The 55,138-nt window shown below is 29.1% G+C and carries 77 protein-coding genes, 1 tRNA gene, 1 pseudogene and 3 riboswitches (1 of these 82 only partly in view); of the genes and pseudogenes, 68 read left to right on the forward strand and 11 right to left on the reverse strand.

Translation table 11 applies throughout. The features are described 5' to 3' along the window. Both ACI48P_RS05990 and ACI48P_RS05995 read left to right on the forward strand, forming a co-directional pair. Nucleotides 1-65, forward strand: partial view of a hypothetical protein gene (locus tag ACI48P_RS05990; RefSeq protein ID WP_475214523.1) — the 3' end only. The gene continues 178 nt to the left of window position 1, outside the view; the window shows 65 of its 243 coding nt (coding positions 179-243); its start codon lies off the left edge, out of view; the stop codon is at nt 63-65. Nucleotides 66-97: 32 nt separating this feature from the next. Further along, nucleotides 98-283, forward strand: coding sequence for a hypothetical protein (locus ACI48P_RS05995; protein ID WP_475214525.1), 186 nt, complete (start codon nt 98-100; stop codon nt 281-283). Between the two features lie 120 nt (nt 284-403). On the opposite strand, the gene ACI48P_RS06000 is transcribed toward ACI48P_RS05995, so the two are convergent. Continuing rightward, nucleotides 404-727 (reverse strand): hypothetical protein, encoded by a 324-nt coding sequence (locus ACI48P_RS06000; RefSeq protein WP_475214526.1) that lies wholly within the window; start codon nt 725-727, stop codon nt 404-406. Between the two features lie 100 nt (nt 728-827). Here ACI48P_RS06000 and ACI48P_RS06005 point away from each other — a divergent pair, with 100 nt between their 5' ends. The 4 genes from ACI48P_RS06005 (at nt 828) to ACI48P_RS06020 (ending at nt 2,247) form a co-directional block, all read left to right on the forward strand. Then, entirely contained in the window at nt 828-1,229 is a 402-nt protein-coding gene (locus ACI48P_RS06005) for a RusA family crossover junction endodeoxyribonuclease (RefSeq protein ID WP_475214528.1), read from the forward strand. Nucleotides 1,230-1,248: 19 nt separating this feature from the next. Continuing rightward, entirely contained in the window at nt 1,249-1,791 is a 543-nt protein-coding gene (locus tag ACI48P_RS06010; protein WP_475214529.1) for a hypothetical protein, read from the forward strand. Nucleotides 1,792-1,909: 118 nt separating this feature from the next. Further along, nucleotides 1,910-1,983 (forward strand) — tRNA-OTHER (locus ACI48P_RS06015). A gap of 126 nt (nt 1,984-2,109) precedes the next feature. Then, a complete protein-coding gene (locus ACI48P_RS06020; protein WP_475214531.1) occupies nt 2,110-2,247 on the forward strand; it encodes a hypothetical protein in 138 nt (45 codons plus the stop codon). Nucleotides 2,248-2,263: 16 nt separating this feature from the next. Here ACI48P_RS06020 and ACI48P_RS06025 read toward each other — a convergent pair whose 3' ends face one another. Further along, nucleotides 2,264-2,395 (reverse strand): hypothetical protein, encoded by a 132-nt coding sequence (locus ACI48P_RS06025; protein WP_475214533.1) that lies wholly within the window; start codon nt 2,393-2,395, stop codon nt 2,264-2,266. A gap of 63 nt (nt 2,396-2,458) precedes the next feature. Here ACI48P_RS06025 and ACI48P_RS06030 point away from each other — a divergent pair, with 63 nt between their 5' ends. The 35 genes from ACI48P_RS06030 (at nt 2,459) to ACI48P_RS06200 (ending at nt 25,525) form a co-directional block, all read left to right on the forward strand. Continuing rightward, nucleotides 2,459-2,755: a hypothetical protein gene (locus ACI48P_RS06030; RefSeq protein ID WP_475214534.1), complete on the forward strand. Its 297-nt coding sequence runs from the start codon at nt 2,459-2,461 to the stop codon at nt 2,753-2,755. Nucleotides 2,756-2,821: 66 nt separating this feature from the next. Further along, nucleotides 2,822-2,953, forward strand: coding sequence for a hypothetical protein (locus ACI48P_RS06035; RefSeq protein ID WP_475214535.1), 132 nt, complete (start codon nt 2,822-2,824; stop codon nt 2,951-2,953). Nucleotides 2,954-3,036: 83 nt separating this feature from the next. Then, nucleotides 3,037-3,555 (forward strand): hypothetical protein, encoded by a 519-nt coding sequence (locus tag ACI48P_RS06040; RefSeq protein WP_475214536.1) that lies wholly within the window; start codon nt 3,037-3,039, stop codon nt 3,553-3,555. 58 nt (nt 3,556-3,613) lie between these two features. Then, nucleotides 3,614-4,351, forward strand: coding sequence for a phage terminase small subunit (gene terS / locus ACI48P_RS06045; RefSeq protein WP_475214538.1), 738 nt, complete (start codon nt 3,614-3,616; stop codon nt 4,349-4,351). Further along, entirely contained in the window at nt 4,344-5,678 is a 1,335-nt protein-coding gene (locus tag ACI48P_RS06050; protein ID WP_475214540.1) for a PBSX family phage terminase large subunit, read from the forward strand. The genes terS and ACI48P_RS06050 overlap by 8 nt, the downstream gene beginning before the upstream one ends. 6 nt (nt 5,679-5,684) lie before the next feature. Further along, the gene (locus ACI48P_RS06055; protein ID WP_475214542.1) at nt 5,685-7,031 is read left to right on the forward strand and encodes a phage portal protein; all 1,347 of its coding nucleotides are present in this window, start codon (nt 5,685-5,687) and stop codon (nt 7,029-7,031) included. Further along, nucleotides 7,015-8,052: a minor capsid protein gene (locus ACI48P_RS06060; protein ID WP_475214544.1), complete on the forward strand. Its 1,038-nt coding sequence runs from the start codon at nt 7,015-7,017 to the stop codon at nt 8,050-8,052. Before ACI48P_RS06055 ends, ACI48P_RS06060 begins: the two co-directional genes overlap by 17 nt. An 86-nt stretch (nt 8,053-8,138) precedes the next feature. Continuing rightward, nucleotides 8,139-8,291, forward strand: a complete 153-nt coding sequence (locus ACI48P_RS06065; protein WP_475214546.1) for a hypothetical protein — start codon at nt 8,139-8,141, stop codon at nt 8,289-8,291. 90 nt (nt 8,292-8,381) lie between these two features. Then, entirely contained in the window at nt 8,382-8,975 is a 594-nt protein-coding gene (locus tag ACI48P_RS06070; protein WP_475214548.1) for a phage scaffolding protein, read from the forward strand. 33 nt (nt 8,976-9,008) lie between these two features. Then, on the forward strand, nt 9,009-9,944 hold the full coding sequence (locus tag ACI48P_RS06075) for a hypothetical protein (protein WP_475214550.1): 936 nt from the start codon (nt 9,009-9,011) through the stop codon (nt 9,942-9,944). Between the two features lies 1 nt (nt 9,945). Next, the gene (locus ACI48P_RS06080) at nt 9,946-10,233 is read left to right on the forward strand and encodes a hypothetical protein (RefSeq protein ID WP_475214552.1); all 288 of its coding nucleotides are present in this window, start codon (nt 9,946-9,948) and stop codon (nt 10,231-10,233) included. A gap of 2 nt (nt 10,234-10,235) precedes the next feature. Then, complete coding sequence (locus tag ACI48P_RS06085) at nt 10,236-10,562, forward strand: phage head-tail connector protein (protein WP_475214553.1); 327 nt, start codon at nt 10,236-10,238, stop codon at nt 10,560-10,562. A gap of 17 nt (nt 10,563-10,579) precedes the next feature. After that, nucleotides 10,580-10,762 (forward strand): hypothetical protein, encoded by a 183-nt coding sequence (locus ACI48P_RS06090; protein WP_475214554.1) that lies wholly within the window; start codon nt 10,580-10,582, stop codon nt 10,760-10,762. A gap of 12 nt (nt 10,763-10,774) precedes the next feature. After that, nucleotides 10,775-11,131: a hypothetical protein gene (locus ACI48P_RS06095; RefSeq protein WP_475214556.1), complete on the forward strand. Its 357-nt coding sequence runs from the start codon at nt 10,775-10,777 to the stop codon at nt 11,129-11,131. A 1-nt stretch (nt 11,132) separates the two neighbouring features. After that, nucleotides 11,133-11,489 carry an HK97 gp10 family phage protein gene (locus ACI48P_RS06100; RefSeq protein ID WP_475214558.1) on the forward strand — a complete coding sequence of 119 codons (357 nt, stop codon included), beginning with the start codon at nt 11,133-11,135 and terminating at the stop codon, nt 11,487-11,489. 7 nt (nt 11,490-11,496) lie between these two features. Next, entirely contained in the window at nt 11,497-11,931 is a 435-nt protein-coding gene (locus ACI48P_RS06105; RefSeq protein ID WP_475214560.1) for a phage tail terminator family protein, read from the forward strand. Nucleotides 11,932-11,935: 4 nt separating this feature from the next. Then, complete coding sequence (locus tag ACI48P_RS06110; protein ID WP_475214562.1) at nt 11,936-12,994, forward strand: phage tail sheath subtilisin-like domain-containing protein; 1,059 nt, start codon at nt 11,936-11,938, stop codon at nt 12,992-12,994. Between the two features lie 11 nt (nt 12,995-13,005). Next, nucleotides 13,006-13,440, forward strand: a complete 435-nt coding sequence (locus ACI48P_RS06115; RefSeq protein ID WP_475214564.1) for a phage tail tube protein — start codon at nt 13,006-13,008, stop codon at nt 13,438-13,440. 58 nt (nt 13,441-13,498) lie between these two features. After that, nucleotides 13,499-13,906 (forward strand): phage tail assembly chaperone, encoded by a 408-nt coding sequence (locus ACI48P_RS06120; RefSeq protein ID WP_475214566.1) that lies wholly within the window; start codon nt 13,499-13,501, stop codon nt 13,904-13,906. Nucleotides 13,907-13,932: 26 nt separating this feature from the next. Continuing rightward, on the forward strand, nt 13,933-14,076 hold the full coding sequence (locus ACI48P_RS06125; RefSeq protein ID WP_475214568.1) for a hypothetical protein: 144 nt from the start codon (nt 13,933-13,935) through the stop codon (nt 14,074-14,076). A 2-nt stretch (nt 14,077-14,078) separates the two neighbouring features. Continuing rightward, entirely contained in the window at nt 14,079-15,917 is a 1,839-nt protein-coding gene (locus ACI48P_RS06130) for a phage tail tape measure protein (RefSeq protein WP_475214570.1), read from the forward strand. 12 nt (nt 15,918-15,929) lie between these two features. After that, entirely contained in the window at nt 15,930-16,592 is a 663-nt protein-coding gene (locus ACI48P_RS06135) for a LysM peptidoglycan-binding domain-containing protein (RefSeq protein WP_475214572.1), read from the forward strand. Then, on the forward strand, nt 16,592-18,364 hold the full coding sequence (locus ACI48P_RS06140) for a C40 family peptidase (RefSeq protein ID WP_475214574.1): 1,773 nt from the start codon (nt 16,592-16,594) through the stop codon (nt 18,362-18,364). The genes ACI48P_RS06135 and ACI48P_RS06140 overlap by 1 nt, the downstream gene beginning before the upstream one ends. After that, the gene (locus ACI48P_RS06145; RefSeq protein ID WP_475214576.1) at nt 18,357-18,677 is read left to right on the forward strand and encodes a DUF2577 family protein; all 321 of its coding nucleotides are present in this window, start codon (nt 18,357-18,359) and stop codon (nt 18,675-18,677) included. Before ACI48P_RS06140 ends, ACI48P_RS06145 begins: the two co-directional genes overlap by 8 nt. Further along, entirely contained in the window at nt 18,674-19,090 is a 417-nt protein-coding gene (locus ACI48P_RS06150) for a DUF2634 domain-containing protein (protein ID WP_475214577.1), read from the forward strand. Before ACI48P_RS06145 ends, ACI48P_RS06150 begins: the two co-directional genes overlap by 4 nt. After that, nucleotides 19,091-20,137, forward strand: a complete 1,047-nt coding sequence (locus ACI48P_RS06155; RefSeq protein WP_475214579.1) for a baseplate J/gp47 family protein — start codon at nt 19,091-19,093, stop codon at nt 20,135-20,137. It abuts the gene before it with no gap. Continuing rightward, a complete protein-coding gene (locus ACI48P_RS06160; RefSeq protein ID WP_475214581.1) occupies nt 20,134-20,670 on the forward strand; it encodes a putative phage tail protein in 537 nt (178 codons plus the stop codon). The genes ACI48P_RS06155 and ACI48P_RS06160 overlap by 4 nt, the downstream gene beginning before the upstream one ends. 16 nt (nt 20,671-20,686) lie before the next feature. After that, entirely contained in the window at nt 20,687-21,016 is a 330-nt protein-coding gene (locus ACI48P_RS06165) for a hypothetical protein (protein WP_475214583.1), read from the forward strand. Between the two features lie 12 nt (nt 21,017-21,028). Beyond that, a complete protein-coding gene (locus tag ACI48P_RS06170; protein WP_475214585.1) occupies nt 21,029-22,345 on the forward strand; it encodes a hypothetical protein in 1,317 nt (438 codons plus the stop codon). Between the two features lie 13 nt (nt 22,346-22,358). After that, a complete protein-coding gene (locus ACI48P_RS06175; protein WP_475214587.1) occupies nt 22,359-22,757 on the forward strand; it encodes a hypothetical protein in 399 nt (132 codons plus the stop codon). A gap of 1 nt (nt 22,758) precedes the next feature. Next, entirely contained in the window at nt 22,759-22,872 is a 114-nt protein-coding gene (locus ACI48P_RS06180; RefSeq protein WP_475214588.1) for a CD1375 family protein, read from the forward strand. A gap of 76 nt (nt 22,873-22,948) precedes the next feature. After that, nucleotides 22,949-23,863, forward strand: a complete 915-nt coding sequence (locus tag ACI48P_RS06185; RefSeq protein WP_475214590.1) for a tyrosine-type recombinase/integrase — start codon at nt 22,949-22,951, stop codon at nt 23,861-23,863. Nucleotides 23,864-23,873: 10 nt separating this feature from the next. Continuing rightward, the gene (locus ACI48P_RS06190) at nt 23,874-24,134 is read left to right on the forward strand and encodes a hypothetical protein (RefSeq protein WP_475214592.1); all 261 of its coding nucleotides are present in this window, start codon (nt 23,874-23,876) and stop codon (nt 24,132-24,134) included. Between the two features lie 2 nt (nt 24,135-24,136). Next, complete coding sequence (locus tag ACI48P_RS06195) at nt 24,137-24,934, forward strand: N-acetylmuramoyl-L-alanine amidase (RefSeq protein ID WP_475214594.1); 798 nt, start codon at nt 24,137-24,139, stop codon at nt 24,932-24,934. 141 nt (nt 24,935-25,075) lie between these two features. Further along, on the forward strand, nt 25,076-25,525 hold the full coding sequence (locus ACI48P_RS06200; protein WP_475214596.1) for a hypothetical protein: 450 nt from the start codon (nt 25,076-25,078) through the stop codon (nt 25,523-25,525). 86 nt (nt 25,526-25,611) lie between these two features. On the opposite strand, the gene ACI48P_RS06205 is transcribed toward ACI48P_RS06200, so the two are convergent. The 3 genes from ACI48P_RS06205 to ACI48P_RS06215 all read right to left on the reverse strand — a co-directional run bounded on the left by ACI48P_RS06205 (nt 25,612) and on the right by ACI48P_RS06215 (nt 27,914). After that, entirely contained in the window at nt 25,612-25,989 is a 378-nt protein-coding gene (locus tag ACI48P_RS06205; protein ID WP_475214598.1) for a helix-turn-helix domain-containing protein, read from the reverse strand. Nucleotides 25,990-26,187: 198 nt separating this feature from the next. Beyond that, the gene (locus ACI48P_RS06210) at nt 26,188-27,525 is read right to left on the reverse strand and encodes an SAP domain-containing protein (RefSeq protein ID WP_475214600.1); all 1,338 of its coding nucleotides are present in this window, start codon (nt 27,523-27,525) and stop codon (nt 26,188-26,190) included. 50 nt (nt 27,526-27,575) lie between these two features. Then, the gene (locus tag ACI48P_RS06215) at nt 27,576-27,914 is read right to left on the reverse strand and encodes a hypothetical protein (protein ID WP_475214602.1); all 339 of its coding nucleotides are present in this window, start codon (nt 27,912-27,914) and stop codon (nt 27,576-27,578) included. Nucleotides 27,915-28,030: 116 nt separating this feature from the next. Between ACI48P_RS06215 and ACI48P_RS06220 the strand changes: the two are divergent. From ACI48P_RS06220 to ACI48P_RS06260, 9 genes and pseudogenes are all read left to right on the forward strand, one after another. Next, nucleotides 28,031-28,102, forward strand: a pseudogene (locus ACI48P_RS06220) (Ltp family lipoprotein); the annotation flags it as partial. A 103-nt stretch (nt 28,103-28,205) separates the two neighbouring features. After that, entirely contained in the window at nt 28,206-28,913 is a 708-nt protein-coding gene (locus ACI48P_RS06225; protein ID WP_475214604.1) for a hypothetical protein, read from the forward strand. 129 nt (nt 28,914-29,042) lie between these two features. Next, nucleotides 29,043-29,216 carry a hypothetical protein gene (locus ACI48P_RS06230; protein ID WP_475214605.1) on the forward strand — a complete coding sequence of 58 codons (174 nt, stop codon included), beginning with the start codon at nt 29,043-29,045 and terminating at the stop codon, nt 29,214-29,216. Between the two features lie 281 nt (nt 29,217-29,497). After that, nucleotides 29,498-29,899 carry a hypothetical protein gene (locus tag ACI48P_RS06235; RefSeq protein WP_475214607.1) on the forward strand — a complete coding sequence of 134 codons (402 nt, stop codon included), beginning with the start codon at nt 29,498-29,500 and terminating at the stop codon, nt 29,897-29,899. Between the two features lie 16 nt (nt 29,900-29,915). After that, a complete protein-coding gene (locus ACI48P_RS06240; protein WP_475214609.1) occupies nt 29,916-30,131 on the forward strand; it encodes a hypothetical protein in 216 nt (71 codons plus the stop codon). Further along, nucleotides 30,124-32,409 (forward strand): hypothetical protein, encoded by a 2,286-nt coding sequence (locus ACI48P_RS06245; protein ID WP_475214611.1) that lies wholly within the window; start codon nt 30,124-30,126, stop codon nt 32,407-32,409. Before ACI48P_RS06240 ends, ACI48P_RS06245 begins: the two co-directional genes overlap by 8 nt. Nucleotides 32,410-32,873: 464 nt before the next feature. Next, nucleotides 32,874-32,973: riboswitch (purine riboswitch) on the forward strand. Nucleotides 32,974-33,072: 99 nt separating this feature from the next. Continuing rightward, nucleotides 33,073-34,062 carry an adenosine deaminase gene (add, locus tag ACI48P_RS06250; RefSeq protein WP_475214613.1) on the forward strand — a complete coding sequence of 330 codons (990 nt, stop codon included), beginning with the start codon at nt 33,073-33,075 and terminating at the stop codon, nt 34,060-34,062. A 129-nt stretch (nt 34,063-34,191) separates the two neighbouring features. Next, complete coding sequence (locus ACI48P_RS06255; protein WP_475214615.1) at nt 34,192-34,401, forward strand: hypothetical protein; 210 nt, start codon at nt 34,192-34,194, stop codon at nt 34,399-34,401. Nucleotides 34,402-34,445: 44 nt separating this feature from the next. Further along, nucleotides 34,446-34,505, forward strand: a riboswitch (Fluoride riboswitch). Nucleotides 34,506-34,561: 56 nt separating this feature from the next. Beyond that, nucleotides 34,562-35,803: a cation:proton antiporter domain-containing protein gene (locus ACI48P_RS06260; protein WP_475214617.1), complete on the forward strand. Its 1,242-nt coding sequence runs from the start codon at nt 34,562-34,564 to the stop codon at nt 35,801-35,803. A 135-nt stretch (nt 35,804-35,938) separates the two neighbouring features. Here the strand turns inward: ACI48P_RS06260 and ACI48P_RS06265 are convergent, their stop codons facing one another. Next, nucleotides 35,939-36,277, reverse strand: coding sequence for a hypothetical protein (locus ACI48P_RS06265; protein WP_475214619.1), 339 nt, complete (start codon nt 36,275-36,277; stop codon nt 35,939-35,941). Between the two features lie 280 nt (nt 36,278-36,557). Between ACI48P_RS06265 and ACI48P_RS06270 the strand changes: the two genes are divergently transcribed. The 10 genes from ACI48P_RS06270 (at nt 36,558) to ACI48P_RS06315 (ending at nt 45,478) form a co-directional block, all read left to right on the forward strand. Further along, nucleotides 36,558-37,730 carry a double-cubane-cluster-containing anaerobic reductase gene (locus ACI48P_RS06270; protein ID WP_475214621.1) on the forward strand — a complete coding sequence of 391 codons (1,173 nt, stop codon included), beginning with the start codon at nt 36,558-36,560 and terminating at the stop codon, nt 37,728-37,730. A gap of 8 nt (nt 37,731-37,738) precedes the next feature. Further along, nucleotides 37,739-38,494, forward strand: a complete 756-nt coding sequence (locus tag ACI48P_RS06275; protein ID WP_475214623.1) for an acyl-CoA dehydratase activase — start codon at nt 37,739-37,741, stop codon at nt 38,492-38,494. 253 nt (nt 38,495-38,747) lie between these two features. Beyond that, nucleotides 38,748-39,665, forward strand: a complete 918-nt coding sequence (locus tag ACI48P_RS06280; RefSeq protein WP_475214625.1) for a DMT family transporter — start codon at nt 38,748-38,750, stop codon at nt 39,663-39,665. A 315-nt stretch (nt 39,666-39,980) separates the two neighbouring features. After that, nucleotides 39,981-40,343, forward strand: a complete 363-nt coding sequence (locus tag ACI48P_RS06285; protein WP_475214627.1) for a DUF2089 family protein — start codon at nt 39,981-39,983, stop codon at nt 40,341-40,343. A 20-nt stretch (nt 40,344-40,363) separates the two neighbouring features. After that, nucleotides 40,364-40,753, forward strand: coding sequence for an SHOCT-like domain-containing protein (locus ACI48P_RS06290; RefSeq protein ID WP_475214629.1), 390 nt, complete (start codon nt 40,364-40,366; stop codon nt 40,751-40,753). A gap of 12 nt (nt 40,754-40,765) precedes the next feature. Next, on the forward strand, nt 40,766-41,038 hold the full coding sequence (locus tag ACI48P_RS06295; protein WP_475214631.1) for a hypothetical protein: 273 nt from the start codon (nt 40,766-40,768) through the stop codon (nt 41,036-41,038). A 20-nt stretch (nt 41,039-41,058) separates the two neighbouring features. Further along, complete coding sequence (locus ACI48P_RS06300; RefSeq protein WP_475214632.1) at nt 41,059-42,321, forward strand: MFS transporter; 1,263 nt, start codon at nt 41,059-41,061, stop codon at nt 42,319-42,321. 120 nt (nt 42,322-42,441) lie between these two features. Continuing rightward, nucleotides 42,442-42,963, forward strand: coding sequence for an NUDIX hydrolase (locus ACI48P_RS06305; RefSeq protein WP_475214633.1), 522 nt, complete (start codon nt 42,442-42,444; stop codon nt 42,961-42,963). 210 nt (nt 42,964-43,173) lie between these two features. After that, nucleotides 43,174-43,884 (forward strand): ABC transporter ATP-binding protein, encoded by a 711-nt coding sequence (locus ACI48P_RS06310; RefSeq protein ID WP_475214634.1) that lies wholly within the window; start codon nt 43,174-43,176, stop codon nt 43,882-43,884. After that, complete coding sequence (locus ACI48P_RS06315; RefSeq protein WP_475214635.1) at nt 43,877-45,478, forward strand: hypothetical protein; 1,602 nt, start codon at nt 43,877-43,879, stop codon at nt 45,476-45,478. The genes ACI48P_RS06310 and ACI48P_RS06315 overlap by 8 nt, the downstream gene beginning before the upstream one ends. A gap of 152 nt (nt 45,479-45,630) precedes the next feature. On the opposite strand, the gene ACI48P_RS06320 is transcribed toward ACI48P_RS06315, so the two are convergent. Next, nucleotides 45,631-45,897, reverse strand: a complete 267-nt coding sequence (locus ACI48P_RS06320; protein WP_475214636.1) for a DUF1294 domain-containing protein — start codon at nt 45,895-45,897, stop codon at nt 45,631-45,633. A 232-nt stretch (nt 45,898-46,129) separates the two neighbouring features. On the opposite strand from ACI48P_RS06320, the gene ACI48P_RS06325 reads away from it, so the two are divergent. From ACI48P_RS06325 to ACI48P_RS06345, 5 genes are all read left to right on the forward strand, one after another. Further along, nucleotides 46,130-46,831, forward strand: a complete 702-nt coding sequence (locus ACI48P_RS06325) for a B3/B4 domain-containing protein (RefSeq protein ID WP_475214637.1) — start codon at nt 46,130-46,132, stop codon at nt 46,829-46,831. A gap of 35 nt (nt 46,832-46,866) precedes the next feature. Then, nucleotides 46,867-47,475, forward strand: coding sequence for an NUDIX hydrolase (locus ACI48P_RS06330; protein ID WP_475214638.1), 609 nt, complete (start codon nt 46,867-46,869; stop codon nt 47,473-47,475). Between the two features lie 181 nt (nt 47,476-47,656). Beyond that, the gene (gene cysK, locus ACI48P_RS06335) at nt 47,657-48,559 is read left to right on the forward strand and encodes a cysteine synthase A (protein ID WP_475214639.1); all 903 of its coding nucleotides are present in this window, start codon (nt 47,657-47,659) and stop codon (nt 48,557-48,559) included. A gap of 54 nt (nt 48,560-48,613) precedes the next feature. Further along, nucleotides 48,614-49,141 (forward strand): serine O-acetyltransferase EpsC, encoded by a 528-nt coding sequence (gene epsC, locus ACI48P_RS06340; RefSeq protein ID WP_475214640.1) that lies wholly within the window; start codon nt 48,614-48,616, stop codon nt 49,139-49,141. Between the two features lie 145 nt (nt 49,142-49,286). Next, entirely contained in the window at nt 49,287-49,586 is a 300-nt protein-coding gene (locus ACI48P_RS06345; protein ID WP_475214641.1) for a GIY-YIG nuclease family protein, read from the forward strand. A 149-nt stretch (nt 49,587-49,735) separates the two neighbouring features. On the opposite strand, the gene ACI48P_RS06350 is transcribed toward ACI48P_RS06345, so the two are convergent. Then, on the reverse strand, nt 49,736-50,506 hold the full coding sequence (locus ACI48P_RS06350) for a hypothetical protein (RefSeq protein WP_475214642.1): 771 nt from the start codon (nt 50,504-50,506) through the stop codon (nt 49,736-49,738). A gap of 161 nt (nt 50,507-50,667) precedes the next feature. Then, a riboswitch (TPP riboswitch) is annotated at nt 50,668-50,762 on the forward strand. 129 nt (nt 50,763-50,891) lie between these two features. Between ACI48P_RS06350 and thiD the strand changes: the two genes are divergently transcribed. Further along, a complete protein-coding gene (gene thiD / locus ACI48P_RS06355) occupies nt 50,892-51,689 on the forward strand; it encodes a bifunctional hydroxymethylpyrimidine kinase/phosphomethylpyrimidine kinase (protein ID WP_475214643.1) in 798 nt (265 codons plus the stop codon). Nucleotides 51,690-51,692: 3 nt separating this feature from the next. Continuing rightward, the gene (gene thiE, locus ACI48P_RS06360; RefSeq protein WP_475214644.1) at nt 51,693-52,352 is read left to right on the forward strand and encodes a thiamine phosphate synthase; all 660 of its coding nucleotides are present in this window, start codon (nt 51,693-51,695) and stop codon (nt 52,350-52,352) included. A 111-nt stretch (nt 52,353-52,463) separates the two neighbouring features. Here thiE and ACI48P_RS06365 read toward each other — a convergent pair whose 3' ends face one another. Then, complete coding sequence (locus ACI48P_RS06365; RefSeq protein WP_475214645.1) at nt 52,464-53,333, reverse strand: hypothetical protein; 870 nt, start codon at nt 53,331-53,333, stop codon at nt 52,464-52,466. Between the two features lie 98 nt (nt 53,334-53,431). Further along, nucleotides 53,432-54,562 carry a DUF3810 domain-containing protein gene (locus tag ACI48P_RS06370; protein WP_475214646.1) on the reverse strand — a complete coding sequence of 377 codons (1,131 nt, stop codon included), beginning with the start codon at nt 54,560-54,562 and terminating at the stop codon, nt 53,432-53,434. Between the two features lie 130 nt (nt 54,563-54,692). Between ACI48P_RS06370 and ACI48P_RS06375 the strand changes: the two genes are divergently transcribed. Beyond that, nucleotides 54,693-54,920: a hypothetical protein gene (locus ACI48P_RS06375; protein WP_475215028.1), complete on the forward strand. Its 228-nt coding sequence runs from the start codon at nt 54,693-54,695 to the stop codon at nt 54,918-54,920. A 42-nt stretch (nt 54,921-54,962) separates the two neighbouring features. On the opposite strand, the gene ACI48P_RS06380 is transcribed toward ACI48P_RS06375, so the two are convergent. Further along, complete coding sequence (locus ACI48P_RS06380) at nt 54,963-55,112, reverse strand: hypothetical protein (RefSeq protein WP_475214647.1); 150 nt, start codon at nt 55,110-55,112, stop codon at nt 54,963-54,965. Between the last annotated feature and the right edge of the window lie 26 nt (nt 55,113-55,138).

The following is a 55,138-nucleotide window of genomic DNA, read 5'->3' on the forward strand; positions in this document are numbered from 1 at the left end:
AAAAGGAAAGCTTGATTGCACAAGTTGAAAAATTAGAATGGGTGCTAAGTAAGATTAGCCAATAAAACAATAATTTGATTGAGGGAGAGTAGGAGCTATGATTTATAGATTTGAAGTTAGAGGGAAGATTAAAGCAACTTGTGGACCATCTAGGTATGAAGAAGCGCATAGCTATATGAGTAATAAATTTGGACAAAGCAACGATAAAGTATTTGCTGTAGAGAGCACAAAAGCAGAAGAAATTAAAGCGTCTGCGGATTTTAAAAAGCTATTAAATAAATAAAAATTATGTATCGACCTGGTTTAAAAACAGTATAGCTGGGTCGATATATTGATAATGATAACTAAATGATAAGTAAGGTGTAAACAAAGAATATAATAAAGATGCTCTATAAGAGCAACTTTATTCAGCTGGATAAATATAAATAGAACCACCACCGACGATTACTATTCTATGTTCAGGTGTAATTTTAACTAAATTAAATTTCTCAGAGTTAGGTTGTAATCTAATAGATTGAACTAAAATCTGATTTTCATCAAATACTTGAAGGTAAACGTCTTCGGTTTGAGAAACATTCTGAACCATATATTGATTATCTTCAGAAATATTAAAATCAGCAACCTTATATACACCCTCTTTAAACACGTTAACAGCATAAGCAGTGTTACTAGATATACCTAATAAAAAACATGAAAATAATAAAAATACAATTATCTTCTTTTTCATACTTAAACCACCTTTCGAGTTTAGTTTAACTATTAAAAAGATAAATATGTGACAATTAAAATGGTAAAAATTAACAATATATAAAAATTAGGAGATTGACATGCAAGCTAAATTTATTATAGATGGAAAGCCTCAAGGAAAAGGTAGACCAAGATTAAGTTATGGGAGAATAAAGACACCAGAGGAAACGGTAATATATGAAAATTACATAAAGCTGCTATACAGAGGTACTGTTAAAACTTATTTTGAAGGGCCGGTAAAAATGATAATTAGAGCTTACTACCCTATTGCAAAAAGTGATAGTAAGAAAAAGCAAAAACAAAAGTTAGATGGGGAGATAAGACCTCATAATATAAAGCCTGATGTAGATAATGTGATTAAAGTTATATGTGATGCTTTAAATGGAGTTGCATATCATGATGATACACAAATAGTAGAGTTAGTTACTAGTAAGCATTTTACTGATAAACCAAGAGTAGAAGTAGCAATAGAAAATATTTAATATCATAGGGGGAGAGATTATGAAAAAAATAGATGAAAAAAGTTTATATAAAGCAACAGAGAAAGCATTACATAGATATAATGATGTATTAGTTAGTATTGACACTAAAGAAGATGAACTAAAAGTGCTTATAAGAGAATTAAAAGCTCTAAAGGTAGAACTTGAAGATTATCAAATAGATACTGTTCAAAATGAAACTGGAATACATACTAGCGGAATATCTAAAGCTTTAGAAAATAAGGTTTCTAAAAAAGAAAAGATTAAAAATGTAGATATACCTAATAAGAGAAAAGAGATATTTAAAAAGAAAGTAAGTATAGATAAAGATAAAACTAAGTTAGCTAACATTGATAGAGCAATAAACAACCTTGACCCAAGACAAAAGCAAATAGTAGAAAAGTTTTACAAAAGTAAAATTAAAATCTGTGATATAGCAGGGGAGATATTTTTAGAAGAAGCACAAACTCATAACATAAAGAAAATAGCAGTAAAAGCAATAGCATCTCAAATATTTGGTTATGAATATTTGGAACAAGATGATAACTTATTGAAAATGATTTAATTAAAAAAAGAGTATAGGATTTTAGTATTTTCATATGAGATAATAGTATTATAGAAAAACTCATATTTCCCTAATACCCCAATATTTTCTTAGGCGGACTCCCCTCCGCCTAGAACATGGACATGTAGCTCAATGGAAGAGCAATCGCCTTTATGTGATAGGTAGCAGGTTCGATTCCTGCAATGTTCACCAGTATGTATAAATTCTTTTATGTGATGTGAGTTGGGTAAAGCTTGCATTTCAAGTTTGATGTATTTTTATTTCAATGAAGACTAGATTAATTTCTAGTCTCTTTTTTTATTCAAAAGGGTGAGGATAATGAAGGTTTGGAAAGATGCACATGAAGTTATTAAAATGGTTCATGAGTTACCTAATGAGAAGTTAAGAAAAACGGAAAAGGAAATGGTAAGTGTTCCTAAGTTTGATAAAAGCAAAAAAGATAACCCTAGGAAATAGAGTTATCTCAATCATATTACTTAGCTTTTGGAGTATGTCTTTTATGAGGAGAAACTTTAGTTCCATCCTTTTTAGTATGTCCACTTACTTTTACAGTCATAGGTCCTTTTCTAGCAGGTTTTTCTGAACATTTACCTTTTTTAGGCATAGTATCACATCCTTTGTAAGATTTTGTTGTGGTTAATAAAATTATAGCATCAGGAGGTATATTATGGTAATAAAAGATAAAATAAAAATAGGAGCTATGACCTATGATGTTATTAAAACTCATGAAGTAATAGTATTAGACAATCAAGTTTGTAATGGTGTTATAGATCACGAAGATTTAGTTATAAAAATAAGTACTGATAGGTCTGAACAAAGACAAGAAGAAACGTTCATTCATGAATTACTACATGGGATTATTAGAGAAAGAAATCTAATTCTAGAAGATGAAGAAATGATTGTAGAAGAAATTAGTAAAGGATTATATCAGGTTATTAAAGAAAATAAAGAGATTTTTAGATAAATAAAGAGGGAAAATATCGAATTAAGTAGAAATGTGTATATAGAATATACAAGGAGGATTATACAAATGAAAAATAATACACAATCTAAGTCTACTAATAATAGTAAGATAGGTGATATTAGAGGAGGAACAACAGTAACTTATACAAGTAGACCTTTGCCTAAACCATCTCCTCAAAACCCAGGTAGCAAGAAATAGATATGAGTGAAATTTTGTTAGTGAACGATATTATTAATATTATCCCAATATTATTAGAGTATTTAGTTCCTGGATATATTTTCTTGTTAATAAGGAATTTTTCACTTTCAAAGGATGAAACTAAAGATAAATATTTAATTTTTAAGTCTATAGTAGTAAGTTATATTTTCTTACATACTATTTATCCTTTGGTTTTATGTATACTTTCTAAGATGAATATAGGAAGCGATGCTATTAGGAATATATATTTAGTTTCGATTATTGCTTTCTCAATTGCTTATAATAAAATGAAATGTGAAAAGTTTTTATTGGCTAAATTAGGAAATGGCAAAACGACAAAAGAAGATTGTTTTGATGTTATATTAGAAGATTATCCAGAGGGAGTATTAGTGATGGCGTACCTAGAAGATGAAAAGCTTATTTATACAGGTAGCTTAGTTTACTATGACGATAAATACTCTTCAAATGACAGGAAATTTGTACTTGCAGGATATACACTTAACAACTATGATGCTGAATTAATATATGATTATGAAGGTAATGAAGAAAATGTTATAGTATTATCGATGAAAGATGTAAAAAGAATTGAAATATTTAGATAGAACTCTAGAAATAGGGTTCTTTTTTATGTTCCAAAACGACGAATAGTGAGGTGGTGATATGGCTAGAGAGAGGAGCCCAAATAGAGATAAAGCTTTTGAGATATATAAAGAAAACAATGGAAATATTGCAAATAGAGAAATTGCTAAAATTCTAGATATATCTGAGAAGAGCATATCAGGTTGGAAAGCAAAAGATAAATGGAATGATAAATTAAATGGAGTACTCCAAACAAAAATACGGAGTACTCCGAAAGAGAAACGGAATAAAGGAGGGCAACCAGGTAATAAAAATGCAACTGGTCCTCCGGGAAATAAGCATGCTGTTAGTACTGGAGAATTTGAAACAATATTCTTTGATACTCTAGAAGAAGATGAACTTGGGCTTGTAAAAAGTATCAAGTTAGAAAAAAAGAAATTATTAGAGCAAGAGATCCAGCTTCTTACTGTAAGAGAAAGAAGAATGTTAAAAAGAATATCTTATTTAAAAGATACTGAAATGACATTAATAAGTAACAAACTGGGAATTGAAAAAGGTATGGATACTGACTTAAAAGAGTATGAAGGTACATTAGGCCAGATACAAAGTATAGAAGATTCATTAACCAGAGTCCAGGATAAAAAACAAAAGGCTATAGATACATTGCATAAGTTTGAAATAGATGAACAAAGATTAGAGTTAAGTGTAATGAAGCTAGAACTTGACATATTAAAGCAAGGTGGACAAGATGAAGAAGTAGAAGATGATGGATTTATGGAAGCTTTAGAAGCTCAAGTAGGTGATACTTGGGATGATTAGTGATAGAATATCAAAACTAAAAGAAAAAGTATCTAAAATGAAATCATGCAGAGGTAGCAGCACAGTAAAAAAAGCTACGATAAAGTTTAGTCCATTTTCTAAGAAGCAAAAGAAAGTATTAACTTGGTGGCTACCAAACAGTCCAGTAAGTGATAAAGATGGAATTATTGCAGATGGAGCTATAAGAAGTGGTAAAACAATATCAATGTCGCTATCATATGCAATTTGGGCAATGAGCAATTTTAACGGCCAAAGCTTTGGTATGTGTGGTAAGACAATAGGATCATTTAGACGTAACGTATTATTTTGGTTAAAGCTTATGCTTAAGTCAAGAGGTTACAAAGTTGAAGATAAAAGAGCAGATAACCTTATGATAGTTAGTAAAAAAGATGTTACTAATTATTTTTATATCTTTGGAGGAAAAGACGAAAGGTCGCAAGATTTAATACAAGGTATAACATTAGCTGGATGTTTCTTTGATGAAGTTGCACTTATGCCTGAGTCATTTGTTAACCAAGCTACTGGTCGTTGCTCTGTTGATGGTTCTAAGTTCTGGTTTAACTGTAACCCAGATGGACCATATCATTGGTTTAAAACTAACTGGATAGATAAACAAGAAGAAAAGAATATACTATATTTGCATTTTACTATGGATGATAATTTATCACTTTCAGATAAAATAAAGAAAAGATATGCAGGTATGTATTCAGGTATATTCTACAAAAGATATATATTAGGTCTTTGGGTAGTTGCAGAGGGTATTATATATTCAATGTTTGATAGAGATAAGCATGTAGTTAAAGCTTCAGACTATCAATACAAAGAGTATTATGTTTCATGTGACTATGGTACTCAAAACCCTACTTCATTTGGTTTATGGGGTAAAACAGTAGATAATAAACATGTAATGATTAAAGAGTATTATTATAGCGGTAGAACTACAGGAGTGCAAAAGACAGACTGTGAGTATTCAAATGACTTAAAAGCTTTTACTGAAGGTTATAAAATTAAATATGTAGTTGTTGACCCTTCTGCAGCATCATTTATAACACAATTAAAGAAAGATAAATTCAAGGTAAAACAAGCTAAAAATAGTGTTCTTGACGGAATTAGATTGGTAGCATCATTACTTACAGAAGTAAAAATACTATTTGATGAAAGTTGTAGTGATACATTTAAGGAATTTAGTTCATATATTTGGGATGAAGATGCTTGTAAAAAAGGAGAGGATAAGCCTATAAAAGAGCATGACCACAGTATGGATCAAATTAGGTATTATTGCAACACAGTAGTTGCTCAAAGGTCAAGCATATCAGTATTCAAATAATGGGAGGTGAGGAAAATAAATCTAAAAAGAATAAAAGATAAAATATATAGCAATAGCAAAGTAGAAAAAATAATTGAAGGTAAGAAATATTATCAAAATAATAACTTGATACTAAGACAATCTCTAATAAAAAATCCAGACCCTTTAAGAAGTGCAGATAATAGAATACCTCATAATTTCCATGAAATATTAGTTGATGAAAAAGCTTCTTATCTTTTTACTTATCCTATACAAATAGACATAGATAACAATACAAAAACAAATGAAGCTATACAAAATATACTAGGTGATGACTTTTCTAGAAAAATGAAAAATCAATGTATAGAAGCTTCAAATTGTGGTACTTCATGGGTTCATTATTGGATAGATAAGGATAATAATTTTAAGTATGCACTTGTGCCAACAGAAGAAATAATACCTTTTTATTCAAATGGGTTATATACTGAGCTAGAGGGAATTATAAGATATTATTCAACTTTAGAATATGACGAAAAAGAAGAAAAAGACATAGCCTATAGATACTTTGAATATTGGACTAATGAAAACTTAACAACTTGGAAAATAGATGCAAACAAAGAGATATTAGAAGCTAATTGCGAAGTAGGTTATCCTCAAATAATTACTCATACTTTAGGTGAAGTTCCTTTTGTTGAGTTTGCTAATAATCTAAAAAAGCAATCCGATCTAGATAAGTATAAAAGCTTAATAGATTTAATGGATAGAGTTATGAGTGGTTTTGCTAATGATCTAGACGATATTCAAGAGATAATATATATATTAGAAAACTACGGTGGCGAAAACTTACAAGAGTTTAAAAATGACTTAAAAAAGTATAAGGCTATCAAGACTGAAAATGATGGTACAGGTGGAAGTGGTGGAGTTAAAACACTTCAAATTGATATCCCTGTCGAAGCTAGAAAACTTATATTAGAAATACTAAAAAAGCAAATATATGAGAGCGGTCAAGGGTTACAACAAGATGTTGAAAGCGTAGGTAATGCAAGTGGTGTAGCACTTAAATTTTTCTATAGAAAGCTAGAGCTCAAAAGTGGATTATTAGAAACTGAATTTAGATTCTCTATAAATAAATTAGTCAAAGCAATACTTAAACATCTAAACATACCACACAAAAAAATAACTCAAACCTGGACTAGGAACATGATAAGTAACGATTTAGAAACTTGCCAAATAGCCAAAGAAAGCGTGGGAGTTATACCTATCGAATTAATTTTAAGGTATCATCCCTGGGTTGATGATGTTGAAGAAGCCAAAAGACTTAAAAAAGAGGAAGAAGAAGTAATGTTTAATGATGATTATAATGAACTAGGTGTTAATAATGCCGCTACAGAATAGTAAAGCTTATTGGGAAAGTAGAGAAAAAAATAAGCTTGAAAACTCACTTAAAGACGTAAATAAACTAGAAAAATTACTTGAAAAAGAATATAAAAAAGCTATGAAAAACATAGAAAAAGAAATTAGATTGTTATATGAAAAATATGGTAAAGATAACAATTTAAGCTTCTATGAAGTAAATAAAAAACTTATGAGCAATCAATATAAAGAATGGCGAATGGACCTAAAAGAATATGTGAAATTAATTGAAGCTACAGGAGACGAAGAGCTCTTACTTGAATTAAATACATTATCAATACGAAGTCGTATAAGTCGATTAGAAGAGACTTTGTATCGTTGCGATAAATATATCAATGAGATATATAAAACTAACTTAGAAGGTACTACGAAACTTTTAACCAATACTCTAGCAAACAGCTATTATCAAACTTTATATGACACACATAAAATACTAGGGGTTGGGCCTTCTTTTGCGTTTATTGATGATAAATTTGTAAGAGAAGTATTAAGCTTTCCTTGGAGTGGAACTGACTACTCAAAAAGAATATGGTCTAATAGATCACAACTTAAAAAAGTTCTTCATTCTGAAATAACTCAAATGATAGTTAGGGGAGAAGCTTCTTCAAAAGTTGCTAAAAGAGTGTCTGAAAAAATGAATACAAGCTTATTTAATGCACGAAGATTAATCCATACAGAACATAGCTATGTAATGTCAGAGGGAACTTGTAAAGCCTTTAAAGAATTAGGTATAGAAAAGTATGAGTTCTTGGCTACACTTGACAGCAGGACTAGTGAAGTATGCAGAAGCTTAGATGGAAAAGTATTTAATTTAAAAGATAGAGTAGTTGGTGTAAATGCGAGTCCTCTACATTGTTTTTGCAGAAGCTGCGAATTACCTTACTTTGATGAAAAAGATATTACTACTAGATTTGCACGAGGTAAGAATAATGAATCAATAGAAGTTCCTAGTGATATGAAGTATTCTGAATGGGAGAAGATATTTGTAGAAAATAAAAAATAGCATTTTAAGACGGAAGCTTATTTTATAGGCTTATTTTTATGCAACAAAATATTTTAAAGATAACGAAATAATAGAAGGGCGATATTATGAGGTTATTATTATGTATTCTTATTACAGTTAATACAATAGGTTTTGAAGCTTTATTGAGCGAAGGGAAATCTATAAAGGGAATATGGAACAAGCTTTCATATTTTGCAATGTTTGCATTACTATATTGGGTTAGTTTTAAATTCCAATAAATTAAAATTCGACCTACCTACAAGTCGTAAAACTGTATAGGCGAGAAGTGATGCGACCACTCAAAAAAGCGTACTTGGAAAGGAATTAAAATGAAAAAAGAAGAATTATTAGCACTTGGAATTGATGAAGAAGTTGCAAGAAAAATATTAGAAATTAACGGAAAAGACATAGAAAAGCATAAATCAATAGCTGAAAAAGTTAATCAAGACAAAGAAGCTTTAGCAACTGAATTAGAAGGTGTAAAAACTCAATTGTCGGAAGCTAATACTCAAATTCAAGGTTTTAAGGACATGGATATTGAGGGAATAAAAAAATCTGCTGACGATTGGAAAGCTAAGTATGAAGCAGATACAGAAGCTTTGAGAACTCAAATGAAACAAAAGGAATATGATTTTTCAGTTGATAAGTACCTAGGTCAACATGAGTTTGTTTCTGAATTTACTAAAAAAGCTTTTATGCAAGAATTTAAAGCAAAAGAATTTAAGCTAGAAGAAGGTAAGTTTTTAGGTGCTGATGATTTTATCAAAGAATTTAAAGCATCAAATGAAGGTGTGTTTAAGGCTGAAGTATCTAATGATCCAACACCACAAACACCACCGACTTACACATATTCACCGGCTGGTGGAAACTCGAGTAATGCGGATTTAGCAACACAAGCATTAAACGCAGTTTTAGGAAATTAAAAAAATATTTTGAAAAAAAGGAGAATTTAAATTATGGCAAATACAATAGCTTATGCACAAGTATTACAAAGTGCTTTAGATCAAGTAGCAATACAAGAAATATTAACAGGATACATGGATAAAAACGCAGGAAAAGTAAAATACAATGGTGGGAAAGAGGTTAAAATACCAGTAATAACTACAAGTGGGTTAGGTGATTATGCAAGAGGGTCAGCTAATGGCTACGCAGGGGGAGATATAAAGCTAGAATATAAAACACATGAAATGACACAAGACAGAGGTAGAAAATTTACTTTAGATGCTATGGATGTTGATGAATCTAATTTCGTAGCAACTGCAGGAAGTGTTATGGGAGAATTCCAAAGAACTCATGTTGTGCCAGAAATAGATGCTTATAGATTATCTGCTTTAGCAACTACGGCTATGGGAGTTGCAGGAGATGCAAATGCTAAGTATTCGTATACACCAGCTAAAGAAACTGTATTATCAGAGATTAAAAAAGGTATAAAAGTTGTAAGAGAAAATGGGTACAATGGTCAATTAGTAATACACGTTACTTATGATACTTTATTAGCAATAGAAGAAGCTTCTTTAGCTAAGTTAGGTACTGTAACTTTTTCAGTAGGTGGAATAGATACAACAGTTCCTGCAATAGATAAATGTCCTTTAATAGTTACGCCTCAAAACAGAATGTATTCTGCTATAAAATTAAATGATGGTACAACAAGTGGTCAAGAAGCTGGAGGGTATGAAAAAGGAACATCTGCAATAGATGCAAACTTTATAATAGTGCCTGTTGATGTTCCAATAGCAGTAACTAAGCAAGATAAAATGAGAATATTTGACCCAGAAACAAACCAAAATGCAAATGCTTGGGCAATGGATTATAGAAGATATCATGATTTATGGGTATTAGAAAACAAGAAAAACTCTGTATATGCTAACTTTAAGGAAGCGAAACCTCTATAGTATGTATAAACTAATCAAAGGAAATGTAGAGAGGGAAGTTGATAATTCAGCTTCTCTTTCTTTTTTTCAATCACAAGGATATAAATTAATTGAAGCATTGAGAGTTGAAGATAGTACAAAGACAGAGTTTGAAGGAAATGAAAATACAGAGGATAAAGAAATAGAATTAATTGAAAATGAAAATGTAGACTTTGAAGAAAGTTTCAATGTGACAACAGAAGAAGAAATAATTGAAGCAGAAATCGAACCGGAAAAACCTAAAAAAAGAGGGAGAAAAAAAGGTGAGTAAATATGGTTGAAAATATAAAACTAGCCTTAAATTATCAAGATAGCACAAAAGATCAACTCATTTATTTTTATATAGAAAAAGTTAAACAAAAAATATTAAATTATTGTAATTTAGAAGAAGTTCCAGCTCAATTAGAAAGCTTTATAGAGGACAAAGTTATAAACATACTTGAAAATCAATTTAGAGACGAAAAGCAAGTAAAGTCAGTAACTAGAGGAGATACAAAAATAGATTATAATGTTACTACACCTAGTGAAACTACTGTAAATACTTCTTTTTCTAATGCCGATAAAATTGCTTTAAATGGCTTTAGAAAGTTAAGAAAATAAGAGCGTGGTGAGTGAATATGAAAGAAATCAAAGTTAATGTAAAGATAGATGCAGAAAGTTTCAAAGAAGAATTGAAAATAGCATTGAAAGAAGTTATTCAAGAAATAGAAATAGAAAAAGAAAAAATTGATATTGATAAATTCTCAATGGTACTTAGCGAATGCATTAAGAAAAATGTAATATTAGGAAAGTGTTATTAGGTGGTGGAAAGTTTGAATTTTGAAGCTGAAATTTTAGAAGAAACTTACAATGATTTAGTTACTATCAAAAGAAATACTAAATCTAAAAATATAGTTACTGGTATAACTGAAAATATTGAAATTATAATAGGTGAAAATATTAAATGCGCCTTATCAAAATTAGATACCCAAACATCTATTATTACAAGTGATGGAGTAGGTAGTTTAGTCTTTACGCATAAACTTTTCACATCTCCTAACATAGATGTATTAGAGGGAGACATATTAGAAGTGTCTAGCATGGGAAGAATATCTGCTTATTTAGCTTCCAAACCTTTTTATTATAGTTCGCATAGTGAAACATTGATAACGTACAAAGAGAGAGTTTAAAATGGAAATAGAAGGACTGAATGATTTAATAAAAACTTTAGATAATTCACCTGGAGAATTTGAAAAAGAAGCTAATAGAATTATTAATGTTGTAGGTTTGAAGCTTCTAAAAAAAGTGAAGCTTAAAACACCGGTAGATACAGGGGCATTGAGAAGAAGTTGGCAAGGCACTAAAGGGAATTTGTCTTTTACTGTTAGCAATAATACAGAATATGGTCCATATGTTGAATATGGTCATAGGGTTGGCAAAACCAATAAAGTGGTTGATGGTAGATATATGCTTACTAAATCAGTAAAAGAAATAGAAAAAGAACTAGAGAATGGATTAGAAACTATGATTGAAAACTTATGGAAGTAGGTGCAAAATGCTTACTTATAAAGATATATTATTTGCTATAACTAAGATACTATCAGATGACAGTAATGTTGATGTAATAGTAGACGATGTAGAGGGTATATTTAACAAAGAATGTTTTTATGTATCTATAATACCTTTATCAAATACGGCTGCTGCAAGAATTATTGATGAAAAAAGTTTAATGATAAGTATAAAACATTTTGGTGGCGACAAACTGAAATGTTATGATGTAGCAAATGATTTAAGTAATTTATTTAATAGAAATATAAAAGTGAATGATAGGTTTTTAAACATATCTAATACAGAGCCGAATATCTTCAAGGATAAAGTAGGTAGTGTATTAGATTTTTTAATTACTATAAGTTACTTTGATGAAATTAATGTTGTAAATGAAACTTATGAAAATATGCAAGATGTAAATTTGAATACGAAAGAAGGGTGATTATATGGGATTACCAATTATTAATATAAGCTTCAAGCAACTTTCTAAAACGGCTTCTATAAGGTCAGAACGTGGTATTGTTGCACTTATATTGAAAGATACAACAACTTTAAAATTTGTTGTTAACGATGAAAGCGATATAGATTTATCATTAACAGAAGCTAATAAAAATTATATAAAAGATTGCTTGAAAGGTAATGTTAATAAACCTAATAAAATACTAGTTTATATCATAGGTACAAGTGGTACGCTTGACAATGCACTAGCTTATTTTGAAAGCCAAGAATTTAATTTACTTTGTATGCCGAGCGCTGAAACGCTTGATAATACTAAAATTAAAGCTTTTATAAAGAAAATGAATGATGTTGTAAAATATAGAACTGATGCGATACTTGCTAATGATGTTGCAGACTACGAAGGTATATATAATTATACAGCGGATGGAATAAAAGTTGGTGGTGTAGGTGTGACTACTGAAAATCATCTACCTAGAATAGCTGGACTTATAGAAGGTACACCACTTTCACAAGCTATTACTTTCTCGTCACTTAATGAAGTTGATGAAATTGAAACTCTAACAAAAGAACAAGCAGATACAAGAATAAATAATGGTGAGTTAATTTTAGTTAGGGAAATGGGTAAAATAAGAATTGCTAGAGGTGTAACTTCTTTAACTACTTTATCGGATCCAAACGCTAACGCTATGCAAAAGATTAAGTTGAGAAAAACAACTAATCTAATACACAATGATTTAAGAAAAGTTATAGTTGAAAAATACATAGGTAAAGTACCTAATAACTATGATAATAAATGTATATTGATAACTGAAATAGCTTCTTATTTAGACGATTTAGCAATAGAGCAATTAATTGAAAAAACTGTATTTGTTGGCATAGATGTAGAAGCACAGAAAAAGTGGTTAAAAGATAATACAAACTTGGATGTAAATTCAATGACAGAGCAAGAAATAAAAGAAGCTAATACACAAGATAAAGTATTCTTGGATGTAAGTATAAAACTAGTTGATGCTATTGAAGATGTATTTATTGATGTGGCATTGTAGGGGGTGTTTAAATGGGTGTAGATGCTAAAAGAGTAATAAATGGAACGTATGGAGAAGCTTGGTGCAATGGTGTTCAGTATAATGAAACTAAAGGACTTCAAGCTAAGATAAATAAAAACAAAGAAACAATATCACAAGCTGGAACACTAATGAACGCTACGAAAGTAGTAAGTACAGATGGTAAGGGATCAGTTACTTTCTATAAAGTTGATAGTAGCATATTAGAAATGGAACTTGATGCACTTGAAAAAGGTATAGATTTAAAGCATACATTAATAACAAAGTTAAACGATCCCGACGCTTGGGGTTGTGAAAGATTAGCTTTAGAGGGTGTTAGCTTTGACGATATAACTTTAGCTGATTGGGAACTTGCAAAGCTTGGTGAGGTTGAAATGCCTTTTACGTTTGAAAAAGTTAGAAGATTAGATGTTATAAATAAAAGATAGATTATAGGCTAGGGATTTTTTCTCTAGCTTTTTATTTTGAATATAAGGGAGAAATGTTATGAATTTAGTAGAAAAATTATTAAAAATAGATGCTAATCAAATAGAAATGCCAAAAGATGTTTATACAATGTATTGTGCGAAATTAAAAGAAGAATTTGACTTCGATATTCAAGCAATAGATGCAGAAAAATATATAAAAATTCAATCAGATTCAATGGAGTTTGGTGAAGAAGGATTTGAAGAATTAAAGGTATATGATATGAAAGTTAAGATATTAATAGAGGGTTGCCCAATTTTTAGAAATCAAGATGTATTGGAACACTTTGATGCAGTTACACCAAAAGAACTTATAAAGAAAATGTTATTAGCAGGAGAAATAAATAAACTGTCTGATGCAATAACAAAGTTAAATGGTGTAACTAGTGAAAAGAAAAAGAAAAAGGATATTGAAGAAATAAAAAACTAATCAAGTCAGATGGTGAAGTAGCTTTAATGTATGAATTATTCAGACATAAAAAGGTTATGCCATCTGATTATTTTTTTAGAAAAAGTGGCGAAAAGCTAATAATTAGAGCCTTTTTAGAGCAAGAAGTCAAAGAACACAATGACGAAATAAAAGCTATGGAAAGGAGGTAACTATGCAAGATAAGACACTTCAAGCAGTTATAAAATTAAGAGATGAAATGTCCTCACAGTTAAAAATAATAAATGACAATCTTAAAGCAGTTGATAAAACTACAAAAGAAAATAAAAAGACTATGAAAGATTATTCTAAAGCACTTAAAGATGTTGGTAAGGTTGCAGCTGTAACGGGTGGTGTAATAGTAGCAACTCTAGGAAGTGCTTTTGCTTATAGCGTAAAACAAGCAATTGAGTTTGAAAGTGCGTTTACAGGTGTAAAGAAAACCGTTGAAGCTACACCAGCACAATTAGAAGCTATTAGCAAAGGTCTAAGAGAAATGTCTAATGAAATACCCAAGTCAGCAAGTGAATTAGCAGGAATAGCAGAAATAGCAGGGCAATTAGGTATAGAAACAGGAAATATATTGAGCTTCACTAAAACTATGGCAATGCTTGCAGATACTACTAACATAGTAGGCGAAGAAGGAGCGTTGCAATTAGCAAAGTTTATGAATGTTATGGGTACTGACCAAGGCTTAGTTGATAGGCTTGGTGCTTCTATCGTTGATTTAGGTAATAATTTCAGTACAACTGAAGCAGATATATTAAATATGGCTACTAGGTTATCAGATTTAGGAATATTAGCAGATTTTAGTGAAACCCAAGTATTGGCATGGGCAACTTCTATGTCAAGTGTAGGAATTGAAGCCGAAATGGGTGGAACGGCCATGAAAAAAATGGTAACTGAAATAGAAAGAGCAACTTTAAGTGGTGGAAAGTCTTTATCACAATTTGCTGATATTGTTGGCATGAGTGCTAGTGAGTACAAGAAAGCTTTTGAAACTGATGCTTCTAATGCTACTTTAATGTTCTTAAAGGGACTAAATAAAGTAAAGCAAGAAGGTGGAAGTATATCAAAAGTATTAGATGATATGGATATAAAAGAAGTTAGATTGAGGGAAACAATTATTAAATTAGCTTCAGCACATGAAGATACGGCAAAAGCTTTAGGTTTATCCAATGAAGCATGGCAAGAAAATAATGCACTAAGTAAAGAAGCTGAACAAAGATATGGAACTACAGAAAGCCAGTTGCAACTTATGAGAAATCAAATAAATAACGCTAGTATAGACATAGGTAATGCACTTTTACCAGCTTTAAGAGATGCAATGGAATTTGTTGGTGGACTTGCTAGAAGCTTCTCTAATTTAGATCCACACACAAAGCAAACTATAATAACGCTTGGTCTTGTAACTTTAGGTATAGGAACATTATTGCTGATAGGTGGTAGCTTCTTAATATTTATAGGTGCGTGTATTAGTGCCGTTGGTGCAATAAGTGGTGCTTTAGCTTTATTTGGTTTAACTATCGGTGGAGTTATGTTGCCACTAACAGTACTTGTATTAGCTATAGCAGCAATAATAGGAACTGTTATATTAGTTAAGAAAGCATGGGAAAGTAACTGGAACGGAATACGTGACCATTTCCAAAATGTAATTGATACCATGAAAGGTTGGTGGGACTCTTTCACTTCATGGATTTCAGAGCCTGTAAATGCTTTTGTAAGTGTAGCGAAAGGTGAAACTAATGTAGCACAAGGTAACACTAAAAGAAACGCTTATGGTGGCAAAATAACTCGAAATAATGAACTAAGAAGGTTGCACGAAGGGGAAAGAGTTTTAACTAAGCAAGAAACAAACCAACTAGACCAAAACGGTGGCATAGGTGGAGGAATTACAGTAGCAAAATTAGCTGACACGATTGTAGTAAGAGAAGAAGCTGACATTGATAAAATAGCAGTTGCACTTGCTAAGAAAATAAAACAGCAAAGACTTGCATTTGCAGGAACTTATTAAGGGGGTGGTATTTTGGAAATTTATTTTAAAACAGACACGAGAAATCTTAGGTTGCCAATATTACCGCCAGAGATTACTGTAAATGGTGGCACAGTTGAAACTAGTATAAATTTGTTAGGCATTGGAGAAGTAAGTATATTTGGTGGAAAGAAGCTTCAAGAAGTAGAGATAAGTTGTTTTTTCCCTAGCTTGAAAAATTCTCAAAGTTATTCCTTCTTGCAAGTAAAATCAAAAGTTGATCCTTATTATTATGTAGCGCAGTTTAAATGGTGGTTGAAATATAACCAAGTTATACAATTGATAGTAACGCCTAGCTTATTAAGTATACCGGTAAGAGTAGTATCTTTTGAATACGGTGAAAAAGATGGCACAAGGGATGTTTATTATACTGTTAAATTAAAAGAAGTTGCAGAAATAAAAGTTAACAAATTAAATAATACATCAAGTAATGCTAGTGCTAATATTCAAAGACCGCCAAGCCAAACACAAGAAAAAGCTAGTAGCACTCAAAAAACTCATACTGTAAAGCATGGTGAAAGCTTATGGCTAATAGCACAAAAACATTATGGTAATGGATCTCAATATCCTAAAATAAAAAATGCAAATATCAATAAATATCCTAGCTTGAAACAAAATAATATAATTTATTCTAATTGGATATTGGTGATACCTTAATGATAACTCAATTAACTGTTAAAAACGAGAAAGGTGAATGGCTTGATATATCAGATTTAGTCATAAATGTTGTTATAGAGGGAGATTACAAGCAGGGTGCTAGGAAACTTACTTGTGATTATGTGGCTTCTAGTATAGATAAAAGTATACCTATTGCAGAGTTTGACGAGTTCGATTCTGTAAGCTTCTATCAAGATAAAAAATTGATTTTCAAGGGTACTATATACGAGATTTCAAAGGATAGTAGTAATAATAGCATGAGTTTCTATGCCTATGACGAAGGTGTAAGAACTCTTAAAATAAAAACGGCTTATATGTTTAACAATAATAGTATCAATAACGTTATGGACTCTATTATAAAGAACTTCAACATACCATGCGAAAGTTACATAAAATCTGATTTAAAGATAACTAAGACATTTATAGGTAAAAGTCTATACGATATAATAATGAGTGTTTACACAGAACTTTCAAAGACTACTGGTAAAAAGTATATGCTTGAATGGACTTCTAGTGGTAAAATGCGAGTAGTTGAAAAGGGTATAATAACACTTAATATTACATTTGAAGAATATAACAACTTAATAAATTCTAGTTATGCAGTAAACTTAGATAATATTATAAACTATGTATCTGTAATTGATGAAAATAATAACGTTGTGAAAGTAGTTCAAGACGAAGAAACTATAAAAAAATATGGTAGATTTGTTGATGTAATGAAACAAAGTGATAGTCAAGATCCTATTCAAGAAGCTAAGTCAATGTTAAAAGGTTCTGAACGTACTTGTAGTTTGAGTGGGTTTGGTGATTATACTTGTATTACAGGCAGGGCAGTAACCGTTAAAGACTCATATACAGGACTTAAAGGGTTGTTTTATATAGATAGTGATAAGCATACTTGGAGCAACGGAGTTTATTCAATAGATCTAGAGTTAAACTTTAAAAATATAATGAACGAAATGGATGCGAGTGAACAAAATTCAGAAACTCATACTGAAGAAAGTTTAAAAGAAAGTACGGTAAGAGGTGGAAGAACTTATCCTGCCGAATTTACGGCTTATTATCCTTCCAATGACAAAATGCAAGGTGGCTTTTATGATGCTATGGGTAACAGATTAAACCCTAGTAAATTAACTTGTGCGTGTCCGAAGGAAGTGCCGTTTAATACTAAAATTCAAGTCCTTAATACTAATACTGATAGAGATAGCTTAGTATATACGTGTACTGATAGAGGTGGAGCAATTAAGATTGTTGATGGTGTATATAAAATAGATTTACTTATGAAAGATAAATCTAGTGCAATTGCTTTTGGTCGAAGAAAAGGAAGCGTTAAAATAGGCGTAGATGTAGTTGAGAATGTTAAAAGTGATAGTGACAGTAGTTATGTTGGTGATAGTAGCATAGGAAGTAGATTAGTTTCTGAAGCTAGAAAATATTTAGGTGTACCTTATGTATGGGGCGGTACTACTAGCAGAGGTTTAGATTGTTCTGGGTTAACTCAATTAGCACATAAAAATTGTGGCATAAGTATTCCTAGAACTTCGGCAGTGCAGAGTCAAAGTGGTAAAAGCGTATCTAAGGCAAACTTACAAGCTGGTGACTTGGTATTCTTCAGTACAAATGGCACAGGAAAAGTAAGTCATGTTGGTATGTATATTGGTAACGGTCAAATGATCCATGCACCTTCACCTGGGCAAGTCGTGAAGATTGAATCTATAAATTCAAGTTATTTTTCTTCAAAATATATAAATGCTAGGAGGTATTATGGCTAATCCTTACAATGATTTAATAGAAATATTTAGAGAAGAAGGAGGTCATAATAGTAACCCTCCTTTTTATTTTGCAATAGTTACAAGTGACTATCCTAACTTAAAAGTAAAGTTTGATAACATGGAATTAGATAAAAATATGTTACTTATAGATAGCTTCTTATTAGAAAGACAAAAACAGATTGTAACTGAAATTAATGATAGTCATACTCATACAATAAATTCTTTAACTGATTTATTGAAAAAGGGTGACAGAGTAGTTTTAATTAGGGATAGAGAGAAATTTATAATTATGTCTAAGGTGGTGAGTCTATGAGTTTTTTCCCTTTTATTAATCCACCGATACAAGAAATTGAAAGTGAATTGCCTTTATATACTGAAATAGCTTGGGACTTTAAAAACAATATTCCAATAGTTGAAAATGGAGAATTTAAAAAAGTTGAAGGAAATGAAGCTATAAAGGTATGGGTATATAAAGCATTGCTTACAAATAGATATGAACATTTAATATATAGCTTTGATTATGGAAGCGAATTGTCAGAGCTTAAAGGACAAAAATATACTAGAGAACTTACTGAAACGGAAGCTAAAAGATACATAAAAGAAGCTTTAGAAATTAACCCTTATATAACTGAAATTGAAATTGTAGATGTAAGCTTCATTGATGATAAATTAACCGTAAATATACAATTAGAAACTGTATACGGTAAAACGGAGGTGAAACTCTAAATGTATGAAAAACAAACTTGCGAAGCAATAAAAGAAAGAATGTTATCTAGCATAGAAGGACTTGATATAAGAGAAGGAAGCGTAACAAGTGATATGCAGAGTCCTAAAGCTTTGGAAGTGGCAAACTTATATTTTGAATTAGACAATGTTTTAAATATGTTTTTCTTGAAAAATAACTCATATGACTTTTTAGATGACAAAGCAGATGAATGGGGATTATACAGAAAAGAAGGTACAAAAGCAAACGGTAAAGTAACCTTTGTAGGTCAGGCTAATACATTAATCGAAAATGGAAGTATATTAGAAATGGATCAACTAAGATTTATATTACTTAATGATGTAATTATAGGTCAAGACAATAGTATAGGATATTTAGAAGCTACTGAAATAGGTAGCATTTTTAATGTGCCTAAAAGTTGCGAGTTTAAACTGACTACAACTATAAATGGAATTACTTCAATAACTAATGCTGAAGCTTTTAGTGGTGGTGCTGATACTGAAAGTGATGAAGAATTAATAAAAAGATTTGAAACTTACAAACAGAAAATATCTACAAGTGGTAACAAGAATAACTACTATAATTGGACTATGGAAGTTGAAGGTGTAGGAGATTGTAAAGTGTATGATGCAGATGATTTAGGTGTTGCAGGAAATGTACAAGTTGTAATAGTAGATAGTTTAAGGACAGGGGCAGAATCAAATCTAGTTAATAATGTAAAAGCACATATAGAAACTAAAAGACCTGTAGGTGCTAATATTACGGTTGTATCGGCTACTGAAAAAACTATTAATATAAATGCAACTATCTTTACGGCTGATGGGTATAACTTAGAGCAAGTCAAATCAGAGATAGAAAAAAATGTAACTAAATATTTATACGATAATGCTTTTACAACTTCTTATGTATCTGTTGCTAGAATAGGAAATGTTATCTTAGACACTAACGGAGTATTTGATTATAGTAATTTTACTGTTAATGGTGGTACTAATAATATAGCTTTAACAGATACAGAAGTAGCAGTTCTAGGTGAGGTGGTTGTGATATGAGTTTAATATCTCAATTACCTTCTTTTTATTCAAATTCTAAATATGTAAAAAATATTATGGAGTGTGATGAAAAAGAAATAAATTTACTTATAGAAGCTTTGAAGGATTTAAGAAATCAATTCTATATAAATACTGCTACATGGGGACTTGAATTTTATGAAAGAGATTTAGGAATTGAAGTAGATATAAATAAACCTTATGATGAACGCAGAGAAGCTATAAAAGCTAAAATGCGAGGTCAAGGAACTACAACAATACAAATGATAAAAGATACCTCTATGGCTTTCACAGGAGGTAAAATAGATATTATTGAGCAATGTGAAGCTTATCACTTTGTAATTAAATTTATAGACGTTTTAGGTACACCTAAAAACATTGATGATTTTAAGGCTATGATAGATACAATAAAGCCAGCACACTTAACATATTCTATTGAGTATCTTTACAATATATGGAATATGGTTAAAGCGAAGACCTGGAATGATGTCAAAACTCTTACTTGGCAACAAATTAAAGAAACAAAATTAACCTAATAAGAGGGTGATTAATTTGAAAGAAACAATTAACTTAAAATTAAAAAAATATGATTATACAGATACGGTCGATATGTCAACGGCACATAATCCAAATATGGATATAATAGATACAGAAATTAAGAAACTTATAGATATTTTAGGAAGTGGATTAGAAGCTTCTAATATAACAATAAAAGATATAAGTAATTTATTTGTTGCTTTGAACGTAGAAGAAGCTTTAATAGAAGTTATGACAAAAGCAAAAGGTAATGAAACAAGTATTTTATCGCTTACTGAAAAAGTGGATGGTGCTAAATCTAAACTAGCAACTGAACAAGATAAGTTCGTTGACTTAATATATTAAGGAGGTGATTTAATGGCAATAGAATTTATTGAAACCTTGACAAGTACATTGACAGGAAGCGATTTAATCACACTTTTACATCCTGGGTTCGGAACTACGGTATACACTGTTGGCATGCCTTTTGATAAATATATAGACAATAAATTGCAAATCGAATATTTAGTTTCTACATATAGATATTGTCATTCTATTTCGTGGCAAAATCTAAAAGTAAATGGTCTTATAGATGGTACTAAAAAAATCACTCTGTTCGGTAATGAGTATAACGCATTTATTCCAACAGGAGAGATCACAGACCCAAATAATCAATACAATTTATTTGATATAAACAAAAATACAGGTAACGCTTACATGATATGTAGAGAGTTGCACGCAGGATACCAAGATAGGTGCGTTACTAGAAATTCTCCTACTAGTCAATCATCTTATTCAACTACGAGTTTCTCTGACGGTATATACATAAAATTAGTATTACAAAGGCAACTTAACTGTCCACCAACTTTTAATATTCAAGATGAAAATCTAGGTAATAAGGAAAAAACATTTACTATTCCATATACTGTAACAGATGTAGATGGTGATACATTCACACTTATAGAGAAACTAGACGGTACTGCAATACGTACACTTAATAATCAAACAAGTGGAACTAGTTATACCTTGGATTTATCTAATCAATGGGACACTCTAAGTTATGGAAAGCACAAAATAGAAATAATAGCAACAGATACAAACGGATTAAGTTCAACTGTAACTATAGCATTCAATAAAATCAAAGCGCCTATACAAAAACTACCTGCTAATGCAACGCTAGTTGAACGTGCAAATTTCACAGATGAAATGAATAAAGAAATAGAATATCAATTGAGTAGGCTTGAGTCTAACCTATCCGACAAAGGTGTAGTAGTTGTTCCTGGTGCTAAAATGTCAACTATGGTTGATAAGGTTGGCGATATACCTTTGGGCAAGAGGTGGGCAAGTGGTTCTTCTTTTGAGTCTTCTTCTGTAAATAAATCGTTTACACTTGTTAATAATTCCAAAACGGCACTTAGATATGTATCTATACCTAAATTAGAGTTTGAACCTAGCTTTATAATAGCATCTTCACCCGACAATAATGGTCTTAATGATTATATGCGCTTATCAGTACTTAGTAATTTTAAAAATGGTACTACAAACTCAAAAACAGTTAAATGCGCCTCGTATTCTAACGGTATAGTCAATAATAATAGCTATAATTTTTTAGCTAACGAACTTGTATTTACAGATACTGAAATACATATACCAGTAACATTAGGGGATAAATTTGATTGGATAGCAATAGAATAAGGAGGTAATCAAATTGATAAAAAAGTTAGGAACTAAGATATATTATTGCTTGTTAACAGGAAATGTAATAAAGATAATAGGCGATATGCAAGGATATGTAAGAGAAATAACTTTTGATGAAGATTGTGAAATATATGTAGAGTTAAAAGAACGTGATAAAAACACTATAGGATTATTAAATTTTGAGTACGGTGAATATCCTATATTAAGTGCAAATAGTACAGGTGTTATGGTAAATGTTGAAACTAAAGAATTGATATTTAGTTATGAGCCTTTACCCGAAGAACCGCAAGAACCAACGCTTGAAGATAAGGTTGAATATCAAGCACATAAAATATCCATTTTAGAATCACAAAATAAAGATCTAGAAAATGCTTTAGTAGAACTTGCATCTATAGTAGGAGGTGCTTAATATGGTTAAGATATACGTTAAAAGAATAAAAGAAGGTACTATGACTATTGAAGAAGTTCCTATTAGATGGAGAGAAGAAGTTGAGTTAGAATTGAAGACACAAGGTGTAATATAGAACTTTTAAGAGTTCTTTTTTTATGGCTAGAATTATTTTCTAGCCTTTCTACATTGTACATTTGGAGGGGATTTATATGAAAAAGCAAAGTGATAAATTATTTATCCAAGGTGAGATAAACCCTATAAATACAAGAAAGTATGATGAATATATAGATTATTGTAAACTAAAGGGATTGTCTGATAATACGTTGGAAAGTTATACATATGATATGCTTCAATGGTTTAGATATTTAGGTGATAAAACATATGATGTGATTACTCAAGAAGATATTGAAGAGTTTATAACATACTGTAAGTTATACGGTAATAACGAAGATAGACTAAGAAGAAGATGCGCTAGCATAAGCTCTTTCTATATGTTCTTAAGACGTAAAAAGATGATTAATACAAATCCAGTAGAGTTTTTAGATAGACCTCAGAAAAAGTTAAATGTAAGGAAAAAGATATTTTTAAAAGAAGAGCAAGTAAAAGACATAAAAGATAATTTACATACTTTAAATGATATAAGAATTGAAGTATATGTATTACTATCATTATCGTGTGCAGGTCGTATTAATGCTATACAAAATATTAAATGGGAAGACATAGATCTAGAGGAACGAGAAATATCTGCAATAGAAAAAGGACCTAAAGAAGTAACATTAATATTCTCTGATGAAGTTAAAGAAAAACTACTAGAGCTAAAACAATTTTACAAAGAAAAAGGTATAGTAAGCGAATACGTATTTGTTACATATATAAGAGGAGTTAGGCAAGCAAGTAAAGCAACTTTAAGGGATTGGTGCACGAAAGCAGGCAACTTAGCAGAGGTACAAAAGTTACACCCTCATGCTATGAGAAGAAGTACAGCAACTTTGCTTAAATCAAAAGGGATGGATTTAGAAGATATATCGGAGTTATTAAATCACAATGATACAAAAACAACTCAGATATACATCAAGAAAGATAAAAAGAAAATAAAAAATCTAAAAGACCAATTTCAAATTTAGGAGGGATAAAGTGATAGAGATAAGAAGTATTATAGAACTTTTAGCAATAATGGTAGGAATTAAATTAATATTGGAAAATTGGAAACCTCCAATACCTGTTAGTTATCAAGCACTATTAATGCTAGCTATAGGAGGAGTTGGAGGATGGTTTATTAATCCTACTAAAGAAGGGCTTATAACTGGGCTAATCGGTGGAACAGTAGCCTTTTGGGGACGTAAAATATTTGCCGAAATTAAAGAAATAGAAAATGGGAATGAGGAGGTAAAGTAATTATGTCAATTAATTTCAATAGAAAAGCATGCGTTTTAGATTATGGTCATGGTGGTACAGATCCAGGAGCGTGCAGTGGAAGTTACAAAGAAAAAGATTGGAATTATGATACAGGAAAAGCATGCAAAGATGAACTTTTAAAATATGATGTTACTGTTTATGAAACTAGAACTGCAGACCAAACACTTTCATTGGAACAAAGGTGTACTATAGCAAATAAATATAATGCACAGTATTTTATATCAATCCATCATAATGCTGGTGGAGGAGACCGAGGAGAAACTATATACTCTATCTATGAAGGTGAAGGCAAGGAATTAGCAACTAAAATATCTAATGAGTTAAAAATAATAGGTCAATCTACAGTTAAAGAATATAGTAAAAAACTTGATAACTCTAATCAAGACTATTTTGGAGTTATTAGAGGAACTAAAATGCATTCTATAATAGTTGAAGTATGTTTTATTGATAATTCGAAAGATAGAGAGATAGCAGATACATTAGAAGAAAGAAAAAGAAATGGTAGAGCTATAGCTCATGGTATTTTAAAACAGATGGGAATAAAAATAAATAATAATAAACCACAGGAGGAAGTTGATATGGATAAAATTGTAGTATACTTTGGAGATGCAGATCTATTTGCTGCAGTAATGGTAGCACAAAAAAATAAATGCCCACTTATGAAAAAAAGCGATTTTGATGCAAGTGGACTTAATGTAAAAGAAATAATACAAATAGGTGGTAAAAAAGAGGATACAGATAGATTTGCTACTTTTAAGAATGCAACTAAATTAGTGTAATTCAGTTTTAACGAGAGTATAAGCTATGATATTTTACTAGTGTTCATTTAGTTTGTAGCACTCTTTTATTATTAGTATAAAGTTATGATGTTATAATGTTATTATCTATTAATATAAGTTGGGTCATAAGGGGGACGTAAGGTGTATAAGAAACTTTTCAGAAATAAAAGAAGTAAAGAATTAGAAATGAGAGTGAATCAGTATAGAGAAAATAATATTAATGATATTTGCTATGATGACGTCATGATAGATAAATACAGAGAAAAAATATATTTAATAGCTACATTAGATAAAAATTGTGGATTTGGTGTAATACATATATTTAGCTTATTATCATGCACGGATAAAGTAACATTTATTATCAACGAGAAAGAACTTATAATTGGGGATATTATGATATTTAAGCATATCAATAGAGGGATAGGAAGCCAGTGTATATCGATATTAGTTGAATTAGCTAAACTAAATAGTATAGATAAAATTACAGGCGAGTTATCTCAAGTAGACGCAGATCATAGAGATAGACAAATGTACTTCTATAGAAAGAATGGATTTACGATAAATAGTAATAAATTAATTAAATTAATATAGTACTTATAGTTAATGTTAAGAATACCTAAAAATACAAATATTATTAAAATTATAAAAAAGTAGTAGGCGCATAGCTTACTACTTTTTTATTTTACATCTAATGATTCAAAAAATAATTCGCTTATATGTTTAAAAAACATATCTTTATCATGTCTAATGATATCATCATTATTGAATAGATCTTTAATATGATTTAAAACAACTTTATTATCTATAATGTTAAAATCATTAGTTTTTATATTTCTAATATCACTAATTCCTAATAAATAATCTACTGATACATCAAAGTAAGAAGCAAAATGAATTAATGCTTCAACCTCTGGTTTTCTTCTATCATTTTCATATTGAGATATAGCTGCTTTTGAAAATGTATACCCGTATATCTTATTATAATCATAAGCCAACTCTTGCTGAGTTAAGTTTTTTTCTAATCTTAGTTGTTTGAATCTTATTCCAAAAGACATAAATATTATTTCCCCCTAGTTTTTGAAAACTTCAATTTCTACATTACCAAATATAGCTAATAAAATCAATAATATCATTTCCGGTGTCCATAGATACAAATTTACAAAGTTTAAAATTTCGTATATATTTTCACCTCGAATAAGTTATGTACTAACTAAATTATTTTTATACTACGATAAGAAATTTATGATATCTATTTATTTGATTAATTTCAAAATAGTATCTTTCCCATACTGCTTATATAAGCTATTAATCCATTCATCATATGTCTTTGCTGATATATATTCACTTTTACCTGTTATAGGGTTTCTGCAAGACCTTTGCTCACCTTCGTTAAATTCAAACTCAAAGTGTGATATAGTAGTGCATCTACAATTTCTATGGAAAGGAGGATGATTTACACCAACTTTGGCATCTTTATATTTAAAAACTTTACCATCCATTTTAGAACAGATACTACATGTATGTATATCTAATGATACACTAATTTCATATCTCCCATTTGGGTCCATATCGGAGAAATCATAACTACAATCAATTTGATAAGTTATATCTGAGAATGCACTGTTAATAACTTGCTTATCTAATTTATCATATAGAAGCCTAGTGGCTAGAGGTGTGGATGGCTTAGATCCTAACATATCTGAAAGTATGTATGCAGACTTAATTGTTTCTTCAATGGAAACATAATTTAACTTTATGTTTGTATCAAATACAGAATGATAGCGATGTACAATCTTTGAGTTTAACCCATCAATTAATTCATGCTTCCAATCTACTCCAAGTCCTCTTGGAATTTCTTTGCTTAATTCAAATTTACATACTAAAGCATATGCATCATTAAAACGCTTATTTCTAATTAAATCAATACAATCATCCTCTAATTTTAAATCCTTAGTAATGGAAGGTTTTATAGTATTGGTAATAGAAGAACCTTCATCAGTTAATGTGAAATATTTGTTATTAATATCTAAATGATTAGCAAGTACAGATTCATCTAAATTTTCTTTTATTCTATCGATTAAGACTTGTTTAGTTCGTGCAGTTGCTGGTAAGTTATTTTTTAATAATATTTCTTTCAATTCTGCCATTTTTAAACCATATATCATATCAAAAGGCTCGGATATTTTTATATAACCCATATTAAAAAACTTGGATATAACATAATTGTAATCAATATTATATTCTAATGTCCAATATATTGGCAGATTTGTTAGTTGATTCACTTTTATACTGTCTATGTATTTTAAGAAACTTAATTCTATGCTACTAAGTTCAGTTAAATTGGTAGAAATAATATTATTCAAGTCAAATTCTTTAATTTTATTAATATGTTCTTGATGTAGCGTATTGGATTTATTCTCGTGGTACATTTTTAATTCATTTAATTTAGTATCGTTATTAACTATTGACCTACTTCTTTCAATGTCTAATATATTATTATCTTTATTTTCAAATAAAGTGTTGGTTTTATTTATAGCATCCGCTTTATTTATAACTTTATTTTTCTTCTTAAAAATATCAAAAATACCCATATATAAATATTCCCCTTATTATTTATGTATCGTATAATCACTAAAGCAATCTAATTCTTTTTAACTATTTCATTGTACTCTGACTTATCTATCGTATATATAACACCGCAATCTTTGCAAGTTAGTGTGTAAGTTTTAGTAAAAGCTGATAATATTAATAATACAACACATGCAACTACTCCAAGTAAGAAAAATGGAGTGGCTATCCATCCTATGAATGGTATTACTAAAGAAATACAAGAACCCATAGCGCATAATATAAATCCTATGATTGACACACTTGCCATCTTATTATTTGCTTCAGTATTCATGGATTTACAGTCAGGACAAGCCATCTTCCCTCTATATTTATTATTTTTATCTTTTTCAATTTTTTTTAAACTACTCATGTTAAACCCCTTCCAATATTTACTATTCATTAACTATTATAGTAGAACTTGTTAAAAATATACAACTTTGATTTTTTCTTTTGTAAAAAAATTAAAAGGACAGGCAAGTATATGACCAGTTAAAATTAGAGCATGGTGAGAAATTTACACCTGAAGAAGCTCAATATGCAATAGACAACATAGAGTAACAGTTTATGTAAGGCTAGGCTAAAACTTAGTCTTATTTTTATTTAACAGACAAAGGTATTAAAAGTTTTATATATGACGATAATTGAGAACGGAGGTGATATAGTGAAAAGAAATATACTGTTAGCGATAAGCGTATTGATAATGCTTGCGCTTTGTGGTTGTGTAGATACCAATATAACTGTTGATATAGACAAGAATGGTGATGTTACATTGTACAGTGATATATTAATAAAAGACTCCGTATTTAAGAATTTGTCAGATGAAGAGTTGAATAATCTAAAAGAAAATTATGATAAAATTGAGAAAATTACTGCACAAGGTCAAAGTGGTTATAGAGTAACTGAAAAAGTAGGCAATTTAAAAGAAATCAAGAGTAAAAAAGTAGAAAACTTAAAAGGTGCAGAAGAGTTTAAAGAAATGATTGATATAAAAACAGAAAAAACTATGCTTTATAATACATATGATGTAAAATTGAATATTAAAGATTATATATTAGAAAATAAAGGCTCATCAACATCTATAGAAGAAAATAAAACGATGTTAGCTGCAATAGGTAGTAGTTCAAATGTAAACTTCAATCTTAAAGTACCTTTTAAATTATTAGAAAGCAATGCTACTTCAATAAGTGAAAGTAACGGTAAACATATGTATTCTTGGAATTATACGCTAAATAGTATGGATAATATATATGTTAAAGCAAAGGTATATAATATGAATATTATAGTAACTGCATGTATAAGTATAATAGTTATTATAGGGATAATTGTATTTATATTATTAAAGAAGCGTAAAAGTAATAAGGTGGGTTAATTTCCATCTTATTTTTTTATGAAAAAAATATAAAAGGACAGGCATTTTTATTAACAAACTTTCATAAGTTATATTAAGTTTATAAAAACTTCATAAAGTTTATGAAAATTTATGAGAAAGGGAGTAGGTATGTCTAAAGTAAAAAATCCTGTAATATCAGTATCATTCAAAACTACAAGTATGGAAGAAAAATTACTTTTAGAATGGATTGAAAATAATACAAATGAGCCAGGACAAAAGAAAAGTGACTTTGTAAAAAGAATACTATATGAAAAGTTCAAAGAAGAGCAAGGAATAAATTAAAAGAGCTGCAGGACCGCCATCCATACAGCTCAAAGCTAAATGAATTATAAAAATATAATTCGGTTATTATATTCTACAAATCTTATCGAAACCCTTCAAATTTCTTGTACGTTCTGTACTTAAACTAAGGATAAATAAATCATATCAATATTATTTTAAGATAAAGTTTTCTAAAAGAGTACCTAAGATGCCAGATATAGTAAACACAAGAATATCCATATAAATTACCTCCAGATAAATGATTATAAGAATAGTATTTACAAATATAAGGGGGATTATACATGAAAATATTACTAAATGGTTATACAGTTAGTGAAAATTTAAACTTAGTTAAAAGAGATAATGATGTCAGATTAGCTTCTCTAGTGTTAAATCATATAAAGAAAAATAAAGGAATGTATTTTAGATTGGTAATAATAACTGCTACAATGTTGCATTTCAATATTAATTATACTTTTGCAGATAGTATAAGTGCTTCTCTAGATAGCACATTTGGCCAGTTGATAGAGTTGTTGAAAGATTTTGCTAAATGGGGATGTTTAGGAATGGGTCTTAAGAGGTTAGTAGAAGAAATGCTTTCTGGTGCTAACTTCAAGCAAGCAAGTATGGCTGGAATAGAGTTTTGGCTATGTTATTTATTTATTCAATTCTATCCTAGATTATTTGATATGATAAAACTTTAATAAGGAGGTATTATATATGCTATTTAATCATATAACGGAATTAATAGTCGGATGGGGAGATAAATTCATAATATTAATAGAAAAATTTAGTTTTGAAACATGCATGCTAGTAGGTTTAGTTGCTCTAATATTATCAATATTTGGATATAAAAAAGGTAAACATATAGCTCTGATAAGTCCTGCTGTATACGTTATCATCCAAATATTTATGGAGGTGTGGTTCGGTGTATAAAAAAATAAAAACTATGAAATTTTCTGATTATATTGAGGTTAGAAAATCAGAATACACTCATATCCAAGTAATACCTTCTAAGAGCTGTCGTAATACTAATACTGATAAAATATTAGTATTAGCTAATACGATGTATAAAAAGTTAGATAAACTTGTTAGGATTGAGAATAAGAAACTTATTATAGAAAGTAAACTTAAACTTAGCTACTATATTCATATTACTAAAATAAGTACGGAATTTTATTTTATAGTACCGAGTGTATTTTATAGCCAGGTTAAAACTAAGCTTTCTGAAATATGGAAGAATGTTGAAATAAATAAAGTTGATAATTTACCTATCGACATTAACCAATGTACTAAGTATCAATTGCAATATAAACTGAATGATGTACTTAGTCTTAATGTAGATAGAAAGAGCAATAGCTTATTAAATGCTAATTTATCAGTATTAGAAATATTACAAGATCAAGAAAGTATAGGGATATTTTACAACTTTATGCCAATGTCACTTAAGGAGCAAAATTATTTTAAAATTAGTTCCCAAGAAGCTTTAAGAAACTTTAAAAAAGGAATAAATCTTAAAAAGAACAGAAATATAGTTGATTTAGGAGTTATATCTATAAAATTCTTAGTTGATTTTATAAACGGTCTTTTGAATGCATTTTTAAGCAATTCCAATAATAGCGCTAATATGATTGCGCCTATTGAAAGAGCAACATCTACTAGCACTACTAGAAAGGCTAAGGGTGATATTATCAAAACACAAGCTGTAATATGTGCTAAAAGTAGTGATAAATATAGAGAAACTCAACTTTGTACTACTGCTTACAATACTTTTAGTAGTGTTAGCGGAGATAATGAGCTAGAAATGGTAGAAGTTAAAAAATATATACAAGTATATAAACATAGTATTGGAATCAAAAGTAATCATACTTCAACTTTAGAAGGTGGAAAGTTAATAAATATAGCTGGCAAAGATATAATTGAACAACATAAAAATATAAAACATAATAAAGTATTAGAGTTAAAAGCTCCTAAATGTTTAGAAAGCGGAGAAATAAGAATAGGTAATGTTAAAAGCAAGGATACCAATCAAACATCTTATTTTAGTCGCCATAAGGAAATAATGAAGGCGGAACGTATATTAGTAGGACCAAAAGGCAGTGGGAAATCCTATAAGAGTGAACAAATTTGTTTTGATGCCATAAAAGCTGGTAGAGGAATAATAAATATTGATATTATTGAAGATTGTAAAATGAGTAGAAATATTTATAATATAGTCGCAGATCCTAGCAAAATAGTAAGAATAAATTGTGCAGATATAGAAAGTATTCAAGCGTTTAGCTACAATGAAATACCTATAAATGATGATATGAAGCCTATGCAAAAAGTATCTAATGCTATTAAGAGAGGTCAACAACTCCATAATCTTTTGAATTCTATAAATGATGATGTATCAAAATTGACACCGAGGATGATTAAATACTTCTTTGCAGCTAGTGCTATAGTGTACTGCGTAAATCCATATGCAAGTCTTAGTAATATTAGAGACTGCCTAAGTGTACCAAATATAAGAACAGAATATATTAACAGTGTAGGTGAAGATTTAAAAGAATTATTAGATAATAGGATAAATAATTTAAAAGAATTAGACAAAAAAGAAAATGGTAAAATTAAAAATTACGATAGTAAAGTAGATGGAATATTGGATAGATTAGCATTATTGGAAGTCTCTCTAGAAAGCGAAATTGCATTATGTAAGACAAGTGAAAATAATATAAATTTATGTGAAGCTATACAACAAAATAAGATAATATTAATAGAGCTTCCTGAAGATACATTCACAAGTCCTTTAATAAAAAATGTTATGACTACATTTGTATTATCTAAAGTATGGAATGCAAAGAAGCAATTATCAAAGGAACAAAAGGAAATTACAGAGTTATTCTTTGATGAATTTTACAAATGTCCTGATGCTACTACTATATTCGAAGAAATATTTGCAGAAGGTAGAAAGTATAATCTTATTAATACTCTGACTCTTCATAGTGTATATGAGTTATCTAATAGATGCAGAATGGCATTGAAGAGTGGTGGAGCTTCGTATATGCTTATGTATGGATGCGATACTCAAAACTTTGAATATTTGAAAAAAGATTTTGTTAATAATGGATACTCAGAAGAGGATCTATTGAACTTGAATGAGCATGAGGCACTATGTTTAATAAAGAACGAAGAAAAGAACTATAGTAGTTTTATAGCTAAGATACCTGCATAATGTAGGTATCTTTACTCATTTCTACACACAAAATTGCATTAAAATAGGCAAAATCTAAATGAATAGACTTTGCCCAGAGCCACTTATTAACGATTAGCTGACCAACTCATAAATTTTCTAGCGAGCTAGAAACGTAAACTGCACTAATTAATGCGTTAGCTAATATAAGTGTATGAAAATGAACAACGAAAATGTGCATGTCTGTATATAAAATTTTATTTATATGTATAGATTGTTTTTATAGATATTATTTAGTTTATAAAAAGTTATTGAAAAATTAAAACTATTAGTATAAAATAGGTTTAATATAAAAAAGGGACCAGATAATTCTCTAGCCCCTAATATTGAGAGTGTTGATAAAATTGTGGATAAGATGTTGATAAGTTGCTAAATAAATGTGGATTAATTTATTAACTGACACAAAACTGACAATACTGAATATAAAATTTCTATAACTGTTGGAAATACACAGGCTATAGAATTTTCGTATAACCCTAATGATATGGTTTAGGGGTCTCTACCAGAAACCGATAATTTCTGATTACGAAGAAGACTTTACTTGCTAGTGCAGGTCTTCTTTGTGATTAGGAATTTTTTTTATACCCAAATTTAGAAAAATTAAAATATATTATTATTATGAAATTATAACGGAGGAGATAGAATATGTTAAATAAATTACCTAAAATAGAATTACATTGCCACTTAGATGGAAGTGTTAGACCAGAGACAATAATAGATATAGCAAAAAAAGATAATATTGAACTTCCATCATTAGAGATAGATACAATAAAAGATATGGTAAGAGCACCTCTAGATTGTACTTCTCTTGTTGAATATTTAAAAAGATTTGATTTGCCTAATAAGGTAATGCAAACTAAGGAAAGTTTAAGAAGGATTACCTTTGAGCTTTTAGAGGACGCAAGTAAAGAAAATTTAAAATATATGGAGATAAGATTTGCACCAATGCTTCATACTTTAAATGGGTTAAGCATTAGTGAAGTTATAGAAAGTATTATTGAAGGAATAGAAGAAGCTGAGAATACTTATGAAGTAAAAGCAAACTTAATATTAAGTTGTATGAGAACTATGACTACTGAAGATGCATTTTTAGTAGTTGAGGAAGGTAAAAAATACCTAAATAATAAAGTGGTTGGAATAGATTTATGTGGCCCAGAAAATGAAGGACCCTGTGAAGATTTTAAGGAGCCAATAGACTTAGCAAGAAAATATGGGTACAGAGTTACAATCCATGCAGGAGAAGCAGCTAGTGGAATGAACGTACTAGAAGCAGTAAAAATACTTAAAGCTGAGAGAATTGGTCATGGTGTTGGAATAAAAGATATAAAAGAAGCCTATGAAATAGTTAAGGAAAATAATATAGTTCTTGAAATGTGCCCAACAAGTAATGTTCAAACTAAAGCAGTTAATTCATATAAAGATCATCCTTTTTACAAATTCTATAAGGATGGTGTGAAAGTTACTTTAAATACTGATAACAGAACTGTATCAAATATTGATTTAACAAATGAATTTAACGCAATCGATAAGAGCTTTGAAATGGATAGAGAAGATTATAAAAATATATATTTAGATAGTGTAGATGCAACATTTGCAAATGAAGAAACAAAAAAATGGTTAAGAAAGTTTATATAGTATCTAATTAATAGACTAGAAAAATATAAACTCTATTAATAAAAATTAATAACAGTGGACGAATATAAAGATCACTCATGGAAGAAACTAAATAGAAATATTATAAGAAATGTATAGGAAGTGTATATAATGGATTTAAAAGAAGAGTTAAATTCACTTAACAGTATTTTAAAAAAGAGGATCATTACTTATACGGAATTTAATGATATTATAGGGAATTATTATGTTTTAGATTATGAGGAATTAGAAGATAATTATTTTTTAATAAAGATATTAACACAAAGCAATCACCAAAATACCAATAATTACTATACTGATTATATAATGCTAAAAGAATAGCATAGCATAATTTACAAATTTTAAATAATATGATATTATATATATATTGAATAGGCGATGGAGTTCGCCATTAAACGCGTGAAGCTAATGACTCCTACTCTTTTATAAGGGTAGGAGTCTGTTTTTTTGTGCAAATATATTAAGATATTGGGAGGATATAATGATAATAATATTTTTAGTGAGTTTATTGCTAATAGGAATAATAGCAAATTATTCAGGAATAATAGCAGAAAAATTTAAGTTACCATCATTAATAGGGATGATGATAATGGGTATGATAATTGGTCCATCATTTTTTAATTTAATACCTGAAAGTACACTTCTATTAGCACCAACTATAAAGGATATTGCTTTAGTAATAGTTCTATTTATTGGAGGGTTAGGAATAAGTGTTAGCCAAATGAAGCAAATAGGGCGCCCGGCAGTTTTGCTTAGTGTAATACCTGCAACACTAGAAGGTTTTGCAATTGCAATTATGTCTATGATTTTATTAGACTTTACTTTTATTCAAGGTGCTATATTAGGATTTATTATAGCTGCAGTTAGTCCAGCTGTACTTATACCATCAATGATTTCGTTAATTGAAAGAAAGATTGGTCAAGATAAAGCAATACCACAAATGTTATTAGTAGGAGCTTCAGCTGATGATACAATAGCTATTACCCTATTTACAACTTTTTTAGGAATATATATGCAGAGCACTACAGGTGAAAGTATTTCAATAGCTTACCAATTAATACTTATACCTACAACTATTGTGTTAAGTATTATAATAGGTTACCTAGTATTTAAATTAAGTTATAAAATAATTGATAAAATACCAAATAAAAGCTTGAAAGCTCTTGTTGCTTTACTTATATGTTTAGCTATGAGATTTATAGAGAAAAATTATCATATTGAAGTGTTTAATTCATTATTGACTATTATGGTTTTTGGTTTTTATATTAGAAATAATATAGAAGTTAGTGGCAAATATATATTAGAAAAGATGAATGGTATATGGAAGATAGGTAAGTTATATTTATTCTCATTTGTAGGTATGGCAATTAACCCAACTTTAGTTGGAGAGTATTTCTTAATAGGATTATTACTACTTACTTGCTCACTGTTTATTCGTTCTATAGGTGTAATTATATCTCTTATTGGTACGGATTTAAGCAAGAAAGAAAAGTTATTTTGTGTAATTGCTTATTTACCTAAGGCTACAGTTCAATCAGCAAAAGCTGCTATACCACTTCAAATGGGAGTTTTAGGTGGAGAAATAATGCAGGCAATAGCAATATTAAGTGTATTAATAACTGCACCAATTGGAGCTATCGGGATTAAGCTAACAGCTACTAAATTTTTATCTGTAGAAGATGATAACAAAGAAGAATCTAAAGAAAATATTTGTATAAACTAATATATATTAAATTTAGGCTATAACAAAGAAAAAGTATGGGATACCATACTTTTTTTACGTTCAATGAAATTACGATGGTTCATAATCTGTATATAACTCACGTAACAAAGTTATACCAATATACTAATCTTTAGATTAATAATCTAGTTGCTTTAATTTAAGTACAATTTCATTTTTTGCTAAAGAATGTACTTTATATATATTTAGTTTTTTTTCTATTAATTTTGTAGTTTTATCAACTTCTTGGTCATTTTTTATAAAATCCCTAAGGTTGTTTATTATGTTAGCTAATATTGTTATCACACCACCACTTCCTAACTCAAACCCCATAGTTTCAGTTTCACTAAGATGAGTTTTCATTAGCTCATATACTTTTTCACAGTATGCTCCTTTAATAACAATATAATCTTCCTTTGCTTTTAGATGTGTTAGTAACTCATCAGCACTATACGCTTCAAATACTGAACTTTTCATAGAACCCCCCAATATATTTATGACTTATATTGATTGTAGCAGAGGAGTAATTTGATGTAAATATTTAACAATTTAATTAGAAAAATAACTTGGAATTATTATATTTATAATTAATAGAATCATCTTTTTTGATATTTTCATTTTGACTATAATATTTTGATAAGAAGAATGATTGTTAATATCTATAAATGTTACTACTGGTATAGATATTAACAATAATAATAAATAGATATAATATGGTAAAATTTTGTTAGAAAATAATACTTTAGGGGGATAAATAATGAATAATTTACCTAGTAATTTTGATACTTTTAATGAAGCAAGAAGAATGGGGTTTATAAAAGCTAAAGAACTAAAAGAAAGTGGTAAAAAATTAGTTGGAGTATTTTGTGCATATACACCAGTTGAAATACCAATGGCTGCAAAAGCTTCAGTAGTAGGGGTATGTGGTGTTAGTGAGGAGCCCATACCTGATGCTGAAAAGGTTTTACCAAGAAACTTATGTCCATTAATAAAATCTAGTTACGGTCATGCTATAACTGATACTTGTCCATATTTTTATTTTTCAGATTTATTAATAGGAGAAACTACTTGTGATGGTAAGAAAAAGATGTATGAGGAACTAGGAAAGGTTAAGTCTACTCATGTAATGCATTTACCTAATATGCAAAGAGGGGAATATACTTTCAAACTTTGGAGAGAAGAAATAAAAATATTAAAAGAAGAAGTTGAAAAATCTTTAGGCGTTACAATAACAGAAGATGATATAAGAGATGCTATTAAAGATAAGAATGAAGAAAGAAGATTATTAAAAGAATTCTATGGACTAGCAAAGCAAAATCCATCTCCTTTAACAGGTATGGAATTACATAATGTATTATATCAATCAGGCTTTAAGTTTGATAGAAATGAGCTAAAAAAATCTCTAAGAGAAACAATAGACTCTACAAAAGAAAGATTTGAAAGAGGAGAAGGTCCAGATAATAAAAATAAACCTAGAATATTAATAACAGGATCACCAATAGGAGGAATAAGCGATAAAATAATTAACACTTTAGAAGATAGTGGAGCGTCTGTAGTTGCCCTTGAATTATGTGGAGGTATTAGATCAAATGATTTATTAGTAGATGAAAATACGGAAGATGTATATGATGCATTAACTAAGAAATATCTTAATCTGGGATGTTCTTGTATGATGAATAATGACAATAGAGTAGAGTTAATTGATAGATTAATAGATGAGTATGAAATAGATGCAGTAGTAGATGTTGTATTACAAGCTTGCCATACCTTCAATGTAGAGAGTTATAGAATGAAAGAATTTGTAAACCAAAAGAAAAATAAACCATTTATGCTAATAGAGACTGATTATTCAAGATCTGACGTTGAACAATTAAGAACTAGATTTGAAGCATTTGTTGAAATGATAGAAGAAGATGTTTGTGTAAAATAGGAGGGGCTATGTATAGTATAGGCATTGATTCAGGCTCGGTAGCAACAAAGGGTGTATTATTTGACGGAGTAGATATAGTAAAAAAGATAATAATGCCAACAGGCTGGAGTCCGAAAAATACATCAAAACAGATTTATGATTTATTAACTAGTGAAATAAATAAAGAGGATATAAAAAAAGTAGTTGGAACAGGTTATGGTAGAGTTACTATGGATTTTGTAGATAAGAAAGTAACAGAAATAACTTGTCACACAAAAGGAATTCATTTCTTAAATAAGAATGTAAGAACCATTTTAGATGTAGGAGGTCAGGATAGTAAGGTCATAAACGTAGATGAAGAAGGAAACGTTATTAACTTTATTATGAATGACAAATGTGCAGCTGGAACAGGAAGATTTTTAGAAGTAACATCAAATATCTTAGGTAGTGATATATTTGAAATTGATAATTTAGCTAGAGATGCTAAACCACAAAATATTTCTAGTATGTGTACTGTATTTGCAGAGTCTGAGATTGTTAGTTTACTTGCTCAAAATGTTGAAAAAGAAAGTATTGCATCGGGAATACTTAAGTCTATAGCGAATAAGTCTACAGCAATGTTATCAAGAGGTAGTATAGTTGATGAAATCGCTTTTACAGGTGGACTTGCTAAGAGCTCTGTTTTAGTTAGTATGGTTGAGGAAAACTTGAATAAGAAGGTTTTTATCGCTGAAGATACACAAATAGTTGGTGCACTAGGAGCAGCCGTAATAGGATTTAGATAATATTTAGAGCTATTTATTAATAATAGGATGGTTATACCGCTTCGGGATGAAATATGATATAGCTTTCATGCAGACCAAAATCGGGTCTGCGAATGAATGCTATATCATATTTATCCATACGCTGGTTTAACCGATATTATTACTTAAATAGCTCTTGAATATTTTTTGAGGGATAAGAGAAGAAAAAATTGAAAAAGTTATGTGCTAATATGCTAATATTTAACTATCAATTAAATATTAGTGGGGGGATATAATGAGTGCTATTTTAAAGGTTATTGTTGCTATGGTTACTTGGGGAAGTTTGGGGGTTTTTGTTAAGAATATTAATTTAGATTCTTTTGAAATTGCTTTTTTAAGGGCTTTGATTGCTAGTTTTCTTTTAGGTATTATTTTAATTGTTAATTTTAAAAAGGAAAATAAATCTATTTCTAGTTTGTATAAGTCTGATGATGAATTAAAGAAAGGATTAAAATTATTAATAATTTCTGGGATTGCCATTGGATTTAACTGGGTATTATTATTTAAGTCTTATGATTATACTACGATATCAAATGCTACACTTAGCTATTACTTTGCTCCGGTTATTGTAGTTTTCTTATCACCTATATTTCTAAAGGAGAAATTTACAATAAAAAGAACTGTTTCTGTAATTATAGCAATGGCCGGGCTAATTTTAATAGTAAAGAGTCAGGGTGAATTATATCAAGGTGAATTTAACCATATTAAAGGAATATTATTAGCACTAGGTGCAGCCTGCTTATATGCATCTGTAATTATGTTGAATAAATTTATTAAAGGATTTGGGGACTATGAAAGAACGTTTATTCAATTATTTGCAGGAGCAATAGTATTATTACCATTTATTATTTTTAGAGGTATGCTAAGAATACCAGATATAAAAAGTCTTTTAAATATTATTATTTTAGGTGGATTACATACAACAGTTGCTTACTGCTTATATTTCTCAGCTATTAAAGATTTAAGAGCTCAAAGTTCTGCCTTTTTAGGATATATTGATCCTGTATCTGCAATATTTTTTAGTGTAGTTTTTTTAGGAGAACCATTGTCAGTATGGCAGATTATAGGAGGTTGTATTATTTTAATAGCTGCCTTTATAGCTGAGAAAAAAGAAAAAACGAAAGAAAGTAAAGAGATTGAGATTATACAATAGTATATATCTTTAAAAATAGTATTAACTAATAAAGATATAAATAATAATGGTTTTAAAGGTTATATTTTACTTTATGAATTACTTCATTTGAGAAATCTTATGAGTTTTACATGTAAGTTTAAATATAGCCTTTTTTACGTATTAAAGTATCAATATGTGAATTAAAAATATTTAAATTGGTGATGATGATATTAAAATAGTTAATTAAATATATAAAAAAAATTAATATATTTAAAAATAAGTTTAAAAATATTAATAAAATAGATGACAAAATTAAAATATGTGAATATACTTATATTAAAAGGAAGTGATAATTTGTATAAAGTAATAACTAAATGTCCAGTTTGCGAAGAACAAATGAAAATTACTAAGTTAAAGTGTAGTCATTGTAATACATTAATTGAAAATGAATTTTCATTTTCTAAGTTTGAACAACTATCAAAAGAACAATTAAACTTTGTAGAGGTGTTTTTAGCATGTAGAGGAAATATAAAAGATGTAGAGAAGCATTTAGGAATATCTTACCCTACAGTTAGAGGAAAGCTAGACACTATAAATAATATATTAGGATTAACCATAAAGGAAGATACTTCAAAGGAAAAGCAAAGAATTATGGATATGTTAGAACATGGAGAGATTAGCTCTGATGAAGCTATTAATTTATTAAAAAAATTATAGAAAATAAAGGAGTAGTTAATATGGAAGATAAAAAAAGAATTTTAAAAATGATTGAAGAAGGCAAAATTACGGCAGAGGAAGGAATAAAATTACTTGATGCATTAGAAAGTAATGATAAAAAAGAAAGTTATGATGAAAAAGATGAATTTTTCAATTTACCTAAAAATGATGCTGTAGGAAAGATGTTTTACGTCAGAGTAAAAAGTAAAGATGGAGAAAGAGTAAGTGTAAATATACCAATAGAGTTTATTAAGATTTTAGGTGGTAGTACAAGTGTATGTGAGGATAAGTTAGGTAAATATGATGTGGATTTAGACAAAATAATAAAGGCGATAGATAGTGGGTTTGTTGGTAGAATAGTAGAAGTAGATAGTGAAGATGGAGATAAAATTATAGTAGAAATAGCTTAAGGGGTGATCCAGTTGAAAATTTCAATTAAAGATGAGGCTTCTAGCAAAAAAATAAATATTAGGCTACCTATGTTTGCAATTATAACATTTGTAAGATTAGGAAAGTGGCCATCAAATATAGATATAGATAATGATGTTAAGCAGAATATTGCCAATGAAATATTTAAAATTAAAAATAAAAAGGCTTTAATAAAAGGTTTAAAGTATTTAAATAAAAATCATAAAGGTTTGGTAATTGTTGATGTTGAAGATCCAAGTGGAAGTATAGTTAAAATAGAAATATAGTAACTTAAGGGGGATATACCTTGGAAAATAAAGTTAAGCATAAAGGGAAATTATGGAATAAGAATTTCTTTTTACTGTGGCAAGGTCAGTTAGTTTCAGTACTTGGTGATGTGATTTATATTATAGCTCTAGACTTTTGGATACTAGAAATAACTGGTTCAACTGCATTAATGGGATTATTAAGTGCACTTTCCATGATACCAAGAATAATTCTTGGACCATTTGCAGGGGTTTTTGTTGATAGATGGGATAGAAAAAAGATAATAGTAGCAACAGATTTATTAAGAGGAATATTTGTAACATTTGTAGGTGTAGCAGCTATTACTGGTTTTATTCAAGTTTGGATGGTATTTGTTATAGGAATATTAAATGGAGTGTGTTCTGCATTTTTTAATCCTGCAATAATTTCAACAAGACCAGATATCGTGCCATCGTCAAAACTTGTAAAAGCAAACTCTGTGACAAGTCTTGCACAATCAAGTATGGATATGATTGGAAGTGCAGTAGGAGGAGTGTTATATGTGGCACTAGGGGCTCCTTATATGTTTTTATTTAATGGAATATCATATTTATTTTCTGGCTTTACAGAGATGTTTATAAGTATACCTAAGGTAAACATAGAAGATAAAGAAATAACTTTCTTTGAAGATTTTAAAGTAGGGTTTAATTACTTAAAAAACTTTAAAGTATTGAGGAATAATTTTATGTCAAGTGCAATGATAAATTTTTTTGCTAATTCTGCAGTTATACTATTTGTACCATACTTTAAGGAAATGCCATTTCTAGGTATTAGTAAGTACGGTTTTGCTATGACTGTATTAGCACTTGGAGCAATGAGTGGAAGTATAATCTTATCAATAGTAAATATAAAAAGGGAGCATAAATTTAATATATATAGATTATCACTAATAAGCCAAACTGCATTATTCCTTTGTTTTATGCTTACAAATAATTATTATCTAATGTTAATATTTATATATTTAGCTTTTATATTTAATTCATTTGCAAATACTATAGCATCAACTTCTATGATGACAGTTGTACCATCTGAAATAAGAGGCAAGGTTATGGCAATAACATCAACTGTAAGTATGGGCCTAATACCTATAGGTCAAGTTATGGGTGGGGTTTTAGGAGAGATATTTTCTATTAGATTAGTAATGATTTCATTATTTTTTTTCTGCTTTGTAGCAGCAATGGTAAATATAAGAGTTAAGAACTTAAGAAAATTTATTGAGTATGACAGTAATTATGGTAATATAGAAGAATTAATAAATTATTAGATATATAAGCCAGCTAATGCAATAATAGTGTTTTCTGGCTTTTACTATTTCTTTAATAGCTTATATAGATTGATGATTAAATGATAGGTAAAATCAATACATTAAAAGGGGGAAAGAATAATGGAATTATGGGATGTGTATAACAAAGATAGGGTATTTATGGATAAAACTATAAAAAGGAGAGAAAAGCTAGGAAAAGATGAATATCATACAGTAGTCCATGTTTGTATTTTTAATTCTAAAAATGAAATGCTTATCCAACAACGCCAACCATTTAAAGATGGATTTCCTAATATGTGGGATGTAACAGTTGGAGGTAGCTCACTAGCTGGAGAAACCAGTTCTGAAGCCGCAAACAGAGAAGTTTTAGAAGAAATAGGATATAGTGTTGATTTATCAAGTGAGAGACCATTTTTAACTATAAATTTTGAATATGGATTTGATGATTATTATATAATTGAAAATGATGTTGATATTACTAAATTAAGTCTTCAGTATGAAGAAGTTAAAGATGTTAAATGGGCAGATAAAGATGAAATATTAAAAATGATTGATGATGGTTTGTTTATACCTTATTATAAAAGTTTTATACATATGATTTTTGAAATGAGAAAAGAACCAGGTGCAATTCAAAATCTATAAGATGATAATATTTATATCAATTATACTTCACTAGAATTTATCGATATTATACCACTTTTCGTGTTGTCGCTTATAAATAAAAGAGGAATTATTTTTTTATGTAAGGATTACTGATTTACAATGTATTTAATTAGAAATGAGAGAAATAATCTATTCTCTAGTTTGTTGTGATAGAATTAACAGTATATAAATAATAAATGGGGGATAAGAATGAAACTAATACTAGATAACATACAGAAAAAATATGAAGGTAAACAAGTTTTGAACAATGCAAGCTTCACCTTTGAAAAAGGAAAAATCTATGGGCTATTAGGTAGAAATGGAGCAGGAAAGACTACACTATTTAATTGCATAAGTGAAGAAATACCCTACGATAATGGAAGCATAAAAATCGAAGACGAATCGCAAAAACAAACATCACTTAAATATCATCAAATCGGATATGTATTTTCAGATGCAGTACTACCAGAATTTCTAACAGGATACGAATTTATAAAATTCTTTATAGATATTAATAAAGACAAAATAGAAAACCTAAAATCAATAAATGAATACTTACAACTCATAAAAATCAACACAGAGGATAGCCATAAACTTATAAAAAGCTACTCCCATGGAATGAAAAATAAAATCCAAATGCTTTGTTTTTTGATAACAAGACCAGAGGTAATACTTCTAGACGAACCTCTAACATCATTTGATGTAGTAGTTGCGCTTGAAATCAAAAAGCTACTAAAAGAAATCAAAAAAGATCATATAATAATATTTTCAACTCATATACTACAACTTGCCACAGACCTTTGTGACGAAGTAGTTGTACTAAATAATGGAGAATTAAATAAAATAGACACAGAAACTTTACATAGCCCAGGATTTGAAGAAAAAATTATGCAAATCTTAAAGGAGGAAGCTAATGTATAGAACATTTGTAAATACTTACAAAGTATCTTTTGCTCAAGGTGCAAATACTTTGATATATTTTCTAAAAAAAGTGCCTATTATAAAAAATTGTATATCTGAAAAACTATATGCGCAGTTAGAAATAAAAATAACATTAGGTGTAATAAGTGAAATTTTAAAATTCTTATTTGGTTTTATAAAAAAGGGATTTTACATAGGTATAATGATTTTTATACCAGCGATTTTTTTAAAAGATTCAGTGATGAACATAGATATAAAAATCTATGCCCTTCATATATTATTCTTCTTAAATTTTATATTAGGTTCAATAATAAATGTATACATTATAAATAAAAATAATCCTAAAGCCTTTAATATGATCAAGCTAATGAGAGTAAACCCAAAAGATTTCTATATAGGTCAGCTTATCTACAAAAACCTAACAGATATTATATTCTTTGTTCCGTTTACAACATTGCTAATGGGGAGTTTTATAGAAGGATTTATAATTTTAGTAGAAATGATATGCTTTAGAATGATTTGTGAGTACTTATCTATTAAAATATATGAGAAAACAAAAATTATAATAGGAGATAAAGTAATCATTGTATCTATTATTATGATAGTAGGAGCTCTTTTAGCTTACTTACTTCCATTTTTAAAATATACAATTGATTTTACAAAAATAATATTTACAATACCATTTATAGTAATGGCAGTGATTATTGCAATAGCAAGTTTTGTAGGAATAATAAGATATAATAAATTTAACAAATTATCAAAAGAATTATTAACAGCAGAATCAATAAAAGATACAGAAACAATTATGGCTGAGGCTAGTTTTGCAGAAGTTAAAGTTAAAGAAGAAAAAATAGCAAATACACAACCTAATCTAGAATTACATAAAGAAAAAGAAGGATATGAATACTTAAATTCTATATTTTTCTCTAGATATGACTATATAATCAATAGAGGGGTTAGGCTAAGAAGTGTGATAATAGGACTTATAAGTATAGCCGTAATAGGATTGACAATAATTATGCCTAACCAAAAAGAAAATATATTTAATATTATAAAAAATAGTACTACTTCATGGGTTATTTTTATGTACTTTATTTCTTTAGGAGAAAAAATCTGCAAATCTATGTTTTTGAATTGTGATTTAAGTATGCTAAGATATAGCTACTTCAGACAAGGTGATGCTATACTTACAAACTTCAAAATAAGACTAAGAAAAATAGTAGGACTAAACCTTATCCCAGCATTAGTTCTATGTAGTGGGATTGTAGGGATGACTATAGCAAGTGGGCACACTAGTAGTATTATAGAAATGATTCCCACATTTATAGCGATAATATTCTTATCAGTATTTTTCTCAACACATTATTTAGTTATGTACTATGTAATACAGCCTTATACTAAGCAATTGCAAATAAAAAGCCCTATTTTTAGTATGATAAATTTTGGAGTATATATGATTAGCTATATTTGTTTACAAATAGAAACTACATCATCGGTGTTTAGTATATGGGTTGTAATATTAACATTTATATATATAGTATTAGCCTTAATGGTTAGCTATAGCCTAGCACCAAAAACTTTTAAACTAAGATAATATATTATCAAAAAAGTTTGCATTGTTGTATAATACGAAGTAAAAAATCCATCCAATAGATTCTGTTGGATGGATTTTTAATATTTATAATTTACTATTGATAAGTCTAACATAGCCTAAATCTAAAATGTAGTAGTATTTAATACATTTTATTATAGTAATAGAATTATAAAAAACAAAACTATTTGTAATAATATAATAAATGGTACACCAATTGTAAATTTTTTATGCTTAGTTTTATGTCTAAAAGTATACATTCCAATTAGTGAGCCTATACTTCCACCAATAATTGATATCCATATTAGCGTGATTTCCTTTATTCTCCATTGATTATTTATAGCACGCTTTTTATCAATATACATAGTAAAAAATCCAGTAATATTAATTACTATCAAATAAACTAAAATTAATTCTTTCATAAATTCACCAACCCTTTTAATTAATCAATATACTTACTATATCTTCTAAAATAAAAAAATACAATATAAATAACATCGGATAAAATATCTTTGACAATATATGGTTAAAGCGATACACTTATATCTAAATATAAAAGAATAAAAAGAATTATAATGAACAATAATCTATACAATATTAAGAATAATTAACCAATGATATAGGTTATAGGGATAAGAATTAAGGAGGTACAGTATGAAGTTTAAGGTTTCTAAAGATGTATTTGATAAGTTAGATGATGTATGTTTTGGAGTAGTTATTGCTAAGGGGATAGATAATACTAAAAATGTTGATAAAATAAATAATTTACTGGAAGAAAGTATAAAATATGTTGAAGACTATTTTACTGATAAAAAAGTTAAAGAGTCAGATGAGATAATGCCATACAGAGAAGCATTTAAGAAGCTTGAAATAAACCCAAATAAATTTATGAGCTCAATAGAAGCAATGACTTCTAGAGTGGCAAAAGGAAAGAAACTTCCTAATATTAACTCTATTGTAGATTTAGGAAATTCAATGTCTTTAAAATATTTAGTTCCAATGGGAGCTCATGATATTGGAAGTAATAATGGTGATATTTGTGTAAGATTTTCAACAAATGAAGATAAATTTGTTCCTTTTGGTGAAGAAGAAGTTGAATTGTTAGAAGGTGGAGAATTAATATATTCAGTAGGTGATACAGTTAAAACTAGAAGATGGATTTGGAGACAAGGAGAAGTTGGTAAAGTAGCTAAAGAAACTAACAGCGTATTCTTTCCAATAGATGGATTTAAGGATTCTAACCTTGATAAGGTATTAGGAGCAAGAGATGAACTTGCTAACTTATTAAAGGAGATCTTTAATTGTCAAGTAACTATAGGATTTGTAGATAAAGATAACCCAGAAATGGATATATAGACATAAATTTATTACATAAGAAAGGGCGAATTAAATTGAAAAGTACAAAAATAAAAAAAGTATCACAAATTGCTAAAACACAATTTGTAGGTCTTTATGATGTAGAATATAAAAACAAACTAAATAAAGATAAAAACTGGACTGTAGCATCTAGAAAAAGTATGGATGAGCTTAATGAAATATATTTAAATGATAAGGAAGATGAAATTGATGCTGTAGTAATAGCAGCTCTTCATAAAGATAGCAATAAGTTAGTTTTAATAAAACAATTTAGGGTTCCAATTAATAATTACATATATGAGTTACCAGCAGGCCTTGTAGACAATAATGAACAAATGGAAAAAGCAGTATGTAGAGAATTAAAAGAAGAAACTGGCTTAAAGTTAGTAAGTATAAACAAGATTAATAGTAAAGATAAGCTTTATTTATCACCAGGAATGACTGATGAATCAGTTTCCTTTGTTTACTGTTTATGTGAAGGTGAAATAAGTAAAGATTATTTAGAAGATGATGAAGATATTGATGCTATTTTAATATCTCAAGAAGAAGCTTTAGATATATTAAATGGTGAAGAAGAAATAGATGTTAAATGTTATTTAATGCTTCAATTATTTGCCAATATGGGTAATAAACTTTTTGATTAAGAATAAAATTAAATATAATTATAGAAAAAAGACTAGGAATAATCCTAGTCTTTTTTTATATATACAATATACAAAAGTCTTTTTTAATAAAAAAATAATAAAATATGTTGCATTATCAAAATGATAATAATATAATATTCTTATAACAATTATCATTTTGATAGTAGAATGGGGGATAAGAATGGTTAATGAAAATATACTTACCATGATAGGAAACACACCTATGTATAAATTAAACAAAATATCAAACGGCAATGTTTACGTTAAGCTTGAGAAATACAATCCAGGAGGGAGCGTAAAGGATAGGGCGGTTTACTTTATGATAGAAGGGCTAGAGAATAAAGGACTTCTTAAAAAAGGTGATGTGCTTATAGAGGCAACCAGTGGTAATACAGGGATTGCCTTAGCAATGATTGGTAGAATAAAAGGATATGAAGTAATTATTGTAATGCCAGAGACTATGAGCATTGAGAGAAGAGAAATAATGAAAGCATATGGAGCAAAATTAATTTTAACAGATGGTAAATTAGGAATGAGTGGAGCTATAAAAAAAGCAGAAGAATTAATAATTAAAAACTCAAATTATAAAAGCTTAAATCAATTTGATAACCCTGACAATCCTAAGGCTCACTATGAAACTACGGGTGTTGAAATTATTAAACAAGTAGCAGATGTTGATTTATTTGTGTGCGGAGTCGGAACTGGAGGTACATTAAGTGGAGTAGGAAAATATTTAAAAGAGAAAAAAACTGAAATGAAAATTATTGGGGTAGAGCCTAAAAATTCACCAGTGATATCAAATGGTAAAAGTGGAGCTCATAAAATACAAGGAATAGGAGCAGGGTTTATACCAAATAACTACGATGCTGAATTAGTTGATTTAATTATGACTATAGATGATGAGGAAGCTTATGAGGGTGTTAAGCTAATGGCAGAAAAAGAAGGTATTTTAGTTGGAATATCATCAGGTGCTAATATTATGGCAGCGCTGAAATTATCTCAAATGTATCCAAATATTAATATTGTTACTATAGCACCAGATGGATTAGATAAATACATGTCATTAGGCATATTTAATAATTAATTATATTTAAATACTATAAATCATTATAAGTATTAGACATTGGAGGGGAAAAGTTTGTTTAGAAAAATAAATAAGGATATAGAATATATAATGGAAAATGACCCTGCAGCAAGAAGTAAAATAGAGGTAATACTATTATATCCATCTATACATGCAAGGTTATTTCATTTGTTATCACACTGGTTATACAATAAAAAGTTATTTTTTTTAGGAAGATTTATATCTCAATTAGCAAGGTTTTTAACAGGTATTGAAATTCATCCAGGAGCAACATTAGGAGAAGGTATATTAATTGATCATGGAATGGGAGTAGTTATAGGCGAAACAGCAGAGGTAGGTAATAGAGTTACAATATACCATGGAAGTACCTTAGGAGGCACAGGTAAGGATAAAGGAAAGAGGCATCCAACGGTAGGAGATAATGTTATTATTGGATCTGGCGCAAAAGTACTAGGGCCAATTAAAATAGGTTCAAACTCTAAAATAGGTGCTAATGCTGTTGTAATAAAAGATGTTCCAGAAGGTGCTACGGTAGTAGGAGTAGCAGCAAATACAGTTCGAATTAATGGAGAAAAAATATAATGTAAATATTAAATTATGTGGCTTTAATATCTTTAGTTGATATTAGAGCCTTTTTATGTGTAAAATAAATTATAAAGAATAATAGGTATTAAATATTTATTAACTTTTAGATTAATTTAATCATAAATAATAGTTTGGGGGAAATATGCATTTTACATATATAATAAGATGTAAGGATAACACTTTATATACGGGATACACGACTGATATAAATAGAAGAATGAAAGAACATGAAAAAGGAATTAATTCTAAGTATACAAAGTCAAAAGGTATAAACAAATTAGAAGTATTCTTTATTAGTGACTCAAGAAGTAAAGCTATGAAGCTAGAGAGTTTAATTAAAAAGCAGTCTAGATTAAAAAAATTATGGATAATAAATAATGGAAATGAATTTATTTCACAACTTGAAAATAAAGAAGATTATAAGTTAGGAAGTATGGAATAAATAATTTAGTCATATTTATATTAATTATATTGAAATTTAAAACTAAAAGTAGCTGAAATATGAAATGAATAAAAATAATAGAAGACTAGAATTAATTCTAGTCTTCTATTCATTTTAAAGAGTTACAAATATAAAGATAAATTATATAACTAATTTTTTACTAAGGTACCTTCATTTAATAATTCAAAGCCTTCTTCATTTACAAGGAAATCATATAATTCAAAGGCATCGTATTTACAAAAATTATCTAAACAGAATCGTGTATCTTCTTCTAACTTATCGAATTCATCATAGTAATCAAATGTTACTGCCATTTTTACCATGTAGTCTCTAAGTTTATCCATATCAACTAGTTTATATGCATATTCTATTTCAAGTTCTTTTCTATCTATCATGTTCTTAACTACATTTAATAAGTATTTCTTATCATCAAAATTTATTATTATTGGATTAACATTGTTTTTGATATCAACTATCTTTGATTTAAGCTCAGAAAAACATTCACTTAAATTATTCATAACAAATGATTCATATCCACTTTGGTTAAATAAACCTTGAACATCTGATATTAATAGATTATTCATATGACTTCTAAACATTAATAATCCAAAGTTATTATAAGTAGGGTCTTCAACCGGTTCTCCACTTTGTGTTTCAAATATTGGGTGAAGATGTTTGTGATATTTAGCTATTGAGCATCTAAATAAATCGCCTTCACGACCTTCAGGTAGACTATTAATAATAAAATCATCCATGTCGCTTCCTAAAAAGACTTTTTTATTTAATAATATATCTTTTATTTTATCTATACTTTCTTTATAAATATCTAAATTATCTTCTTTAACTAGTATTTTTAATATTATCTCTTTATATATTTTATTTAAAATATTGTTTAACTCTAAATTGTAGTCGTATTTCATATTGTTGCCTCCATTGATTATGATATTAGCTATATACCCTAAAAAACGAGAAGTAATCTTATTAAAATAAAATTATAAAAGAAAAATATGTGTCTAAGGATTATCTGAAGAATAACTAAATGTTGACATTAAAGTCAAAAGTATTATAATTAACTTGTAAAGAGAATAGCTAGGGGAGCCAATGGCTGAGAGGAAATATCCGACCCTTATACCTGAACTGGGTAATGCCAGCGTAGGAAAGCTTATATATTGTAATCATGGAGTTATCTTCGATATTAATTGTTAGTAGCTTATACCATGGATAAAATATAAGTTTATCTATAGGTATGTTATTATGATTTATATTTTAGATAACTTTTTTATGCAAAATTTAAGGGGGACAGGAATGAGAAATTACCAAATACCAACATTAACAATAGCTGGTTCAGACTCAAGTGGAGGAGCAGGTGTACAAGCTGATTTAAAAGCATTTAGTGCAATAGGTACATATGGGATGAGTGTAATAACAGCAATTACTGCTCAAAACACACAAGGAGTTTTTGAAGTTGAAGAATTAAGTCAAAATATAATAAAAAAGCAAATAGAAGTAGTATTTAATGACATAAGACCTAAAGCTACAAAAATAGGTATGGTATCAAGTCCAGAAATAATACTTGAAATAGCTAATACTTTAAAGAAGTACAATCCAGAAAATTTAGTTGTAGACCCAGTTATGATATCAAAGAGTGGGTTTTCACTGCTTAGAAAAGAAGCAAAAAAAAATCTAATAAAGTATTTAATACCAATGGCATACATTATAACTCCAAATGTTCCTGAAGCTGAAGAGATTACTGGTATGAAGATAAATACTTTAGACGATATGAAAATAGCTGGTGAGAAAATTCTAGAAATGGGACCTAAGCATGTGCTAATGAAAGGCGGCCACTTAGAGGGAGATGCTATAGATATATTAATGGGAAAAGATATATATGAAGTTTACGAAAGTAAAAGGTTAGATAGAAAAAATACTCATGGTACAGGATGTACTATATCTTCAGCTATAGCTTCACACTTAGCGTTAGGATATGATATAAAGGAATCAGTATCTTTAAGTAAGACATATATTACTGATGCAATAAAAAATAGCTTTGATATTGGACATGGTGTAGGACCAGTACATCATTTTTATAAATTTGAAAAATAATCGTTGGAGGAATTAGATAATTCTAATATTAATATTATGAAAAATAAATTAAAAGAAGATTTAAAACTATACTTAGTAACCGATAGTGATATCTTAAAAAATAGAGATTTTTATAAGTGTATAGAAGATGCATTAAAAGGTGGAGTAACTATGGTTCAACTAAGAGAGAAAGATGCATCTGGAAAAGAATTTTTAGAAAAAGCGTTAAAGTTAAGAGAATTAACTAAAAAATATAATACCACATTCATTATAAATGATAGAGTAGATATTGCATTGCTTTGTGATGCAGATGGAGTACATGTAGGCCAAAGTGATATAGATGCGAAACATGTAAGAACTTTAATAGGTCCAGATAAGATACTTGGAGTTTCAGCTAGAGATATTGAAGAAGCAAGAGCTGCTTATGAGAATGGTGCTGATTATATAGGTGTAGGAGCTATGTATTCAACATCAACAAAACTTGACGCTAAGTCAGTTTCTTTTGATACAGTAAAAGCTATAAAGGAAAATACTAATATGCCAATAGTTCTTATAGGTGGTATAAATTTAGATAATTTTGAAGAATTGAAAAGTTTAAACTGCGATGGATATGCAATAGTATCAGCCATATTAAAAGCAAATGACATATACTTAGAAACAAAAAAGTGGACAGAAAAAAATTAATCAATAAAAAATAATACTAGCAAAATAAATAGGATATGTAAGATTTTAATCTTCACATATCCTATCTTTATATTAACCTACTACATAGGAGGAATAATATTTTCTAGAGTACTATTTTTTATAAGGAACTTTTTTAGGTGGTATATATTGTTCCTTTGTTTGTCCAGCAGGACCTTGAGTACCAGTATCTCCCTTAGGACCTTGAGGACCCATCGGTCCAGTAGGGCCTTGAGAACCAGTGTCACCTTTAGGGCCTTGAGGACCCATTGGTCCAGTCGGACCAGCAGGGCCTTGAGAGCCAGTATCTCCCTTAGGACCTTTACTTCCTGTACCAGTAGAACCTGCTACGCCAGTATCACCTTGAGGACCCTTAGGGCCAGCAGGACCTTGAGGACCCATAGGACCCATAGGACCAGCAGGGCCTTGAGGACCTACATCACCCTTATCCCCTTTAGGACCTTTAGAGCCGGCTGAACCAGAAGAACCAGCAGGACCTTGAGGACCTATATCACCTTTGTCCCCTTTAGGCCCTTTAGGACCCATTGGTCCAGCAGGACCTTGTGGGCCAGCCACGCCAGCTCCAGAACCAACATTACATAATGGATTTACATAAACTTCTTTTCCTAAATCTACATATTGAATAGATGATAATTTTACATATATAGGCCCCTTACCAGAAGCAGTTTTCCCCATAACTGCACAGTGATTAACTTCACATATTTTTAATCTTAAAATACAGTCACTGTCTTCTAATTTTAATCCTACGACTCTACCTATAGAATGGCATAATAAATTATACATTAGCATATCGCAGCAATCAACTGGATATACGAATATAGGTGGCATAGGTTTTGTCTTTTTGCTAGTAGAGCAAGGTTTCTTATTAGTTTCATGTTTTTCCATACATTTACACTGTTTCAGTTCTTTACATGAACATTCAGTATGGCAAAGATTAGCTTTATTCGTACAGTCTTTATGCATATACAACACTCCATGTTAATTTTTTTTAGTAGATATTCTACATAGTATAGTTATATGATTAAAAGACCAAAAATGGGACATTATATACTACATTAGATTTAGTCAAAGTTCTGCAAAAAAGGATATAATTTATAGTAAGTTAATAGAAGGTCTACCATCTTGCCATAGCTTTTAGTGCCTTCTTTTACTCCATTTGATTTTAAGTATGCATCGTTAAAGTCATTTGAAATCTCATCGATTTTTCCTTCGTATTTTTTCCAAAAGGCCCTATTATTTTCTAAATCCTTTAATACGTCGTCGCTAATAGCTCTAGAAAGTTTTTCGTAAGTTTCATAGTCAACGTTTCTAAAAGCAGATGTTGTATGATTCAATGCTAAGATATATCCAGAGTATTTAAAATCTATATCTGGATGATTTATACTTGCTAAATATGCTATAAAGTTTGCTTCATCCTCACTTGCAAAACCTCTTTGATGGGCCATCTCATGAGTAACTGTTGAGGGTATATATATATCAGGTATTTTGATGTTCACATTTGCTTCTCCTGTCCATGGGAAATAGATACCCGTTATTCCGGTGTAACACATAAGATTTGAAGATATAACATATTTTGGACTTCCGTAACTTCCTGAAACAGATGGAATAATATCTAAAATATTATCGTATCCAAGTTGTGCTCTTGAAATAATTCCTATATAATCTGAATTTCCTTTCATTATTTTATTACTATCTTCACTGACTAGTTTTCTAGTATTGTTTGCATTATCTATTAAATACTTATATAAATTCGCCAGATCTTCTGTTGAGTTATTTGGGATTGATATATTTGTCTTATTAATATCATTATAATTCTCTACTAATGTAGCCTGTAAAGGCATTCTATTGTAGTTTATGCCCCATAATATTACAAAAATAAAATATGCAATAGAAAAAGCACATAATAAATTTAAAATAAAATTCTGAAGAAGGGGCTTTAACTTATTTCTATGAAAGATAGCTATGTAAATAAAATATATTAAAATAGACACTAAGGAAATTACTAAAATATACATTGTAAGTTCATATAGTGAAAATGGTATAATCCCAGTAATTTTGCTCAATACTTGAACTATAACCTTATTGATACTTGTTGAGTAATATTTCTCAACCAAACCAGGAAATTTGGAGCAAATATAATTAATTATTATAGCTATAGGGAATAGTAGGATTGAACGAGCTCTTAATTTCATTAATTTACACCTCCGTAAAAGTTATTATAACAACATTATAGCAATAATAAAAATATTAAGAAATAAATATTATATAGTTCATAAATATGTTATAATGTTACAAAAATAGAAAGGATTAATTATGAAAGCGATTATTATAAAACTTACAAGAGATAACTTCAATTTTAGATTTAAGCAATATGAGGGGATGTTTTTCCATGCTACAATAAATGAAGAAAGTGAAGTTGTAAAATATAAAATAACTAAAGATAAAGAAGGTATGGAATTGAAAGAGTTTGGCAATACACATTTAAAAGAAAATGATATGCTATACATTCCTCAGATAGAAGCGTATATAGACTTAAAAACAATAAAATAATTTAAAACTCTGGGATAATAAATCTCAGAGTTTTTTAATTTATTAGGCTAGAAACATATTATATACGAATAACAAAATAAGCCCAATTAATGCTAATTTAAAAATAAATCCACTTATATATTTGATTATTTTAAAAGAAACTCCAATAACAACAATTAACAATAATATTTTTATAATTAAATTTAAATCCATTTTTCTTGCCTCCCATCAACAATAGT

It is taken from the genome of Romboutsia sp. LXY-2 (assembly GCF_056171995.1).

What these genes read in the sequence shown, in the direction of transcription:
- ACI48P_RS05995 (WP_475214525.1), top strand. Translation starts at nt 98, where the DNA reads ATGATTTATAGATTTGAAGTTAGAGGGAAGATTAAAGCAACTTGTGGA.
- ACI48P_RS06000 (WP_475214526.1), bottom strand. Translation starts at nt 727, where the DNA reads ATGAAAAAGAAGATAATTGTATTTTTATTATTTTCATGTTTTTTATTA.
- ACI48P_RS06005 (WP_475214528.1), top strand. Translation starts at nt 828, where the DNA reads ATGCAAGCTAAATTTATTATAGATGGAAAGCCTCAAGGAAAAGGTAGA.
- ACI48P_RS06010 (WP_475214529.1), top strand. Translation starts at nt 1,249, where the DNA reads ATGAAAAAAATAGATGAAAAAAGTTTATATAAAGCAACAGAGAAAGCA.
- ACI48P_RS06020 (WP_475214531.1), top strand. Translation starts at nt 2,110, where the DNA reads ATGAAGGTTTGGAAAGATGCACATGAAGTTATTAAAATGGTTCATGAG.
- ACI48P_RS06025 (WP_475214533.1), bottom strand. Translation starts at nt 2,395, where the DNA reads ATGCCTAAAAAAGGTAAATGTTCAGAAAAACCTGCTAGAAAAGGACCT.
- ACI48P_RS06030 (WP_475214534.1), top strand. Translation starts at nt 2,459, where the DNA reads ATGGTAATAAAAGATAAAATAAAAATAGGAGCTATGACCTATGATGTT.
- ACI48P_RS06035 (WP_475214535.1), top strand. Translation starts at nt 2,822, where the DNA reads ATGAAAAATAATACACAATCTAAGTCTACTAATAATAGTAAGATAGGT.
- terS (WP_475214538.1), top strand. Translation starts at nt 3,614, where the DNA reads ATGGCTAGAGAGAGGAGCCCAAATAGAGATAAAGCTTTTGAGATATAT.
- ACI48P_RS06050 (WP_475214540.1), top strand. Translation starts at nt 4,344, where the DNA reads ATGATTAGTGATAGAATATCAAAACTAAAAGAAAAAGTATCTAAAATG.
- ACI48P_RS06060 (WP_475214544.1), top strand. Translation starts at nt 7,015, where the DNA reads ATGCCGCTACAGAATAGTAAAGCTTATTGGGAAAGTAGAGAAAAAAAT.
- ACI48P_RS06065 (WP_475214546.1), top strand. Translation starts at nt 8,139, where the DNA reads ATGAGGTTATTATTATGTATTCTTATTACAGTTAATACAATAGGTTTT.
- ACI48P_RS06070 (WP_475214548.1), top strand. Translation starts at nt 8,382, where the DNA reads ATGAAAAAAGAAGAATTATTAGCACTTGGAATTGATGAAGAAGTTGCA.
- ACI48P_RS06075 (WP_475214550.1), top strand. Translation starts at nt 9,009, where the DNA reads ATGGCAAATACAATAGCTTATGCACAAGTATTACAAAGTGCTTTAGAT.
- ACI48P_RS06080 (WP_475214552.1), top strand. Translation starts at nt 9,946, where the DNA reads ATGTATAAACTAATCAAAGGAAATGTAGAGAGGGAAGTTGATAATTCA.
- ACI48P_RS06085 (WP_475214553.1), top strand. Translation starts at nt 10,236, where the DNA reads ATGGTTGAAAATATAAAACTAGCCTTAAATTATCAAGATAGCACAAAA.
- ACI48P_RS06090 (WP_475214554.1), top strand. Translation starts at nt 10,580, where the DNA reads ATGAAAGAAATCAAAGTTAATGTAAAGATAGATGCAGAAAGTTTCAAA.
- ACI48P_RS06100 (WP_475214558.1), top strand. Translation starts at nt 11,133, where the DNA reads ATGGAAATAGAAGGACTGAATGATTTAATAAAAACTTTAGATAATTCA.
- ACI48P_RS06105 (WP_475214560.1), top strand. Translation starts at nt 11,497, where the DNA reads ATGCTTACTTATAAAGATATATTATTTGCTATAACTAAGATACTATCA.
- ACI48P_RS06110 (WP_475214562.1), top strand. Translation starts at nt 11,936, where the DNA reads ATGGGATTACCAATTATTAATATAAGCTTCAAGCAACTTTCTAAAACG.
- ACI48P_RS06115 (WP_475214564.1), top strand. Translation starts at nt 13,006, where the DNA reads ATGGGTGTAGATGCTAAAAGAGTAATAAATGGAACGTATGGAGAAGCT.
- ACI48P_RS06120 (WP_475214566.1), top strand. Translation starts at nt 13,499, where the DNA reads ATGAATTTAGTAGAAAAATTATTAAAAATAGATGCTAATCAAATAGAA.
- ACI48P_RS06125 (WP_475214568.1), top strand. Translation starts at nt 13,933, where the DNA reads ATGTATGAATTATTCAGACATAAAAAGGTTATGCCATCTGATTATTTT.
- ACI48P_RS06130 (WP_475214570.1), top strand. Translation starts at nt 14,079, where the DNA reads ATGCAAGATAAGACACTTCAAGCAGTTATAAAATTAAGAGATGAAATG.
- ACI48P_RS06140 (WP_475214574.1), top strand. Translation starts at nt 16,592, where the DNA reads ATGATAACTCAATTAACTGTTAAAAACGAGAAAGGTGAATGGCTTGAT.
- ACI48P_RS06145 (WP_475214576.1), top strand. Translation starts at nt 18,357, where the DNA reads ATGGCTAATCCTTACAATGATTTAATAGAAATATTTAGAGAAGAAGGA.
- ACI48P_RS06150 (WP_475214577.1), top strand. Translation starts at nt 18,674, where the DNA reads ATGAGTTTTTTCCCTTTTATTAATCCACCGATACAAGAAATTGAAAGT.
- ACI48P_RS06155 (WP_475214579.1), top strand. Translation starts at nt 19,091, where the DNA reads ATGTATGAAAAACAAACTTGCGAAGCAATAAAAGAAAGAATGTTATCT.
- ACI48P_RS06160 (WP_475214581.1), top strand. Translation starts at nt 20,134, where the DNA reads ATGAGTTTAATATCTCAATTACCTTCTTTTTATTCAAATTCTAAATAT.
- ACI48P_RS06170 (WP_475214585.1), top strand. Translation starts at nt 21,029, where the DNA reads ATGGCAATAGAATTTATTGAAACCTTGACAAGTACATTGACAGGAAGC.
- ACI48P_RS06180 (WP_475214588.1), top strand. Translation starts at nt 22,759, where the DNA reads ATGGTTAAGATATACGTTAAAAGAATAAAAGAAGGTACTATGACTATT.
- ACI48P_RS06185 (WP_475214590.1), top strand. Translation starts at nt 22,949, where the DNA reads ATGAAAAAGCAAAGTGATAAATTATTTATCCAAGGTGAGATAAACCCT.
- ACI48P_RS06195 (WP_475214594.1), top strand. Translation starts at nt 24,137, where the DNA reads ATGTCAATTAATTTCAATAGAAAAGCATGCGTTTTAGATTATGGTCAT.
- ACI48P_RS06205 (WP_475214598.1), bottom strand. Translation starts at nt 25,989, where the DNA reads ATGTCTTTTGGAATAAGATTCAAACAACTAAGATTAGAAAAAAACTTA.
- ACI48P_RS06210 (WP_475214600.1), bottom strand. Translation starts at nt 27,525, where the DNA reads ATGGGTATTTTTGATATTTTTAAGAAGAAAAATAAAGTTATAAATAAA.
- ACI48P_RS06215 (WP_475214602.1), bottom strand. Translation starts at nt 27,914, where the DNA reads ATGAGTAGTTTAAAAAAAATTGAAAAAGATAAAAATAATAAATATAGA.
- ACI48P_RS06230 (WP_475214605.1), top strand. Translation starts at nt 29,043, where the DNA reads ATGTCTAAAGTAAAAAATCCTGTAATATCAGTATCATTCAAAACTACA.
- ACI48P_RS06235 (WP_475214607.1), top strand. Translation starts at nt 29,498, where the DNA reads ATGAAAATATTACTAAATGGTTATACAGTTAGTGAAAATTTAAACTTA.
- ACI48P_RS06240 (WP_475214609.1), top strand. Translation starts at nt 29,916, where the DNA reads ATGCTATTTAATCATATAACGGAATTAATAGTCGGATGGGGAGATAAA.
- add (WP_475214613.1), top strand. Translation starts at nt 33,073, where the DNA reads ATGTTAAATAAATTACCTAAAATAGAATTACATTGCCACTTAGATGGA.
- ACI48P_RS06255 (WP_475214615.1), top strand. Translation starts at nt 34,192, where the DNA reads ATGGATTTAAAAGAAGAGTTAAATTCACTTAACAGTATTTTAAAAAAG.
- ACI48P_RS06260 (WP_475214617.1), top strand. Translation starts at nt 34,562, where the DNA reads ATGATAATAATATTTTTAGTGAGTTTATTGCTAATAGGAATAATAGCA.
- ACI48P_RS06265 (WP_475214619.1), bottom strand. Translation starts at nt 36,277, where the DNA reads ATGAAAAGTTCAGTATTTGAAGCGTATAGTGCTGATGAGTTACTAACA.
- ACI48P_RS06270 (WP_475214621.1), top strand. Translation starts at nt 36,558, where the DNA reads ATGAATAATTTACCTAGTAATTTTGATACTTTTAATGAAGCAAGAAGA.
- ACI48P_RS06275 (WP_475214623.1), top strand. Translation starts at nt 37,739, where the DNA reads ATGTATAGTATAGGCATTGATTCAGGCTCGGTAGCAACAAAGGGTGTA.
- ACI48P_RS06280 (WP_475214625.1), top strand. Translation starts at nt 38,748, where the DNA reads ATGAGTGCTATTTTAAAGGTTATTGTTGCTATGGTTACTTGGGGAAGT.
- ACI48P_RS06290 (WP_475214629.1), top strand. Translation starts at nt 40,364, where the DNA reads ATGGAAGATAAAAAAAGAATTTTAAAAATGATTGAAGAAGGCAAAATT.
- ACI48P_RS06305 (WP_475214633.1), top strand. Translation starts at nt 42,442, where the DNA reads ATGGAATTATGGGATGTGTATAACAAAGATAGGGTATTTATGGATAAA.
- ACI48P_RS06310 (WP_475214634.1), top strand. Translation starts at nt 43,174, where the DNA reads ATGAAACTAATACTAGATAACATACAGAAAAAATATGAAGGTAAACAA.
- ACI48P_RS06315 (WP_475214635.1), top strand. Translation starts at nt 43,877, where the DNA reads ATGTATAGAACATTTGTAAATACTTACAAAGTATCTTTTGCTCAAGGT.
- ACI48P_RS06320 (WP_475214636.1), bottom strand. Translation starts at nt 45,897, where the DNA reads ATGAAAGAATTAATTTTAGTTTATTTGATAGTAATTAATATTACTGGA.
- ACI48P_RS06325 (WP_475214637.1), top strand. Translation starts at nt 46,130, where the DNA reads ATGAAGTTTAAGGTTTCTAAAGATGTATTTGATAAGTTAGATGATGTA.
- cysK (WP_475214639.1), top strand. Translation starts at nt 47,657, where the DNA reads ATGGTTAATGAAAATATACTTACCATGATAGGAAACACACCTATGTAT.
- ACI48P_RS06345 (WP_475214641.1), top strand. Translation starts at nt 49,287, where the DNA reads ATGCATTTTACATATATAATAAGATGTAAGGATAACACTTTATATACG.
- ACI48P_RS06350 (WP_475214642.1), bottom strand. Translation starts at nt 50,506, where the DNA reads ATGAAATACGACTACAATTTAGAGTTAAACAATATTTTAAATAAAATA.
- thiD (WP_475214643.1), top strand. Translation starts at nt 50,892, where the DNA reads ATGAGAAATTACCAAATACCAACATTAACAATAGCTGGTTCAGACTCA.
- ACI48P_RS06365 (WP_475214645.1), bottom strand. Translation starts at nt 53,333, where the DNA reads ATGCATAAAGACTGTACGAATAAAGCTAATCTTTGCCATACTGAATGT.
- ACI48P_RS06370 (WP_475214646.1), bottom strand. Translation starts at nt 54,562, where the DNA reads ATGAAATTAAGAGCTCGTTCAATCCTACTATTCCCTATAGCTATAATA.
- ACI48P_RS06380 (WP_475214647.1), bottom strand. Translation starts at nt 55,112, where the DNA reads ATGGATTTAAATTTAATTATAAAAATATTATTGTTAATTGTTGTTATT.